This window comes from Legionella quinlivanii (assembly GCF_003265995.1).
In the GTDB taxonomy this organism is placed as follows: domain Bacteria; phylum Pseudomonadota; class Gammaproteobacteria; order Legionellales; family Legionellaceae; genus Legionella_C; species Legionella_C quinlivanii_A.
In genome coordinates this window covers 173,015-230,685 of record NZ_MVJN01000006.1, presented here as the reverse complement: position 1 = coordinate 230,685, position 57,671 = coordinate 173,015, and the positions used below count along the sequence as shown (strand labels likewise).

Below are 57,671 nucleotides of genomic sequence, written 5' to 3'. Positions count from 1 at the left end.
TGCTCCAGGAAAAGAACAAAATCAAAATCATTTAATCTGGGCGAAAGAGTTGCTAACCCGCGAAAGGATGCGCGGGCTAATGGGTTGGTGGAGCTAATCTTCTGGTTGAGTTTTCCTGCCATGAAATGAACTGAATCATCACTCATTACGGGAATCAGCTTAATGAGGCAATCAATCGTCTCCATCAACTCAGTTTTATCATAATCCAGTGTAGCCAGAAGACGAAGAATGAGCTTGTCGCGATGGGTTTTCTCCAGGCCTGAGATATGACGGGATAGGAAGTTTTTAGCTGATTCCCGACATTGCTGCGACTTGTCAGTCAGCACATGGCTTATCGAAGGAATGAGGCGCGAAAGAAATTGAGATATATTCGCCTGATTCAATTCCTCCATTGTTTTAATACGAACATTCATGTCTGAGTTTTTTAAATTGGCTAATATGAAAAGAAATAACTCGTCCTGTTCTGTATCATTAAGATCGGCTGACCAGCTGAGCATGCATTGTATTAATTGAGGCGGGCAGGTGTTTCTGGACTGCCTCATTTGCTTCAGAAGCCATGAAACGATGGTTTGCCGAACGGAAGCTGACAGCAGGCCTGAGACACTGCTGAGGCTTTGATAAATAGCCGCAGGTAACATTCTCGAGCCCAATAGCGTGTTGCATAACCTCATTTGTTGTTTGGAGGTCATTTTTAAGGCAAATGATCGCAAACATCCGATGGCATATTCCCGTTTTTTTTCAGATTGCAAAGACAGCGCTTTTATGAGCACGGGAATAAATGCATGAAGAGATTTTTCGTCTAGCCTGGGCACTAAAGCACTCAGGTGAAACAACGCGGTTTCGTAATCATAGTCAGTGATGTTTTGCAGCTTCTCACGGATTAACGAGCTGAGTTTTGTCACCTGCTCAGATTTTAAGTAAGAAAATAGAATGTGAAGGTGGTGAAGCTTTTGGGGTTGAAATACTCCCGCAAATAAGCATCTTTCTAGCTGGGCAAACAAATTATTATCAATTTCAAGTGCCACATCATGATAAGCGGCAAGCACAATCATTCCTAGAAAGCGGTAACGGAAACTGACATATGCAGAGCGAATATGCTGTTTCAGATAAGATATAAGATTATTTTTCATCCACGTTCTTAAAGACTCGGGAGGTTGGAAGGCCCATTGTTCGAGAAGCTTTTCCTGTATGCGAAGAGAGTGGCGATCATGTCGTGAAAATAACACCAGGTCTGCGGCCAGTCGGCTATTGCGGCTAACGGAACAATATCTAGCCAATTCCTTAAATGGCATATTCCACATATAGATTCTGGCCAGAGCATAGGGTGGCAGTGCAAAAAGATTCATGTTGATTAAGTGCTGGAATTCTAATTGACAGGATAATATCATATCTGGGTAATAAATAATCCTTTTGTTGAATTATCTCCTGATGTAAGCTTGTCTGGCAACGCGCAAATCCACTCAAAGTTTCTAGCCTTAGACTTGCCTATTGTGTAATATCCTCAAAAAGAAAATTCCTGGAGTGACAATTGTTTGATTTACGAAAGAAAATTGCTCAAATGCTCATTATGGGCTTTTCAGGCACCGAGATAAACGAAAATCACCCTGTTCATTCATGGCTGCTCAAAGACGGTTTAGGCGGCGTATTATTGTTTGATTACGATCTCATCCAGAAAAAAGCAGGAAAAAATCTGCTTCATTTTGAGCAAATCAAAAAATTGACTCAACAGCTCAAAACCTGTTCCAGCCAGTCATTCGCTGGACAACAGGGGATGGATTTAATTGTTGCTGTCGATTATGAGGGTGGGGCTGTTGATCGCTTCAAGTCAATTCCCGGTTCAACTCACACTGTCAGCCCGGAACAACTGGTTCAATTGGATAATGAAGAGCGCAAAAGCATCATCGCTAAAATGGCGAAAATGCTTAATCATCTCGGATTTAATTTAAATTTTGCGCCGGTCGTTGATCTGAATATCAATCCTCTGGAGGGAATAATAGGTCCTTTGGGACGCTGTTTTTCTGCCAATGCAGACAAAGTGGATCGCTTTGCCCAGGAATTTATAGAGATCTTTTCAGAATACGGAATTCACTGCTGCTATAAGCACTTCCCTGGACACGGCAGTGCCGCTGCCGATACTCACAAGGGATTTGTTGATGTGTCCAATAGTTTTTTACCCGAAGAACTAAAACCTTACCAGCTATTAAAGCAATCCCGCGTGATGCCGGCTATGATTATGACCGCGCATGTTATCAATCGGCAACTGGATCCCTCGGGTTTACCTGCGACGCTTTCAAAGCCAATTCTCAGTAACTTATTACGTGAACAGTTAGGTTATGAAGGGATCATCATTAGTGATGATTTGCAGATGCATGCGATTAGTCAGCATTTTAGTATGGATGAAGCATTGGCTTTAACTATAAATGCAGGTGCCGATATGATTATTGTAGCCAACCAGCTGGACACTGTTTCAGCGCCTGAAGTGATTGATCGCATTGAACGTTTGGTATCCGAAGGTACAATAGCTGCCGCCCGTATCGAGCAGGCTTTTCAACGAATTGCTGATTTGAAACAGAAGCAGATTTGCCCTGCCTAGGGCATGTTTTGCTATTCAGAGACAAGAGGCTTTGTTTTTCGAGCAGATCGTGTTAAAATGTGTTCTCAATGTGCAAAAAATACTCAATGGTGGATATGAACGATTTTCAGATAATCAGGAATTTTAAGGTTTCTTACAGCAAAACCAGATATTGTTGTCGCTGTTGTTGCTGACACAGTCTGTAATTCCTTTTTATTGTTAATTGTCATTAAAATCAGAGGTTCACATGCCTTCCACCCAAAAGACTTCAAGCAAATTCTGGCTCAGCACTCCCTTTCTTTATACCATAATGATTCTTCTCGGAATTTTAAGCGGGTTTTCAGATATTCCGGGATTAAAACCCTTGGGCTTATTTATTGCAGATGTGTTCATTCGTATCTTCAAATGCATTAGCCTTCCCATAATCGCATTATCAATTATCGTTACTCTGACTAATTATCGCGCTGACGGGGCAATGAAGAGAGTATGGCAGCGTGCCATGACCTATACTTTGATTACTACGGTTATCGCAGCAGCGATCAGTTGTTTATTATATCTTCTGATTCAGCCGGGAATGGCAACTCTGACTGCTGCTAAAATTTCAGGGCCAGTAGCTTCTCAGTCTTCTTATTTTGAACATATCAGCAGCCTGATTCCCTCGACTATTTTCGAGCCGTTTCTCCAACATCAGGTAATGGGTGTTTTATTACTGGGGATAGTGACCGGCATTGCCATTCGCTATATTCCTGAGCAGGAGCCTCGTCAGACGATTACAGCATTTTTCCGTGCCGCACATGGACTTTTCATGGTAATTACGGGCTGGGTAATTAAAATCATTCCTTTGGGCTTATATGGTTTTATTACCAGTACTGTAGTTCAGTTGCGCGAAGGGGAATCGATTCGCGGACTTGGAGGCTATCTGCTAATCATCGTGCTGGCTAATTTAATCCAGGGCCTGGTGGTTTTGCCTCTGTGGTTAAAGAGCCAGGGAATAAAACCATTTGCGGCTCTTCGCGGCATGCTGCCGGCACTGTCTGTGGCTTTTTTCTCAAAGTCATCGGTTGGAACTTTGCCAGTCACGATGGAAACCGCTGAAAAAAATCTGAATGTCAGACCAGAAGTCAGCCGATTTGTATTGCCGCTTTGCACCAGTCTGAACATGAATGGCTGCGCTGCGTTTATTTTTACTACGGTCATTTATTTAATGCAAAACCATGGGATGGAAATAAGCTTACCAATGATGGCGCTTTGGGTGTTTATTTCAACCATTGCAGCCATCGGTAATGCCGGTGTACCAATGGGTTGTTTTTTTCTTAGTGCCAGTCTTTTGGCAAGCATGAATGTGCCTATTACGCTGATGTGGCTTATTTTACCTTTCTACAGCCTGATTGATATGCTGGAAACCTCTCTCAATGTCTGGTCCGATTCCTGTGTTGCTAAAGTGGTAAATGAAAAATTAGAGGATAATGCCAGGGATTTTGTACCGGAGGGTGTTCCAACTGGTCATTCGATCTGAGGTGCAGATGTTTAAGAGAAAATCCCCTCTCCCAAGTTTGGGAGAGGGCTAGGGTCACTGCCATTAAGTTAAGCTCAGTTGTATATAAACTGTCCTCCCCGCGAAGGCGGGGATCCATCTCTAAGCTCGCTATAATGCCAATTGAGGAATGGATTCCCGCCTTCGCGGGAAAGACAAAATTTCCTTAACTTAATGGCAGTGAGGGCTAGGGTGAGGGTTGATTTTAACCTTAGGTGGAGGACAGTTTAATATACATTGAACTTATCCAAGACTTACTTTAACAGCTGCTCACAAATCCCGTAATAAATATCGCTGAGTTTTTCCAAATCCTGCAAACTGACACATTCATTAACCTGATGAATGGTAGCATTAACAGGTCCCAATTCGATAACCTCCACCCCATAAGGTGCGATAAAACGCCCATCCGAGGTGCCGCCGGTAGTCGATAGCTCAGGGGAATACCCCGTTACTTTTTGAATCACCTGTATCGTTGTCTCCAGCAGTTTGCCCTGATCGGTTAGAAAAGGCTCTCCATTAATACGCCATTTAATTTCGGGATTTAAGTGGTGGGAGTGGAATATATCTCTTACTTGCTGCTCCAGTCCCAGTGCTGTTTGTTCGGTAGAATAACGGAAATTAAATTGCATAAACAAATTGCCAGGAATGATATTTGAAGCAATACCTCCGGACTGGATGTTGGTGATCTGAAATGAAGTGGGGGGAAAGTACTCATTGCCTTTATCCCATTCTTTAAAGACCAGTTCTGTCAATGCAGGACTTAGTTTGTGAATGGGATTCTCTGCAAGATGAGGATAGGCCACATGCCCCTGTTTGCCATTGAATGTCAGATTACCAGAAAGAGAACCACGACGACCAATTTTAATTACATCTGCAATTCGTTCAGTGCTGGATGGTTCTCCGACTATGCAATAGTCTATCTTAATCCCGCTCTTAACGATTTCTTCCATAACATGGGGCGTTCCAAGCTGAAACAAGTCGCCTTCTTCTCCACTGGTAATTAAAAATCCAAGACTGCCAGGAAAAGAAGGGTGTTTGTCAATGAAGCGCTTGGCAGCAAGCAGCATAGCGGCCAAACTGCCTTTCATATCAGCAGTGCCGCGTCCGTAAAGCTCATCGCCAATAAGCGTTAGCTTGAAAGGAGGCGTCTTCCACTGTTCACTATCGCCAATTGGAACCACATCGGTATGTCCAGCAAAAACAAGAAGCGGCGAGGAAACCCCGTAGCGGGCAAAAAAATTATCGACCGGGCTATTATTGAAGGGATGGCAGGTGAATCCCAAATGGCTTAGAAAATTAAGCATTGACTCCTGGCAGCCGGCATCGAACGGTGTGATTGATTCACGTTCAATCAAATCTGCAAGAATTTCATAGAGCGAATTCATCAGAGATCTCGAAGCAATTCATTAACGCTGACTTTTGAGCGGGTTTTTTCGTCGACTTGTTTGACGATAACCGCACAATAAAGACTATGACTGCCATCTTCACTGGGTAGATTACCCGAGACTACAACAGAACCGGCCGGAATGCGCCCGTAGGTAATAGTGCCAGTCATCCTGTTGTAAATTCTGGTGCTCTGACCAAGATAGACGCCCATCGATATGACAGAGCCGCGCTCGACAATAACGCCTTCCACAACTTCAGAGCGGGCTCCGATGAAGCAATCGTCTTCAATGATTGTCGGGTTGGCTTGCAAGGGCTCAAGAACCCCCCCTATACCTGCACCTCCGGATAAGTGGACATTCTTACCAATTTGCGCACAGGAGCCTACTGTGGCCCAGGTATCGATCATCGTACCCTCATCGATATAAGCTCCGATATTGACATAGGAGGGCATCAGGATGGTATTTTTACCGATAAATGCACCTTGACGAACCATTGCATGAGGAACTACTCGCACGCCGGTATTTTTAAAATCCTCGTCACTGTAATGAGTAAATTTTAATGGCATTTTGTCATAGAATTGACAAAATCCTGCATCAATAGCTTGATTATCATATAATTTAAAGGACAGCAAAACTGCTTTTTTTATCCATTGATGAACAACCCATTCTGAGCCAGATTTTTCTGCAACACGCAATTGACCGGTATCAAGCCCGTTAAATACTTCATGAACTGCTTCGATAATATTACTGGGAGCTGTCTGGGAAGATAAACTGTGGCGTTGCTCAAAAGCGTCTTCAATCGTTTGCTGCAGGGAGTTCATGGTATAGATCTCTTAACTGATTTTTATTGTAGAGTATCCACGAGCGCATTTTTTTTCAAGGGACTTTTTCTCCACATATCACCGAGCCTGGCAAAGCTGCTTCGCAGATAATGAAATTTTCTTCACAGGCTTACAGTCTGGACTGGCTTGAGAGTATACTGTCATTTTTTATTTCTGGATTGAATGTGCGTATTTTAATAACAGGAGTTGCCGGGTTTATTGGTTTTCATTTAGCCAAGTATCGTCTGGAAAAGGGAGATACAATTATTGGTCTTGATAATCTGAATGATTATTACGATGTCCGGCTTAAATTGGCCCGACTGGAGCTTTTACAAAAATATCCCCGCTTCAGTTTCCATAAAGAGGACATCAGTGATGCGGATGCTGTGGAAAGGGTATTTAAAACGAGCCAGCCGCAAAGAGTAGTCAATCTGGCCGCACAGGCAGGAGTACGTTATTCACTGACCAATCCTCTTCTCTATGCGCAATCGAATATGATTGGATTTACCAATATTGTCGAAGCATGCCGGCAGGGGGCTGTAGAGCATCTGGTGTATGCCTCAACGAGCTCTGTGTATGGGGCAAATTTGTCACAACCCTTTAATGAAGAGGATTCTGCCAATCATCCCTTAACTATCTATGCGGCCAGTAAAAAAGCCAATGAGCTAATCGCCCATTCTTACTCGCATTTATTTAATTTGCCGACCACCGGTTTACGGTTTTTCACCGTATACGGACCATGGGGAAGGCCTGACATGGCCTTTTTCTCTTTTACTCGCGATATTCTCGCCGGCAAACCGATAAATATCTACAATAATGGCCAATTACAGCGTGATTTTACCTATATTGACGACATTATAGAGGGTGTATCCAGAGCTGTTGATCATATTGCCAGGCCTAATCCCGAGTGGTCTGGCCTTTCTCCTGATCCGTCAAGCAGTATGGCGCCGTATAGAATTTATAATATTGGATGTGGTAATCCGGTCAATCTGCTGGATTATGTGGAAGCACTGGAAGCTGCTTTACAGAAAAAAGCGATTAAAAATTTTCTGCCCATGCAGCCAGGTGATGTGGTTTCCACTAATGCAGACACCACCCGCCTGGAATCCGAGCTGGCTTATAAACCCTCCATCAATTATCAGGAGGGGATCCGCCGATTCGTTGACTGGTATTTACATTTCTATCAGGGTTAATCCTGACGGCCTGAACATGGGCAGCAGCGTCGTCCTGAGTTGCCCATTGCGTTTTTATATTCTCTATAAGCTGATCTTTAATATGCCATTGCTGGTTAATCCAGGTTTTAAATTCATCCTGCAAAGATGACTTAGTCAAGTCATTACTTATAAACTGTTCTGGAATCTCAATTTCCCGCAGATGAACACGGATCTTACTAATTCTGCCACATAAAAAATCCCAGAGAGAGTGCTTCTCTTCAGCGTATACGATAGTTAAATCCAGCAATTTATGAATCTGTGAACCCATGGAACCGATTACAAAACTGACTCCTCCTGCACGAGGCCGAAGCAAATGACGGTATTCCGAACCTTGCAGCGCTTTTTTAGACAGATTAAAGCGTGTGCCTTCCACAAAGTTGGCAATAGTCACCGGTTGACCTTTGAAGGAATAGATCGCCTTTCTGGTAGCCTCCAGATCTTTTCCTTGTTTATGAGGATTCTTAGCGAGATATGCCTTGCTGTATCGTTTCATAAACGGACAGCCCATCGCCCACCAGGCGAAGCCCAAAAGGGGAACCCACTTCAGTTGATCTTTAATAAAAAACTTGATTACAGGAATTCTGCGGTTAAACAGCCTGTGCATAAGTACGATATCAAGCCAGCTCTGATGATTGGCAATAAGCAAATAGGATTGCTGTCTATCCAGCTCCTTTAAACCAGTCGCCTCCCATTCATGGGGAATCAGATGACTAATATAGGCATTATTGAGATCACACCAGTACATAACAAAGCCATCAATACGCTGACCGCAGTAAAGTCTCCAGCGCTGACTAGGAATGAGTTTCAACAGGCCGAAAATAAATATCGGCATAAAACAGATACAGGTTGATAATATGAGAGTAAAAATTGCGAGCGACGCTCGCAATGGATTAGACCTCGAGTTTATTTTCATAATCAATTTCCATTAATCCAGTGCATAGGCAAGATCAGCAACCAGATCATCGATGTGCTCAACCCCAACCGAGAGACGAACAAAGCCATCGACAATTCCGAGTTGCTGACGTGTTTCACAGGGTATAGACGCATGCGTCATGATTGCGGGATGTTCAATCAGACTCTCAACACCTCCAAGACTTTCGGCCAGTGTAAAAAGCTCACAGCGTGAAAGAAATCGAGTGGCGTAATCGAGATTCCCTTTGAGTACAATCGAGATCATGCCCCCAAAATCCTGCATTTGTTCCTTGGCCAGGCTATGCTGGGGATGACTTTCCAGTCCAGGATAAATTACTTTCTCGATCTTGGGATGCTTTTCAAGCCATTGCGCCAGATGCCGTGCATTCTCACAGTGACGCTCCATACGCAAAGGCAGGGTTTTAAGGCTTCGTAAAACCATAAAACTATCAAAGGGGCTGGCAATTCCTCCACAGGAGTTTTGCAAAAATGCCATTTTTTCAAGCAGCTCGGGATTGTCGCCAACTACCACAACACCACTGACTATGTCTGAATGACCATTTAAGTACTTGGTGGCTGAATGGATTACGATATCAAAACCGCATTCCAAAGGCCGTTGAATCCAGGGCGTCGCAAAGGTGTTATCGGCCACCGCTATCAGGCGATGTTTTTTAGCCAATGCCGCAATTTCACGAAGATTTGCCAGCATAAGCATGGGGTTTGAAGGTGTCTCGAGCCAAATCATACGTGTTTCAGGCTTTATTGCAGCTTCGACTGCCGCGAGATTGGTCATGTCTACAAAAGAGAAGCTTAGATTCGAGGTTCTGGTTTTAACTTTGTCAAAAAGTCTGAAGGTGCCGCCATAAAGATCATTCATGGCAATCACATGATCGCCGCAATTCAGCATATCGACAATGGTATTAATCGCAGCCATTCCTGAAGCGAAGGCAAAGCCTCTTTCACCGGATTCCAGGCTGGCGATACAGGCTTCATAGGCTGTTCGGGTTGGGTTATGAGTCCTTGAATATTCATAGCCCTGATGAACACCGGGAGCTGACTGTTTGTAGGTTGATGTGGTATAAATAGGTGTCATCACAGCACCGGTTGCCGGATCAGGATGTTGGCCTGCATGAATTGCACGCGTATTAAAATGTTTGCATTCCATAATGAAATTCCTTCTGATCTGTTTGGTTATGCAAAATCTGCTAACCGTGTATATAATTTACTTAGAATATGACAGGCTGCCTTTCTGCAATAGTCTCCGAAGAAAGACGCTAATTGGAAAAGAGTCATTTTAGTGAGGGATCCATGCGCAGGCAAGAAATAGATTATCAAAAAGTTGCCTTAGCTGCAGAAAAAGTTAAGAAAAAGGGGAGAGAGCCGTCTCTGACCAATGTTTGCGAGGAGTTGGGCATTCCCAGCCTAACGCCGAATCTTTCTTCACTTTTAGAAAAATGGTACCACAATCAACCCGAGTTTCAACGCTCCATTCAAGCGCCTTTATCTGATAATATCAAAATTACTACCCCATCTGATATTGTCGAAAAAAATATTGAACTGGAAAAATCCCTTTCATTGCTGCGTGCGACCCTGGAGTGTACAGCAGATGGCATTATGATGGTTAATGGAAAGGGGCAGGTGGTCGACTGGAATCAGAAGTTTGTTGAGATGTGGCGAATTCCCTCGCATATGCTTGAGTCAGGTACTGAAAGCATCGGCTTTGAATATATTTTACAACAATTGAGTAACCCTGCATCGGTTATCGCTGATGTACAGTATTTATATGAAAACCCTGACTGGGAAGGGGAGCTGCCTGTTTTACATTTCAAAGACGGGCGAATTTTTGAACGTTACACGCAGCCGCAACGTATAGGTTCCGAAATAGTGGGGCGTGTTTACAGTTTCCGCGATGTGACTCAGAAAAGAATGGCGGATGAAGAATTAAGAATCCGTGAGCGCGCTATAGAGGCCAGCACACACGGTGTTGCGATTATTGACATCACCAAACCCAATCAGCCGATCATTTATGTCAACAAAGCGTTTGAACGTATTATGGGCTATTCAGAGAAGCAGACTCTCGGGCAAAATCTCGCGCATCTTCAAGGCACTAAAACCGATCACGTCAATCAGAAACGAATTGAACTGGCTATTCGTGAATTACGCGAGGAAACTGTCGAGCTTGAAAGCTATCGCCGTGGAGGCGAATTATTCTGGTGTGAGCTTAGTGTGGCTCCGGTCAGCGATTCCTTTGGAAAAGTTCGTCATTATGTCTGTATTCTTAATGATATTACCCAGCGCCGTGAAATGGAAAGGCAGTTGGTACGGCAGGCTACCCATGACTCTCTGACCGAGCTGCCTAATCGGGTATTGCTGATGGACAGGGTTGAGCAGGCTATATTGCAGGCTCGTAAAAAAAGCAGCATCCTGGCTTTTCTCTTTTTAGACCTGGATCGGTTTAAGATGACCAATGACACATTGGGGCATAGTGTTGGTGACAAGTTGCTGCAGGCCGTTTCCAACCGTCTGTTGATTGCAACGAATGATTTCGACACCGTAGCCCGCCTGGGAGGTGATGAGTTTGTTATTCTGCTGCAAGATATAGCCAGTGAAACTCAAGCCCAGCAGATGGCGCAGGAACTGCTGCACATGATTGAAAAGCCTTTTCAGGTCGATCAGCACAGTCTTAAAATCACTGGCAGTATTGGTATCAGCTTTTATCCTAAAGATGGACTTGATTATGAGTCGTTAATGAAAAATGCTGACTTATCCATGTACCATGCTAAAGACAGCGGCAGAAACAGTTTCCGCATTTTTGAGCCGGAGATGAATCGGCGGGTTATTAACCGCATGCAGCTCGATAATGCATTGCGCGATGCTCTGAAACGAGGTGAATTCAATTTAATGTATCAGCCGCTGATTGATCTAAGGACTCAGAAAACGGTCGGTGTTGAGGCCCTGATTCGCTGGAACAGTCATTTATTGGGCGCGGTTTCTCCTATCGATTTTATAGGCATGGCTGAGGAGAATGGTCTTATCATTGATATTGGTAAATGGGTATTGGAAGAAGCCTGTACCCAGATAAAAAAATGGCATGCGCAAGGCTATGACATCAGCGTCGCCGTTAATATCTCAGGCAGACAATTTCGCCAGACCCGCCTCCCCGAAACAATTGCCGAAATTCTAGCTAAAACTCAGTTGTCCGCGAAATATCTTGAGCTTGAACTGACAGAAAGCCTGTTGGTTGATGATGTGGAACATGCGGTCGAAACCATGTACCAGTTAAAAGACATGGGTGCGAAATTAGTTATTGACGATTTTGGTACCGGGTATTCCAGCTTGTCTTATCTCAAGCAATTCCCTGTTGATAAACTCAAAATAGATCGTTCGTTCATTAGTGAGCTGGTCAATGATCAAAATGATGCGGCAATCGCCAGAGCAATTATTAATCTTGGACATAGCTTAAATCTTGAAGTGTTGGCCGAAGGTGTTGAAACGGATTTGCAGAAAAACTTTATCATTAAGCATGGCTGCGATTATGCCCAGGGCTATTTATTCAAACCTCCACAAAAACCTGAAGATCTGCGCGAATTTTTCGATTCGTTCAAGGGTTGAGATTAATTTACCTGATCCAGCTGCGTTCCCCGCACCGCTACGTTCCCCGCTTTTATGCAGAGAATCCGGTTGGTCTATCATACCTCTGGTTCCCCAACCAAGGGGGAGACATAATCTGGTATATCTTTTGCAGATACAAATTTATTAGCCCTGGATATCCACCGGGCTTCAAAATTGTATTGTCCTATCAAATGATGGATTGGGATTGGTTTACAGTTTCCTGGATGTAGAGGTATGGATCAATGTCACTGGCGCTGTTCAGGAGATTAGTTATGAAAAAAATAAGTATAATCGGGTCAGGCCTGGTAGGCACTCTCTTATCCATTTATATGGCAAGGCGAGGATATGAGGTTCATGTATATGAGGCTCGGTCTGACCCCAGAATTGCCATGGCAGATAAGGGGCGCTCAATCAATCTGGCGATGTCTTGCCGTGGACTTACCGGGCTAACGGAAGTGGGTTTATATAATACAGTCAAAAAGTTGCTGGTTCCAATGCGTGCTCGAGCTATTCATGAGCAAAATGGTGATATTAAATATCAATCTTTTGGCCGTCATCGGGATGAATATATTAATGCCGTGCAACGTAATGATCTCAATAATCTGTTGCTGGACGAAGCGTCCAGGCATCCGCAGATTCATCAGTATTTCGATATTAAAATTATCGATTTGGATCTGGATAAAAAAATCCTGTATTTTCAGCATCAGGGAGGGGAGACTGAGCCTCATCAATATGAGTTATTAATTGGTGCAGATGGCGCCGCATCATTTGTACGACAAACGATGGCTGAACAAAAAAAGATAAGCGCAACGCGCAGCTTCCTGCCCTATGGGTATAAAGAGTTATCACTTAGTAATCAAAGCAGTCAGCAGTTTGCGCCTGAGCATCTGCATCTCTGGCCTAGAGACTCTTACTTGCTTCTGGGCAATCCCAATACGGATGATTCCATTACAGGTTCACTATTCTTACCACAGCAAGGAAAAAACAGCTTCAGCGAACTGGATAATGAGTTGAAAGTTAATCAATTTTTTAAAGCTGCCTTTCCTGATGCTTATACCGCAATGCCGGATTTGATTGGAGAGTTTTTTAGTCATCCGACTGGTAATATGAGCACTATACAATGTGAGCCCTGGCATTATCAGGATCACTGTCTGTTAATTGGTGATGCGGCCCACGGGATTGTTCCTTTCTTTGGTCAGGGCATGAACTGCGGCTTTGAGGATTGCAGGATGCTTGATCATCTGCTGAATCAATATCAGGATGACTGGTCGAAAGTGATGCCTGCTTTTTTTAAAACACGTAAGCCGAATACCGATGCTGTATCTATGATGTCAATGGATAACTACCATGAAATACAAACTGATATTCGTGATGAGCATTTTAACTTGAAAAAAAGGCTTGAGCAGGAACTTATGCATCATTATCCCGATGTTTATATTTCCAAGCATGTTCTGGTGATGTTCACCAATACGCCCTACGCACAAGCGCATGCAATAGGCGTATTGCAAAAAGAGTTGTTAGACGAAATATGCGCAAGTACAAAGGAGATTAACAGTATTAAGTGGAATGAAATTAATCAACTGATGGAACAGTATGACAAAAAATTGGCGAACTTGCGGCTAATATAAAAAAATATAGAAAAAAGAGCGGCCAAAAGGTCAAGAAATCGTCACAAGGGATGCAGTCGAGGACATTTTTTTGTCGCTTCTTGAGGCTCGGCTACGTCTGAAATTTACTGTACAGATGAATTTTAAGCAGATAATTTTTTCTATTAAATTTGGGATAAAAAAATAACTACATGATTTATATGAAGAATATTAAAAAAGACGGCTGTGACGATAATTTGTACGCTTCGTTGAAAATTGGCACGATGGCTGCAATGTAACAAATGTCCAACAAAATTTTAATGCCTCGGAGGCAGCCATGAAAACAATTCAAGCTTATATTGATTCTAAACAACAAGAATTTATGAATCATCCATTTTTTGAAGTCCTGGAAAAATTAGAAAGTTTAGAGGAAATCAGCTATTTCGTGCCTGAACTGACTTTCTGGGCTATGACATTCCAGGACATACTGAGACTTAACGAAGAACGAGTTCAAGATCCCTATTTACGAAAGATTGCTCGTCACCACAGACTTGAAGATGCTGGGCATGAAAAATGGTTCCTGCATGACAAAAAATACATGGGTACTTTAAGCCATGATAAATACTGCAGCAAAGATGATGTTGCCTGGCTTTACAGCAAAGAAACTCAATTAACACGTGATGCAGCTTATTCCATTATGTCAGAGATATATAAAGCTGATGATGAGATTCTGAATATCGCTTTATTGCTGACTCTGGAATCATCAGGGCATGTATTCTTTGAGAAAGTAGTAAGACAAGTCAAGAAAGCAGGAGAGGACCATAATCTGAAATACTTTTCCAGCTCTCATCTGGAAGTTGAAATGGCTCATGCCTTGTTTGAAGAAGAAATGGAAAAGAAACTGTTTGCGATTCAAATTCCTATAAACGTACGACGTGAAGCCTTGAAAATGATTGATCGATGCTACGACGCATTCAATAAGATGTTCGATGGACTGATTATCGCTTGCAACAAACGTTTGGAACTTGCAAGACAAAGAAACCAGGAGAATGCCGCGAATGCAGTAGAATACGTCAGCGACCAGGCTGTATAAAAGAGTTTGGACAAGGGGGTGCTCAGCGATGGGCGCCTCCTTGTCCTTTTTATATATCAAAAACATAACCCACTGCTTGTGGATTAATTATTGCATATAATTGAAGTTAACCGGGTAGACAAAGGAAGCAGAATCATGCAGCCAAGGGAATGGAGCAGCACACAAATAAGGCAGTGCGCAAAAACAGGTGGACAAAGCTTGCTTAGCGACGAGCGTTCTCGCGTCTTTTTTGGAGAGGATTTTGGCCGCTTGAAACAGCAACTACCTGCCGCAGCGGTAGTTCCAGCTAACGTAGACAGATTGCAGGATATCGTTCGCTATGCCAATCAGAATAAACTACCTTTGACTATACGCGGAAATGGTTTAAGTCAGGGTGGGCAGGCCCTTAGCATATCAGGCGGCGTGGTTGTTCACTTGCAGGAACTCAATAATGTATTGGACAAGCGGGAGCATTCTATCTGGGTTGAAGCGAATGCGACCTGGTCTGATCTCATAAAAAGATCACTTAAAACTTCTGAAATTCCTTATGTAGTTCCTTATAACGCCCATCTGTCGGTTGGCGGTGTGCTATCGGCAGGAGGTGTTGGCGCGTCTTCTTTTCGCTTTGGCAGCGCGACCGCTCATGTGAATGCCCTGGAAGTGGTGACTGCTAACGGAGAAAAGCAGATTGTCAATGAGAACTCCCCCTTATTCCATGCATGTCTTGGTGGACAGGGACGTTTTGGAATTATAACTAAAGCAGAAATCCGGTTACGGATTTGTAAAAAACAGGTGCGGACTTTCTTTTTGTCGTATCTCGACAAAGAAAACTGGCTTCGAGATATGAAAAATCTACAGGAAGAGGTTGATTACCTCGAGTTTTTCTGTACGCCAGCTATTCAGGGCGCTCGACTGACATCAAAGGGGCGCTTGCCATTTGCGGAATGGTTATATGGACTTCACATAGCAATCGAATATGAAAATGAAGTTCCTGCTCTGGAGAATCTTGTCTCAAAAATATCACCCTGGAAAGTAAGCCATGTGCAGGAGGAAGATATATCATCCTTTTTACATCGACATGATTCACGTTTTCAATCGATGAAGTTATCAGGACAATGGGGGTTGCAACATCCCTGGTTTGAATGTTTTTTATCGGGAGAGTCACTTTTTTCTGAGTTACAGGACTTGCTGGCCATGCTTCCCGTCTATTATGCAACGGTTTTACAAATAGTACCTATCCGCAAAATAGAACCTACCGGCTTTTTTATGTTGCCTGATACCAGTGACGACATCTACGCTGTGATGATCCTGAATCCTGGTTTGCCTGGATTTTTGATACCCGGCTGCCTTGAAACCATCCAGCTACTGGATCGCCGATTTCTCCCGGGCGGGGGAAAACGCTATCTTTCAGGCTATTTGGGTGAAAACATACCTTCTCACTATTGGCAACAGCATTTTGGAGAAAAATATGAGAGTTGGATCAAATTGAAAGAGGAAGTGGATCCCAACCAAATCTTTTGCTCACATCTGCATAACGGCAAGCAGTAAATTGCCTTTCTCCATGTATAGTAGGCCATGCCCGTCTGCCACTCTACGTCTCCCGGCTTGTTCGGGAGATCCAGAGGTTTGAGATTAACTGGCTTCTCCGCATAAAGCCTGAGGCATTCCCTCATTTTTCATTCAAGAAATACGTAGCTTATCAGGTCAAAACTGACTTTAAATACTGTCGTTTCCGCGAAGGCGGAAATCCATCTTGCAAACAAAGTTAGGAATTACCTTGAGAAATAGATCCCCGCCTTCGCGGGAACGACACGATAATAGACCTGTTTGAGCATTTGTTAAGTCATCCGCTGACTATGTAAAAGCCCTCAGGCATAAAGCGGGGAACGTAGGGGCTGATGTTTGACTTATTTTCATCTGCCGGCGTTCGGCTTTTAAGAAAGATTTTAATTTGAATAGCGGATGGGTTGAATTCGCGCAAATATCTTATGTTGATATTTGGCGGAGAGACAGGGATTCGAACCCTGGGAAGGTTTCCCTTCAACGGTTTTCAAGACCGCCGCTTTCGACCGCTCAGCCACCTCTCCGGGGAAGAATACTATTACAATGACTTATCGAATGCAAACATTTTTTTCGAGAAAATCAAAATTTTTATCTTAAAAAAACATAAAGTTCGCAAAATAATTCAGGATGGGTATAATGACCTGCATTTAAAAATGGCTGCGGTGAATGTTTCCGCATAGTATTGTTAACAGGTGTATTCATGAAAAGATTTCAATGTTTTATCCTCATCTCTTTGGTAATTACCCTGACAGCCTGCACAAGCTGGTGGAGTAAGGACGACGATGACAGTAATAATCCTTTCAAGGGGATGTCTGCTGAACAATTATATAGTGGAGCCAAATCTGCGATGGCCAAAGAGGAATACGCCACTGCGGCCAAGCGCCTTGAAGCCCTGGAGTCTATGTATCCCTTCAGTGATTATGCTGAGGAAGCACAGATGAATCTCATCTATGCCTATTATAAGAAAGAGGATTATCCTTCCGCTGCGGCTACGGCAGAGCGTTTCATCCATCTTTATCCGCGCGCTCGCTATGTAGATTATGCTTATTACATGAAAGGCCTGGCCAATTTCCAGCAAAATCGTGGAACATTTGCCAGCCAGCTGCCTCTGGATGAATCCTGGCGGGATCCGGGAACTCAGCTTCAATCCTATTCCGACTTTGCGACTTTAGTGGAGCGCTTCCCCAATAGCCGTTATAAGGCGAATGCTTTGCAGCGTATGATTTATCTTAGAAATATGTTTGCACAACATGAACTGAATGTTGCACAATTCTATTATGAAAGAAAAATGTATGTAGCTGCTGCAGAACGTGCCAGTTATCTGGTAAAAAACTACCCACAGGCGCCCAGCGCAAAAGAGGCTTTAGTCGTTTTGTACCGTGCTAATTCTCAAATGGGTTTAAAGAAGGCAGCAGAGGATGCTTTGGCAGTCTACCAGGCTACCTATCATAGCCAACCCAATCTCGATGCCTGATTCTTTCGGCAGCCTGGACGATTGAGGGCTGCCTGTAAGCAGGACAAAACGAGCGAATCCGGGGATTGAACAATTGAAAATCTGCATCCACCGTCTTATCTTGCAAGCCAGCTTTTGCGGCCTCCTGGCTCTACAGCCAGTTTTTGCTTTTACTTCTGAGGAGGCAAGGCTTGTTAAAAGAGATTTTCAGCTGTATCAGGCCTGGAGTCTGGCTCGAAACTATCATTTTGGTACTACTGTTAAATCGGATCCGGTTAAAGCCTTGGCCTGGGAAAAAATATATCTTAATTTGTTACCGGCGGCGTATCCAAAAAAAAACGATATGCTTGCAGCGTTTCAATCGCATCTGAGTTCCGAACAAATCCAGCAGGCAGACAGTCTCTCAAAGCAATATGCAGAACAATATAACCTTGGTAATACAGCCCTGACCGAGGTTGAACTAAGCCAGGCGTATATTTTACGTGATGAGTCCAGCAAATGGAGTGTATCGGATGAGTCTGTTGCCCCCAGGGAAATCAGCAGTAATTTTCATAAATGGATGGAATGGCTGGATGCGAAGGGTTTAAGAGAGACTGTACTTGATTTGGATCAGCGGGCTTATAAGCTTTTTAAGGCCAAAGCGTATCCTATAGTTTACGGCCAGGTTATTGTTCGTGGAGTGGAGTCACCAGAGATGGTTAGCAGTGAGGTGCCAATCCTGCCTGGGGGCTATTTTGTAGCACAAGTCAAAGGCTCTATGCTTTCTTTTTCTCTACCCGGTTACAAAACCATTTCCATTCCAATTGCTGCAGAGCGAGAGGTGCAATCCATTTATCCTGTTGTCCTTGAGAGTTTACCTAAAAGTCCGCGAACGGGTGTAATTGGTAGAGTATTACCCTGGAATGAGGTTGATAAAAGCAATATTGTCTTACGCGCCTTTGCTGATAATGCGCATCTGGATAATAGCCAGGCATGGAAGTATCCGGCACTGCCTTTGACAGTAACTAATCATGGGGAATTTTACACCACCGGATTAAGTCAGGGACATTATCAGTTAATTATTAATACAGCAGGTATCAGCTCGGTCGTTAATTTTTTTGTTAAAGAGAATGAAGTACGAGGATTGTCTTTAATTGACCTGAGAAAGCAGGCTGCACAAAATCACTAAATCACACTTTTAGCCTGCTTCCAACACGAAAAAGATCGAAGGAATATATTTAATCCCTACAATTTATGATACATAGCGCGAAATCATTTTCCTTTTTTTTCGTTGCAAATAAAATTGAGAGATGGGAAAAAATGGCCGCAGTTTTATGATAAAGTCCCAAGCCATTATCAGGGCGCCAAGCGCAAATATGACATCTCCTGGAGTTCTTAACCATTGCCACAGTAGAGTTGTATTATAAAACTCCAAACTTCTTGAGTGAGCAAACCCATGTTGATATACATCCATTAATTGCGCCCAACCAATTGGGAAAAAGTTCAGTAAAATCCACAAGATAAGTCCAATGTTATAAAGCCAAAAAGCCCAGGTTCCTAGTTTGTCGCTCCAGGGCTGTGTATTTCCTGCTGCATGTCTTAAGCAAAAGTAAATAAGGCCTAAAGCCAGAAGTCCAAATGCGCCGAATAAAGCGGTATGGGCATGATTGAGACTTAGGAAGGTCCCATGTTCATAATAATTGATTAGGGGTGCATTTAAGGTTCCTCCACCGAAGACACCGGCACCAATGAAATTCCAGGAGGCAGCTCCCAAGATATACAGATAAGTCAGGTTGTAGGAAAAAACCTTTTGCTTTCTGATTAATTGTAGTTCTTCAATAGAATTTATAATTAGCAGCGTTAGCGGCAACACTTCAATAAAGGAAAACATGGTTCCTAAAGGGATCCATATTTCTGGAGTGCCAGTCCAGTACCAATGGTGACCTGTGCCTAATACGCCTCCCAGAAAGATAAGAATAGCCTCGAAGTAAACAGTTCGCTCTACCAATCGTCTTGAAGCCAGACCAACACCCATCAGAAGGTAGGCAGTAGCACAAACCGTAAAAAACTCAAATGATTGTTCGACCCATAAATGCACGACCCACCAGCGCCAGAAATCAGTGATAGTAAATGATTTTTCGATACCAGTTAATGGTATCATTCCAAAGCAATATAAGATGGCGATATTGATAGTACTGGCCCAAAAAAGATTTTCAAGGCGTATGCGTCCTGTCCAGAACTCAATACTTGCAGATTTCAGTTGCGCCCAGCCAGGCCACATACCTCGAAAGACAATGAAACACCACAAAAATAACCCGATGCAAAAGCCAATCTGCCAAAATCGTCCTAATTGCAAGTAGGATAATCCTTGATTGCCAAACCAAAACCAGCCTTTGTCAATATATCCCATAATACTTAAGTAATTCCCAATAATAGCTCCAGCGACAATAAATAAGGTTACCCAGAAGAGAATATCCACAAGCCATTTTTGTCCCTTCGCTTCTTGACCACTGATGATAGGTGCAAGAAAAATCGCTGCACTAATCCAGGCAACTCCAATCCATACGATAGGGGTTTGGGTATGAACATCTCTTAAAAAATTAAAAGGCAGGAATGTTAAAATATTTATTCCATAAAAGTTTTCGCGTTCCGCATAAGAATGAGCCATCAGGGCGCCTACGCCAATTTGAACCAATAAAACCAGTATCACAAAGACAAAATACTTACCTACTGCCTGCTGACTAGGTGTTAGCGGGTTAAATTCCAACAAAAAAGGGGTTTTGACACCTACGTCGGGTTCGCTTAAATAACGATGGTATATGTAAAGGACTACTCCAAAACCAAGAAAAACAAAGCAAAATGAAATCCATGTCCAATAGAAAGTAGAAGGGGTAGGAATATTGCCAACTTCGGGTTGGTAAGGCCAATTATTCGTATAGGAAAAGTTTTTCCCTGGTCTGTTTGCCACTGTCGTGAGAGAGGAATAAATCAGAAAATTTGCGGTCTGCAAGGCCGTCTGACTGTTTAGACTGTAGGCTTTTGTCCATCCCGCCGTGAAATCATGGTTGAGTAATGCCTGGACAATTTCAAATTGAAGCTGTTGTACTGCCTTACTCAAAGCGGGAGAAAGTGTTAAGCTGGACTGTGACAAATCTATTGTTTTTAGCTGATTTTGCATCTTCATTCGAATTTCATATCGATTGCCTTCAGAGAGGCTTGCTAAAGGTTTGGATGATGTTTCTGCAGCGACTTCATTTTCAACTAGTTGACCAAGACGAACAAGGTATTTGGCAGTGTAATCTTCTCCAAAATAAGAACCCATTCCATATAAACTTCCGTAATCCATTAAATCAGCTTTTTGAAATCCAGCTTTACCAGCCACAATGTCAAAGGCTGTCATCAGAACCTGACCATTGGATGATAGAATTTTCTGGGGGAGAGGAGGGGCTGCCTCGTAAGTTTTCAATGTACCCCAAAAGAGGAGGATAAAGGAAATTATGGCTGTCAGAAGTAAGACCCACTTTAAAACATTAGAAACGGGATCCTTTTCGGTCGTACCACTTAGAGAAGCTTCTGCAATACTTGTCATATCATTCCTTGATAATGTAATTCTTTGTTTCTATGCTGGTTCTTAATAAATTTTTATTATATTTGTTATATTAGACGAATCAAGTGAAAAACTTTTATTGGGAAAGGATTGAACCAGATTCCATACAATGAAAAGAATGAAGGGATATATTTGAGCAAAGAGTAATCGATGCGAGCAAAAACATACAGAGGTGTTAATATGGATAAATTAATTTGCTATAAAAAAACAGAAATAGACAATCATGGGAAGTTAAAATTCTTTCTGGAAAAACATAGCACAAAAGAAGGAACCTGGGGAAAACTATCCCTGACTAATGGAGTAATTGACTTCATATTTTTAAATGGCGAAGGTAAGGAACTCTCACGTTATCGTCTCGACAAAGACCATCCTCAATTATCTATTCCACCTGCCGCATGGCATAAAATTATACCTGTTAGTGAACAGTTTAATGTGATTCTGGAATTTTACTGCATGCCTCAACGTTATTTCTCCAAAAAATATGGCCTGGGGATGGTGCATAGTGATCTTCTCTATGTGTATCAGACATATCTGCATCCTATTCAAAAGGCATCTGTTCTTGATATAGGATGTGGGTCTGGGAGAAATTTACTTTATTTAGCGAAAATGGGACACCCTGTCTGTGGTATTGATTATGATCAGGCTGCTTTAAATAACCTCCATGAAATAGCCCAGCAAGAGGTAATTTCAGAGATCGATATTCAATTACATGATCTAAATCAAGCCTTAAGCCTGAAGGCAGAAAATTATGATTTTGTTGTCTCAACAGTTAGTTTACAGTTTTTAAAACCGGATAGGGTGCCAGATTTACTCCTTGAGCTTCAACAGGTGACTGCAGAAAAAGGATATCATTTTTTGGTATTTCCAATCCAGGCAGACTCATATCCCATGCCAGATTCTTTCACCTATTTACCTCAAAAAAATGAGCTATATCATTTTTATCAGGATTGTGGCTGGTCTCTTCTTGAATATAAAGAGTCGGTAGGTCATTTACATAAGGCGGATGAATCTGGAAGAAAAATTCCCGGTGTCTTTGGTTTTTTACTGGCGCAAAAGCTCTGAGAGAGACTCACAAATATTGGGCAGAAAAAATTCATCAGGCTCAGTATAGGCTCGAACCGTTCACATTGTGTTGCCCTCACGACTTGAGCCACTTATCCGTGGCTCAGCCTGTTAGGGCGGTTTGTCGTTTCCGCGCAGGTGGAAATCTATCAATAATTTGGTAAAGCGCTGCAGTAGCTTACCAAGGGACTTCTGCTTCCATCTCTTGAGTCTGGGCTGCCTGTGCTGTATCGCTCTCTTTTTCTGAACTCTCAGATTCAGTAGTTGAGCTTGAGCCTAAGCCTTTTGTCAGATCATCAACCAGACCTCTCAACTCACCACATAACAGGGTTAGTGCAGCATCGCGTTGTTGAAAATCCTCTTCCAGATCTTTTATTTCATTGAACTCATCGATTAAATATTCCAGACTTTTCAGGCGTTTGAAGCTCAGATCATGAGTTAGGGTCAGCTGAATCCGTTCATTCCATACTAAAGAAATTTCGGCTGTTGTTAATCCCTGGGCCAGCAGGGTAACGATTTCTTCAGCGGGTAATTCGTAACCTTTACAATTAACGCGTTTTTTCTCATCATCCGGCGCAAAGAGCAGGCAATCAGAGGCTAGTTGAAAAGGCGCGGGCAGAGTTGAGGGTTCATTAATCCACTCTGAAAAGCGGGATGCCAGGTTTTCCGGAAAAAACAGCGGTTCAAATTGAATTCCTGGAATGGATTTGCGTAAAAGTCCGAGAAGCTGAGCAGCCTGATTATCACTGGATGTGTTGATAATAAGCCGCTTGCTGACCGTATCAAAAAATGCTGGCAGGCGTTTTTGCACACAGAATGACTTTGGAAGTAATTCAAATTCCAGATCTTCGGCAATTTGCGCTTTCTCGCTGCGTTTAACTACCCGACCCTGCTGAGTTTCCAATGCCTGGATACGTTCAGCCAGCATACGATTGATCACGCCACGGGGTAAGATACGTTCTTCTTTGCCAAGGCATATATAAATGCAGCCGGCGACTTCATGAACTAATTCATCTGCATTGGTTGGTAACCAGCCATAAACAAAACGTGCATGGGGAGGGCAGGGTTTTAATATGTCTTCTGCTAACAGACTGGCAAAATCGATTTCTTCTTTTAGTTCGTATTGATATACGAGTGCATTATTAAACCACATAAAAGCATCCTTCAAAAAAAAATTGATGCTATCATGTTGAAGGGGTTTAAGCGACTATTTCAATCATCCTCCCGCGCCTGGGTTAAAATTCGACTCTTTTTTCAGATTCAGATTTTCCCAGTATTGCTCCTGATTTTTCTTGGTTTCAATTAGTCGGCTGATCAAATTGAGCTCTGGAACGCAGCGCTTTTTTTCATTGTCAATAGTCTTAATAGTCCTTTTTAACTCCTCAAGACGTTTTTGGGCTTCAGGTGTTGACGTTTGTCCATTGTTCTGCTTGAGCGACTGTACCTCGTCTTCTGCGGCGATGAGCCTGTTTTCCAGATTTAAAAAATGACTGCCAAGAGTAATATTGAGTTTTATCAGATTATTTAATTCCCAGCCCGACAGTACGACCCCAATTTCATGGAGAGTTCCCCAGGTAAAAAGCGGCATATCCTTTCCCAATGAGACATATAACAAAGTGTATAACAGTTTGGCAGTTGGGTTGGAAAATGTCGTTTAAAGAAATGAAAAAAAACAGTAAAAATTGTAAACCTCCCGCTTTCACGGGAGGAAATGGAAGGATTACCAATAGGCATTAAGTGCGACTACAACCGAGTGAAAATCAGAAGTATCACGGCCGGTGACTGTGTACCAGTAGCCGCCGATAACCCCAACATTGGCATTAAAATTATATTCGATCGCCGGCGCCAGAGTTACTGAGTCCACTGTACTATGTCCCACACTGACCAGCTGGCCTTTACTATCTGTACCGGGGAATCCCTTAAATACAGCTGGAGTTCGATTGGCAATAAATCCTTCCATAACAGCCACCCAGTTTTGCGTGACATTAAATTCTGCCGCGAGATCAGCACTAATCTGGTTTCCAGGATCGACTTCTCCAAAAGTATTTGGGGTACCACCATAGCTATTTATGCCACGTACCTGCACATCACCGCTATAAACATAACTTAAACTCAAACGGGTCCGTAGCCAGTGGTTTTCAAATACTTGCAACAAATGTTGAAAGTTCAAAGCCATCGCGGTTTGATAACTTCCGCTTCCGGTGGCATCCGTACCATTATTGACCGGATCCAGATCCTCAAAGTTACCAGTGGGAATAATTTCACCAATTGTGACGCGCAAATCAGGGATCCATTTGGAGTCTTTCTGCTCCAGCAACTGATAACCCAGAGTGACGCCGGTATCTGAAACTCTGCGGTAGGCCTGGCCCTGGTTCCGATTATAGGCGTAGGGTACGCTGAACTGAATATCCAGTGAATCGGTTAGTCCGTGGCTAAAAACCGGATTAAAAACGGTACTCCGGTTGGCGGGTGTATGAACAAACTTCCAGTGTTGATCAAACGTTCCGTCATTTTCAGTAAAAAAACCATATAGTTCAAGATTGCTGTGCCCTTTGGGGATTGTATGTCCGGCGGGAGCAAGTAAGGGGCCTGTCCACCAGGGGCCAGCGTTTGCAGTACTGCTTAATAATAAAAACGCACAAGCACCTAAAGAACTCTTAAAAACTGGTCGCATAATCTTACCTCAAATATTCTTGCAGCATTCAGATAGTCTGGTGTAGATTAGCTCACTTTGAAATTTAGTGGAATAGGCATGAGACCCTCTGTACATTTAATAGAATCTAAACAAACCAGTGTGCTTCGAGGGCATCCCTGGATTTTCCCAAAAGCAATTGCTAAAACCAAAGGAAAGCTGATTACTGGCGAGCTGGTGGATGTGATTTCACATCAGGGGGAGAAGATCTGCACAGGTGTTTATAATGAGCATTCTCTATATCGAGTCAGAGTTCTTGATTATAACAAGGACTCTGATGAGAACAGGCTTTCATTCGCAGACATTATCAAGCGCCGTCTCCAACAGGCATGGGCAGTCAGAAAAGCCCTTAACCTGCCTAACAACGAAACCAATGCATTTCGTTTCTGTAATAGCGAAGGAGATGGGTTGTCGGGTTTGACTATTGATTATTTCAATACAATGTGTGTGGTATCCAGTTCTGCGTATTGGGTAGAAAAAAATCGGGAATTAATCACTGAGTGTATAAAGGAATTTACCCAGTGCCAGTCTCTTATCTGGCTCTCTCAGGCCAAGCCTTTGACACAGGATGGCTGGCCTCAGGTTGAAAACAAAAGTATCGAGTTACAGGCTGAAGTGCGGGAAGCAGGTGTTTTATTTGAGGTCGATTTTTCACAGCCTCAAAAAACCGGGCTGTTTCTCGACCAGCGAGAGAATCATCAACGGGTGGCGGCTCTCGCAAAAGGAAAGAGAGTGCTTGATCTTTATACTTATACAGGCGGTTTCGCCCTGCATGCAGCCAAAGCTGGCGCAAGTAAGGTCACCGCGATTGACAGTTCAGAGCAGGCCATTCATCAGGCATCCCGCAATGCGGCACTCAATCAACTCGATTCAATAGAGTTCATTGAAGATGATGCGAGGAACTATCTTGGCAAAGCGGGAGATTATGATATCGTAGTGCTGGACCCACCCAAGTTAATTCCTTCAAAGCAGAATTTACAGCGCGCCAAAAACTATTATCGTTTCCTGCATAGAGAAGTATTTAAAGCGATGAGATCAGGGAGTTTATTAATGACCTGTAATTGTTCGTCAGCAATTTCTGCACAGGAGTTTGCAGGGTTGGTTGCGGCTCAGGCTTCGGCAGTGGGTAAAGAGGCGAGGGTGCTTGGTGTTTTTGGTCCGGCTTCATGTCACCCTGAGCTGCCAGCTTTTCCTGAAGGAAATTATTTAACGGCAGTATTGCTGGCGGTATTGTAGATACAAGCTGGGCAAATGCCCCGCTTGTATCTTATGTAAATCAATTACTCAGGAACGCAGGAGGGGTTGCAGTTGTTAGGATTGATGCTGGCTGCATCGCAGGCATTTTTTGCCAGCGATTCGGCCTGAGCCTGGGTAGGCGCAAAATAAGACCAGTGCTGTCCGCGCAGATTGCTGACTACGCAATGCCATCTACCCGCAGGTACGCCATTATCATAACAGCTGGGCTGACAGTTCGCTGGATTAATACTGTTTGCGTCGCAAACAGATTGAGCCATGCCTTGAGCGGCTGCTTGCGTAGGACCTGAGAAAGTCCAGTGCTCGCCACGCTTGTTAGCCACATTACAAACCCAGTTGGCATTGGCACTTAAGCTGGTTAAGGCAAGCGCTATAGTCCCGGCGATTAATCTTGTTTTCATTATTTTTCCTTCTGTTAACTCGCAGTTAGAATGGATAGTCTAACTTAAATTTACGGCCCGGGAAAACAAGAATGTTCATTAAACTGTGTCATTACTCACAGCACGCCGTCATCTCGAACGCAGTGAGAGATCTCCGAATGCTGGCACAAACCGAGATTTGGGAGATCTCTCACTGCGTTCGAGATGACGTGACATGACACAGTTTGATGAACACTCCCGGGAAAACACAGCCTGAAATCAAGGCTGTATTTCTTTTAAAACCCTCGACTTTGCTTTTTTATCTGAAATCTGGATCATACTGAAACCTATGATTCCAACGCAGAGGGTGAGGGGAATTACGCTGACGCCGTATAAAAAAGCCTGAGGTGTTTTCGTACCGCCAAAGGCATTGATAACCAATCCGATGGTAGTATGAAACGCATAACCAAAGCTCATGATAATCATATTGGCAACAGCAGTGGTTAAGCCGGCTACGTGATCTGGGACATAAGTCGATGCTTTATAAATAGCAAGGATCTGATAAGCGCAGCAGATCCCAACAAAAACAAAGACGATGGCCATACTGTCAATGCTTAGCATTTTGCTTACCAGTGCAATAAAACTCAGGGCCATGACAATACCGGCACTGATAATAACAGCCAGGTAACTGCCCTTACGTTCAGCGATAAAGCTTAAAGTCGGGCCTCCAAAACACATGCCAACGAAGATCATCGAGGGAAGATAGCTGGCAGCGACGCTGTTAAAGCCATAGACCTCTCTCAGAAATCCCGAACCCCATACATCAGTAAATCCTTCAAGCGGCCCAACCATTAAGCCGGCTGATAGGCACAGTAGCAAAACCTTTCGATTGGTGAAAACGCTTTTGATGTCATCACTTATGCTGCCATGATGCGTAGATTCCATTTCGGGAACTATTAAATAGGTTAAAAAAGCCAGCAATAACCCAAAATAAATAAAGATTTGGACTACTACCTGATAACCCAGTTTCGCTGATAAATAAGTCAGGGGGCCACCGCCATAAATTGCTCCCAGTAGCCCAATGGTTACTGAAAAACTTAGCATTCTGGTGAAGCGTTGCTCGCTGAATGCCATGCGGATAATTTTAAATGTTCCCAGAATAGCTGCGGAAGAGCCCATTCCTATCAACGCACGGCCAAGGATGGGGTAAACCCAGTATTTTGTCAGAAGAATAGGCAGGAGACCTAAGACCGTCATTAATATACAGCCGGTCATTACCTTTCGCGGGCCGAAACGATCCAGCATAATGCCAATGGGCAAGTGCATTAGTGAATAACCGATATAATACACTCCTGAGTATTGGCCAAAAACAGCTGCATCGATATGAAACTGCTGAATAATATCGTTTAGCATAACATTTGGCATGACTCTTAGTATGTATTGATAGGCGTAAAATATGGAGCTGATAATCCATATTGTCCAGGCTATGACACGTGAAGCAGGCATATAAAACTCTCACTTATTGATTCTGTTCGGTTGGGGGGATTTTTTTGTATAAAAGCTAATCTATCCGCCTCAGCGGAGGAACGCTCTACCGGAAATGAGAAATCGAAAACTGAAATAAGCTTGAACTGACATACCAGAATCTCTATTAGCTAGGTTAGGCTCTGTGAACCTTTTATCAAAAAATACTATAATGTCTTTGCCCGCAGAAATCAATTGGAATATTCAGATGCCACTAAAGTAAAGCCTGCAGGCCTCTTAGAATATCGGTCATCCAGAAACTGACGATAATCCCGGCAATCAAACCAAATAAATGACCTTCCCATGAAACCCCTTTTTTACCCGGGAATACACCCAGGAATATTCCAGCAAAATAATAGAGGCTGATTATGCCCAGAATAATGGCAGTCAAACCACCCTGTTCTGCAATATTGCTTACCAGAAGACTCCAGTAGCCAGTAATCACGGCACTGGCTCCGATATGCAATCCGGGTTTGGCAAAGGCCCAGATTAAGAGGCCGCTGATAATGGTAATCGCTACAGTAACCATTAGAAAATACTCAAGACCGTTTATCAGCAGAAAATTACTTAATACGATTAAAGGAATAGAATTAAAAAAGAGATGATTAAAATTGGCGTGCAAAAAGGGAGCGCATAAAATACCCGGAAGTCCAATGACTTTCCTTGGAAAAATACCCAGATAAAATAATCGCTTCCCGAGAAGGATATTGATAAAAAACACTGACCATAGGACAAGCAGTATAATAAGCAGGATGTTCAGATTGGCTTTCGTCTGGTTCACTATAAGTAAAAGACTCTGGTTTAAATTATCAAGCATTTTCGGCTCTCTGAAGATTGTGTTTTTCAGTAATGCGGCAATCCAGTTGCCCCTGGTTCAGTTGGATTCTGATCATATCGCCTACCTCCACCTCCTGACTACTATAAATAACTTTGTCATTTTGAGTGGAAATTGAATAACCACGACTTAAGGTTGCTAAAGGACTAATCATATCCAGTTTGGTGATTTGAGCAATGAATGCCTGACGTGCGTTTTCGAGCCTGAACCTAATCTTTTCTTCCAGCAGCAGTTGAAGAGTTATTAACTTTCCACTCGACTGGCTAATTTGCGTGATCGGGTTCGCCAATTTGAGTTTGTTTTCCAGCATAGCCATCGCATGTCCTTTTTTGCCTAGATAATATGCAAAGGACTGACCAAGTTGTTTTTCAGCAAAATCAAGCGACTGCCAGTGGCTTGAAATAAGTTGTTTTGGAGAGGCCAGAGCTCTCATCTGATGTGCCAGGCGCAGTTTTTTCTGCTCGAGGGCCTTACTCATGGATTGACCAAGATGGCGGCGAAGCATTTGCAAAGAGATCAATAGTTCATTTCTATCCGGAGTGGCTGCTTCAGCCGCAGCTGTCGGGGTAGCTGCCCTGAAATCAGCAGCAAAATCAGCAATGGTAAAGTCCGTTTCATGTCCGACTCCTGAAATAACCGGAATAAGACTTGAACGAATAGTATGTGCCAATTCCTCATCATTAAAAGGCCAGAGGTCCTCAATACTGCCGCCACCACGGGCTAAGATAAGCACATCCGCTTTTTGATGTGAATTAGCCTGCTGAATCGCCTGAATAATTTGCTTCGCTGCTGTTTTTCCCTGGACTTCAGTGGGATAAATCAGAACAGTAGCACAAGGATAGCGCCTTGCTAATGTGCTTACAATATCGCGCAGAGCTGCCCCTGTTGGAGAGGTTACCACTGCAATGACTTCAGGGTAGCGGGGTAAAGTTCGTTTTCTTGCGGGGTCAAAAAGACCAATGGCAGCCAATTTAGCTTTCAATCGTTCAAATTGTTGATACAGCTCCCCAATACCCGCATCGACTAAGTCCTGAACGATAAGCTGATAATCGCCTCTGGCCTCATAAAGACTTAAACGCCCATACGCGACCACTTGCTGCCCATCTTTAAATTGTTTGCTGTATTGATTATGGGCATTCCTGAAATAAACACAACGTACCTGAGCGCCTTCATCTTTCAGAGTAAAATAAAAATGACCGGAGGAGGGTTTGGACAAATTGGACAACTCACCCAAGACTCGCACATCCGCCAACTCATGCTCCATCCAGTTTCTGACTTGTCTGTTTAGTTGGGATACGGTAATTGCAGTAGCATCATTCCTCATATTGATCGTTTTGGATTCATTATTTAACAGATACATACTATTTCCGAAAATTTGTTATGGAAAGATTGATGTTGCCAGCACTTTGATTTACCTTATTTTATTTAAGGCTCCAGTGGAAGGCAGGGATATGAAATTATATCTTGTATTAGCAACATTATGTATCACAACACCAGTGATGGCAGACACTCTTAATGAGGCAGTACAGCATGGAATGATTTCAAACCCGGATGTTTTATATAATACAGCAAAAAGTCTCTCTGCGCGCCAGGGAATTGATAAAGCCAAGGGTGCTTATTATCCCACTGTTGATTTAAACGCCGGCTTTGGACGTGAGTGGAGTGAAAACCCGACTACCGCGGCAATTGACGGCCCCGGAGCGCGTACCTTGAATCGCACAGAATCCTATATCGAAATGAAGCAGAATCTTTTCGCTGGGGGTGGGATTGTCAACGAGGTCAAGCGTAACGAGAATCTTTATCAGGCCCAAAAGCTCAAGACGCAGGGTGTCGCTGAAGATTTGGCCCTGGATGTTGTTAATCGCTATCTTCAGGTTCTTCTTCATGAAAAGCTGTTAGGATATGCTCGAATTAATCTGCGTGCGCATCGTTCAGTCTTTGGTATGATCAAGGAACGCAGCGACGCTGGTCTTTCAAGAGAAGCGGAGCTGGATCAGGCTTCTGCGAGACTTGCTCTGGCAGAGGCCAATGTGATCAGTGCGGAAGCCAACCTGCGTGAAGTGAAAATTAATTATGCTAAAGTCGTGGGCAAATGGCCGGAGAGGCTGCTTTATCCAAGAGTTCCCAAAAACAGTGACTTGCCGCCTAATCTTGGAAAGGCGATTGAGCAAGGCCTGGAAAATCATCCCACTATTCGTTCAAGCTATGCCGATGTGAAAGAAGCGAAATCTCAATACGAAGTAGCGCGTGCAGCCTATTACCCACGAGTTGATTTTGTATTAAGCGCATCTAAAAACCGCAATCTTGATGGTCTGATTGGCCCTAATAATGATCGAGTGGCTGCGATTAGAATGAATTACAACTTATTTCGCGGCGGGTCGGATGAGGCCAATGTGCGTTTAACCGCTTATGAAATTCAGGAAGCTTATGAGATTAAAAACAAAGCCCTGATTGATCTGAGAGAATCCGTTCGCTTGTCCTGGAACGCCTGGACCGCATCTGGCCTTCGACTCAATCCGCTCAGAAAGCATGTCGTTGCATCTCGGCGCACCCGAAGTGCCTATCAAGAGCAGTTCAAGGTGGGTAAGCGGACCCTGCTGGACTTGCTGGATTCTCAAAATGAATTTTATGAGGCCCAGATTGAATACGCCAGGGGACAAAATGAAGAAGTGTATTCTCGATACCGTATATTAAATGGGATGGGTCTTCTCCTTTGCTATCTGAAAATGCGATTACCGCAAAATGTGATAAATAATGATGTGTTTAGTTCAGCGCAAACTCACATTCTGCTGGATCAATCAATGGATGGTGTTCCTTATCCAGATACCAGCGAGAAAGCTTTGGCATTGGCTCAACCGGTTAAAAATATGGAAACCACTCCATTAACGCCAGCTATTGTCAACAAAAACACGGCAAGACCTACTCCAGCCACAGCGCCTATATGGTATGTGAATGCTGGCAAATTTACGGCTCAGGCCAATGCGATAGCGCTGCATAATCGGCTTAAAAGCCAGGGCTTTAATGTCTTTATCAAACCAACACCTACAGGTCATTGTGTTCTGGTTGGGCCTTTTGAGTTTAAGGAAAATGCGGGCAACGCAATGGAGAGGCTAAAGGAAATCGCGCATGTTCAATGCAGATTGGTTACGTTTAAACAAGTTCCAAAAGTCGGTTAATTGTTTAGCCGGCTTTTTTTTGTTATGTATTCCAGTCTGTGGGCTAAGCTCAGTTATAGATAATAAACTGTTGGTTTCTGTACTGAGCATTGAAGAGCAGCAGAAAAAAACAAGCGGCAGTGTAAAAAAGCGCTTTATTGCCTGGGAAAAGTTGATCATACAAAATCAAAACGCCACTATTACAAAAAAACTGAATGTAACCAACGATTTTTTTAATCAATTTAATTATATTAATGATGATGCCTTCGCGGGTGCCGCAGATTATTGGAAAACCCCACATGAATTTGTTATCGATGGTGGCGGTGATTGCGAGGATTTTTCAATAGCCAAGTATTTTACACTGCTGGCCATGGGGGTTCCTGTTGAATCCCTGCGTATTACCTACGTTAAATCAATTCCTCTTAATCAGGCCCATATGGTTTTGACGTTCTATCCCAATCCTGAAGATGAGCCGCTGGTTCTTGATAATCTGAACGCAAAAATTCTACCTGCTTCCTCCAGAAAAGATTTGATTCCGGTGTACAGTTTTAATGGTAAAGGATTATGGCTGGCCAAACAGCGCGGGCATGATGCTCCTGTTGGTGATTCAAGCCGTCTTGGTAAATGGCATTCTGTCTTGCAGCGAATGATAAAGGGTAATAAACAATGAGCCTGACAAAAAAAGTGGTTTCTGTGGTTTTAGGACTGTTCATCGTCGTTTTTGTTGTTACATATCTCATCACAATTAATAACAGTCGTCAGTTTTTTATTGAGCAAATGAATAGCAATGCTCAAGATACAGCGACTTCTCTCGGTCTATCTTTGAGTAATGCGTTACAGGAGAAAGACAAGGCCTTAATGCTGCCTATGGTTGAAGCAGTTTTTGATCGCGGTTATTTCTCCATGATTGAAGTACGTGATATGCGAGGGAAATTATTAGTGTCCCGATATGCCCCAAGACGTCAAAGTATCGCTCCGGAATGGTTTATTGAATGGACGCAATGGCCTTCATCAGTGCAATCCGCTTTAGTCATGAATGGCTGGAATCAGGTTGGCGAAGTGCTGGTGACCAGTGATAGCAGCTATGCTTCAGATGCGCTATGGAGTTATGCCCGAAGTCTGGTTTACTTATATCTGGTGTTTGCAGGGATTGCCTTGATAGTAACTGTACTTTTCCTGAGATGGCTATTGCGCCCTTTGAAACGCGTCACAAAACAGGCAGAGGCAATTTGTCAGAGAGAGTTTCCAGTAGAAACCACCATCCCGAAAACCACTGAGTTAAGGCATTTAACCTTGGCTATGAATCAGATGGTTAATCACATTAAAATGCTTTTTCAGGAGCAGATGCAGCAGATGGAGATTTTGCGCCATCAGGCCTTTCAGGATGGTTTGACTAATCTTGGAAACCATCGATATTTTCATCAGCAACTGTCTGTTTTATTAGAAAATGAAGAAGAATTCACCCCCGGTTTTGTGGTGCTGATTAATATCGAAGGCCTTGAACAGACCAACCAAAAACAAGGGTTTCAGGAGGGCGATAAGGTTCTTTTGACTGTAGCCAAACTATGTTCCAATTTCTGGAGCAGATTGTCCAATGTGAGTCTGGCACGAATTAATGGAAGTAATTTTGCATTGACCGTGAAAGAAGTATCACTGGGGCGATTTCTGAATCAATGCGAGGAGTTTAATAACGGGCTTCAGCAGGCTTTGAAGTTCTATCCTGAGTGTCAGGTATTTGTAGCGGCAACTTCCTATTATCTGCACCAGACCGTCAAAGCGTTGCTGGAAGAGGTCGATCAAATCTTACTGCAGGCCAGAACCAAAGAAAATCATTTTGCTTATAGTGCTTCGATTCGGGAGAATGAGGTTATTTCACTGGATAAGGATGCGATTAGAGCTGCGCTTGAGAATGGAAGTTTTAATGCATACCTGCAGGAAGTCACTGATGGGGAGACTGTGTTTCACCATGAGTTATTTTTACGAATTAAAGTAAATAATATCGAAATTAGAGGAGGGCGTTTTTTACCCGTTGTCGATAACTCCGAACTGGCCGCAGAAATAGATACAGCGGTTTTAAAAAAGATTATAGACATTCATCTCCTCAGAAATAAACCGGTTGCTTTAAATCTGACGGCGTATACGGTAATTGAGCCACAAGCCAGGAATAAATACCTCAAAATGCTGGAATCCATACCAGCTGCTGAGAAGACTAATCTACAGCTTGAGTTTAATGAAACCGTGGTGTTGAATCACTTTGTCGAGGCAATTTATTTTACTAAAGCGGTTCAGAAACTCGGAATTCACTTGGGGGTGGATCAGGTAGGAATTCATTTCTCACCCATGCACTATCTGAATCAGCTGCCTTTGGACTATCTGAAAGTACACGGCAGCTTCTTTCATGATATTGATGAAAATCAAACCCGGCAATTCTTTTTTTACTATTTCAATGAAATGGCCAAGACACTAAACATACAGGTAGTTGCTACTCAAATTGAAACAGAGAAGCAATGGAAAACTTTGAAATCATTAAAACTGCGCTGGGGACAGGGAAAGTTTTTAGGGAATTTGGAAAAATTAAAATAGCACAATTTAAAAATTCTCTCTCTGGGAGAGAGTTAGAGAGAGGGGGTTAAAAACCAACCCTCACCCTAGCCCTCTCCCAAACTTGGGAGAGGGGATTCTCTTTAAAAATCAGCCCTCATCAGGATTCGATTCCGAGAAGTACTAGCCAACTAAAGCAAAATGCCAGGACATGGCCCGTGATAGACCCTCGAGCATCAATTCTCCCCGAATGCTATTGCCCTTCGAGTTAACTCGCGGACTCAGCACCACAATACCCGCTTTTCCGGGTAAAGAGGCAATAGTATATCCTGAAACCCCGCTTTTGGCCGGAATACCGGTTCGCACCATGTGCGTTCCGGTCTCATCATATAAACCACAGGTGGCCATGATAGCCAAGGTGATTTTGCAGGTTTCTGCCGAAATAATCTGTTCATTAGTTATCGGATCTCGCCCGCCATTGGCCAGCATGGTAGGTAAATAAAGCATTTGCTCCAATTGGGCCTCGTAGGAGCAAAGTGCAAAATATAAATCGAGGGTTTCATTGACATCTGAACCCAGGTTATTTCGGCTTTTCAGTAGAAAAGCTAAAGAACGATTGCGATTCCCTGTTCGTTTTTCTGAAGCAAATACCAGGGGATTTATGGTTAGTCTCTGATTAAACAGAACCTGAACCCAGTGTTCGAGCCAGGCAAATTGTTGTTCACCAATCCCGGGAATATGTGAGCAAAGCGTAATGGCGCCAGCATTTAGCATGGGATTTGATGGTTTGGGTCCAAACTGCTCCAGTCGGGTAATTGAGGCGAAATCGTCACCAGACGGTTCCACTTTTACCCAGTCAAATAATTGCTCGGGTCCGAATTCTTCCAGAAGACCAATCAATGGGATTAACTTGGAAGTACTCTGCAGAGTGACAGGTGCCAGCTCCATATTACTATAAGAGCAGGGCTCACCATCAAGTGGATAAACGGCAATGGCGGTGAGATCTTTATTGACGTTCGCCAGCTCGGGGATGTAATTGGCGGTATTTCCTTCCTGGTTTAATTCTGCTTCATGCACTAATCCTTTAAGCAAATCTATTGTAACGCTAGTAGTTTTTATCATAGCTGCTTTTTTCAGAAAACGATCATTATGCTAAATTTAGCACAGCAAAACAAACAGTTTGATGTTTCTGATGACAAATTGTTAAGAGATGAATGCAAAATAACCTCAATAAAAACGGAATCGCAGCTATTTTCGGTGCTTGGATGCTTCTCGGCAGGAGAGTTTGGCAAGACGCAATTTATTATCATCAATAAACTGATAAACCGCTTCAGGATTGTATTTTGCGTAATCGCGAAGAGACCAGCCAATTGCCTTTTGAATGAAAAAGTTATCATCATTTCCATTTTGTAAAGCAAATGAAAAAAGCAGATGAGTATCCGTTTTTTCTTTCCAGCCTAATTGATGGAGCAGAGCAATTCGCCGGATCCAAAGATTGTCGGAGCAAATTGCTGATTTAAGCCAGTCAATGTAAGCGGATTGTTCTGTTTGCCTTAAAATCTTATTACAGACAGAGGCCAAGCCATCCACACTGTCCCACCAGGATTTCTGGATAGCTAAGTCGAGTAAATCCGGAAGATAATCAAGGCCAAGTCTTTTTATATTTTTTTGCATCAAATCTATGGCTATATACTGAAATTCCCGTTGAGGCAAACTCCATAATTCATCAGCAGTTTTGAAGAGCTCATCTAATGGCTGATTGATGCTGGTTTTAAAAAATGTCTGAGCCAATTGGCGGCGCAAAGGCGCTGCCAGTCCAATAAATGAAAATTGGTTCAGCATGTAGGCTGCCATTTTTTGGGCTGCTTCAGGATTGGCGTTTTGATGAATGTCTTTTTTGAGTATTTCAAAAGCAGCGCGCATCGGCTTATTCTCCAGGAACTTCTTCGACAAAATAGTTTTCTGAATCAATGCCGAAATAGGTCACCGTTCGCATGTTTGCATCAACCCGATAAGCGCATACTCCGGCTTTCCCCATATCGTTAAGCCATTGCGGATACGTGGTTTTCCCCTGCTGATGCTCATGCAGCGCTATTTTTGCAGCTTGCTCTGAATAGTGTGAAGCGGCTTTGGTATTGAATTCAGGATGATTTTCTTCAATCCGGGTATCATCAGTTAATTGAAAGACGGCTTTGTAATCGTCTTCCCAGGTGACGCGATAATAAAGCACTCCTGCATCACGAAGCCTGCTCAGTGTTTGAGGAAAAGGCCATTGCTCGTCTTTTGCTTGTTGAATTACCTTTAAAACTGGATGCATCGCATTCTTCTTTCACAAATTATTTGCTGGCGGATTATAAATAAATGAAATGATTACTACAAACAATCTTCAACATAATGCACTTCACGAGTTTGTCCGGCATACATGCGTACCACTTTCTGCCCATCAGTTTCAAAACGAATTGCGTAAGGTTGTGAGTGTTTAATAAACGTCAGATAATGTCCTTTATCATCATAGCGATGTGGCTCCGTAAGTATTTTGTTTTTATATAATGACATCACATCACTTTCTGTATCGCCAATACCGGCCCCCTTATTGGTTTTAATACTGCCGCCATTGATGTTAATGCGAACAATTTTCTGTTTTGAAATCATAAAAGAAATATCATCGAGTCCTTTTAAACTGGTATTAAAGCAGGTCTCGTCTTCTCCCATATCTTCCTCAGGCTTTGAATTAAGAAATGTTTTCTGGGTTGCTTTTTCAGCTTCCTGTAAAGTCATTCCTATTTTAACGGGGCCAAGGCTTTGGGGTGTAAGCACCCATTGATTTAGCTTCTCCTCATTATCAGCTATTACGGCCTGGGTGACTAAGAGTGAACCAATAAGAATGATTTGCCGCAGCCATCCCTGAATGTTGTTTATATCCATAATTACTCCATCTCAATCAGTTTAAATTGCACGGTCTTTTGAGAATTTTTATATTCTTTATATTTAATTTTAGTTAATTTTTATGAAAATTGGCTATATTAAGGTCAGGTCTATCCGTGAACAGTCTGTATCCAATAAAGGAGAAATGCAATGACAATCAGTAAAGAGCACTATTTTTCAGGCTTTACTGGGGAAGGCTTTCACGAAGTACACTATACCGAGTGGGGCAACGCCAGCTCTCCTTTTCCACCCATTATCTGTATACATGGCCTTGCCAGAAATCGTCGTGATTTTACAGCCCTGGCCAACTTTCTAAGTGAGCATGAACGTCATGTATTTTCAATTGATATTGCAGGAAGGGGTGATAGTACCTGGTTTAAAAATTCCAAATATTATAATTTCAACCAGTATATGAGTGATGTCAATACACTGATTGCCCGTATTGATTGTGAGAAAGTAGACCTCATTGGAACCTCAATGGGAGGACTTATCGGTATGATGATGGCTGCTTTGCCTCGTAGCCCAATTAATCGCCTGGTTATGAATGATGTAGGCCCACAAGTTCCTGTAAAAGCTTTGTGGCGGCTTTCCAAGTACATTGGTAAATGCCCGGTATTCAAAGATCATGGAGAGGCAAAAGCGTATTTTAAAACCATTTACGCTGATTTTGGTATCGATCGTGAAGAGGATTGGGATAGCCTGACTGCCAGCAGCATTAAGCAACGTGCGGATAATCAGTACATTATGAAAATGGACCCTGAAATAAAAAACGCCAAGCATTTTACTGATTTTATCAAAGAGTTTTTTCACCACCCCCACAGAGCTCTGGAAGGGATTCTGTTTGATGTGGATATGTGGTGCGTGTGGGAGAAAGTACGCTGCCCGGTGATGGTCATCAGAGGGCACCATTCCGATTTACTGCTGCCAGAGCATATTAGAAAAATGAAACGCTATCATCAGGATATTCAATTGGTGACTGTTGAAAATGCAGGGCATGCGCCGGCATTGATGAATTTAAGAGAGCAGCAAATTATTCTGGATTGGCTGGAGGAGTTCTGAGCTAATGGCACTGACTTAAGGCTTTCACTTCTACTCCTACGTCCCTCGGCTTGTCCGAGGGATCCAGGAATCTCGTGTCAGGATTGGATCTCTGGATCCCTCGGACAAGCCGAGGGACTTAGGTAAATATCTTAAGTCAGTGCCATTAGGTTATGAGCTGGGGGTCCTCAATTATTTCCAAAATAAGTTTTGTAAAGATTCAAATAGGCATTATCTTTTTCCATACCTTGCAATAACACATTAATTCTCTGGATGAGAGCGGCATTTGCAGGGAGCGCCATGATGGCATAGCCTTCACCGATGGGAATGATATTGCCAAATGTCTGAAACTGATTTCCCCCATTTTGTTCCCAGTAAACTGCCGTAGAATGATGTAAAAAGGCTGCTTTAATTGTTTTATTGCCCAGCGCTGTAATGATATCCTCAATGTCATCAAAGGTTTGTATTTGAAAAAAGTCTCCAAAATTACTTTCAAGATAATTATAAAAAACACCCCCTTTGGGATCTCCCTTAATTACTCCCACGGCGGCGCCCTTTAAATCTTCCATGCTATTAATACCAGAACCCTGGAGGACTAGAAACTGTCCCTTACTGAGCATATAGGGAAGGCTGAAAATATAATCATTTTTTCTTAATGGCGAAATGGCTATCCCGCCGATGGCAAGATCTATCTGGCCCTTATCCAGTGAGGTATATAATTTATTAAAATCCATTGGAATCATTTGGCACTGCTCTTTCAATCCCTGACACAGTGATTGCATCAATTCGATATCAAACCCTTCATTCAGTGATAATACAAAAGGGGGATAAAAAAATACGGTACCCACCTTAATTACTGCATGAGCAGGAAGGCTACAGCAGAAAAACAGAATAATTAGTAATTTACGCAGACCAGACGATTTCATGATTCGCTCCATTAGGCAGTCTATCCCTTTTCGCTATAAGCTTAGACGATCGCAGAGAGAATCGCTTGAGAGTGATAATTAGTTACCCGCGATGCGCGGATAACTGGTATGAGGTTGATTTTACTTACCTAAAGCAGGCACTGAGTGTCCACTTATCTGAGCGGTACTATTTGTAGCCAGTGCAACCGTTTGAGTGCTATTAAACATAAAATATCGATTTGTTCCTGGATCTATTAATTTAGAACCTTCTAATTCATTAATAGCAGCCGCTCCATACACTAATTTATCTGCAACATTATCTGCCAGGGCCAGCAAGCGGCTTTTTAAAGGTTCATACCAAGGGTCGCTGCTGACAGGCTGCGGATTTTGATCAATCAGGAGCTGTGGAAATTCGGCTGCTAATTCTCGCATAGCATCGGTCTCAAGAAAGTGTTCAGGCAGATAGGAATAATGTTTATTGGCTTGATAAGGGATTCCAATACGCTTGGCAATAACCCCGACTTCATGAACATGGTGGTATCCACCACCAACCAGTAATCCCATTACTGCTGTTACATATTCCTTGAGTTCATCTGCACTTAAATTACCGATCATGACTGACATTAACAGCGAGGAGCCGGTATGGCCTGAGGGGCCTGCTAAAAAAGGCTGTTCTAACGTGTTTATTTCTTCAAGCCATTTTGAATTAGTGGGTAAAAAGACACCTAAAATATTCTGGTGAGGTTTGGTTTTTTGCTGAATTCTGCATTTTTCAGGATTTGCAACACCAATACTGTCTGTCATTTGGCCTGTGTTTCCCGTTTTTTGACGAGCGGGAATTTTAAAATAGTCATTATTAAAAATTCGGTTTGCAACTTTATTCTTTAAACGGGTCACTTCGTGAGGATAGGAGTCGAGTATAATTGCAACCCGTTGAGACATACTCAATTTGCTCCGGTCTATATTTCGGATTACATCATTATGCTTGACTACTTTTTCAGGCAGTTGGTCATAGAATTTCTGGGAAAATAATTGGTGTAGATGCATCACTGCTGGAAGATCCCTGACAGGGCGTTCGGATAGCCTCTGTGAAAATGCAATCAGCATGTCTTCCTGACTTGGGCAAAAATCGAGAGACTGATCGAGCGTCCCATAATAAGTATCGCTAAACAGCTCACCCATCACATCATCTGTGAAAAGCTTGTTTTCAAGGATATAAGCACGATTTTCAGGACTATCGAGTAATTGTAAAATATTATCCGACATCTTGTTAACGGCTGGAAAATATTGCGGATTCGCCTGAATGGCAGCAGCTAATTTGCTTTCAAAACATACTTTATCTTCTCTGGATAATGTCATCGATCACTCGTTATGAATTAAATTGGCTGTATATTGTACAATAAGTTTGATTATATTGCATCAACTTTTTCTCCAACTTCATGAAAATCACGTTCAGCAAAAATGGCAGATGGATGAATATAATGTTTAAACTCAAGCAGGTTATTGCTGGGATCCTTCAGAAAAAATGAAAGATGTTCAATTTTGGTTCCTGCAAATCGTGTTTTAACTGGAATAGCAAAGGGAAGGTTTTTTTGCAAAAGCTTGTCTTTAAATTGATTGAATTCTTCCAGTTCCAGAAAAATCAAACCGAAGTGTCTTGGATAAATGCCTTCCTGTTCAGGCGGAATATCTTCCATTTTATGGGCCACAATCTGATGCGATGCAAAATTGAAAATCAACGCATGCTCTGATTCCCGGCCCGGTTCAAACTCTAACATCTGATGATAGAACCATTTAGCCATTTCAAAATTGTGGACCGGAAATGCCAGATGAAACAGGATATTCATAGTTTGCTCGATAAGTTAATTAAAACTAATACTAGTCAAAAAAAACGGTCCTGATAAGTAGGAAGTATAACGCTTTAGGATTGCCTCACAATGAAAGTTTCATTGTGATTAAATAATGCTCTAACTACTCTGAGGAGATAATAATTTATTAATGTTCATGCCCTATAATTATCTTAAATGGTTGTATTGTGAACGAAGATGCCTAAATCCAAAAAACCTAATGTTTCGACCGCGTTATTACTAAGTAAGCATGCTGGAGCTCTCAAAAAAGATAAAGGCGATGTTACTGATTTAGCTAAGAAACTTTATAAGGCCTCATCAACGACGGCGTTCATCGCTGCGTGCAAACAGTATAAAGATAAGCCACATGTCATAGTCGCAGCACTGGACAGAATAAAGGGAGACCAACTCCTCAAAACTTTCTCTGATGGGGATGGAAGGGTTCGCGAATCTGAATTGGAAAAATTGAAAGAGCTTGGGCCCACTAGTGTAGGGCGTTACATTAATCTTGTTCGTCTTGCTGATAAAAAATATTGGCTTGATTTTACCGATACTGATTACCTCGATATTGCTGAGTCACTAGGTGATCTGAGCGATCCACAAATTCACCTGACGGATGATGAGCTTTATTACTTTGTTTCCCACCTCAGTCTGAAAAACTACGCGATGCTATGTAATTTAAATGATAACTTTCAGGCAAAATCGATGGCTATTTTAGCGAATCGTGATAAGGATAGTGCCCAGGAAATTTATAATAAAATAGAATTTAAAGAGGGATATGCACTGCTGAAAAAGCCCCCTGATAAACGGAATATGCTGACTAAATTTGCCGATTTTCTCATCATTAACCCTGCATGGTTCAATCAGGGAGAAGCACTTATTTTCAGAGATCCGGGCGAAACGTTGAATGAGGGGGGAGAGTGTTTTGGAATCACTGGATTGTGGTTAACAACGGACAAATTTCACAATGCTTTGCGTAAAGAAGTCCGAGGCCAGAAATCAGAATATGCCGATAAACCTATAATAGGACAAATTACCTCTTTACAAAGAAATGCGGCACTGCAAAATCAGGCAATGAGCCGAGAAAGACAAGCGTTTAAAGGGAATGAAAAATCAGTTTCTGAAAAAATTATTCAGGAAATTGCGGCCAATCCCGCTAAAGATCGCTTGCAATTTACTACAATACACCCGAAGGAACACACTGGGCATACCATGGGTCTACGGATAACTCATGAAGATAAGCAGATCAAATTGCAGTACTATGATTCAAATTATGGAAAGCGGGAATATACCTTTCCCAATAACGAGAAAGGGCTAAAACAGGGCGCTGTTTTTATCAAGCTTTGCCTGAAGCAGTCGCATGCAGATCTTCTTGCTTATGAATTAACTTCCCGTAAAGAGCTTGAACAACGATATAAACCCAGTCTTGTTCATCAGGCCGATCAGAAAGCAGCAATCCAGGAATTAAGACAGCAAGCGGCTAATCGTTCACCTGAGTCATCACCTGAACAGGAAAAGAAAAAAGATAAAGTTGAAGAGAAAACTCCCGCTGTTAAAGATAAGAGAGATAGAGAAACCAAAGAGCCCAAAGCTTCTGAAAAAGAGCCTCTTATGAAAGAGGAGAAAGAAGTTAAATATGATGCGACTCGTTGGAAAAATGCTATCAGACAGCCCACTCTTTATTCATATACTGACACCAGACTGAACGATATAAAAAATAGTCAAGCCTTTAAAGATCTGGTTAAGCATGCAGAAACACTGTTTAAGGATGATCGTATACACGCATTCAGAGTTGATAAAAGTGATGCTGTCTATGAATTGGTGGTTAATCTGGCTAAATCCAGGGATCTGGCATCGTTTCAGACTCTTCTGCGCGATCTAAAGTCGCATCAGGATGTAACCACGAATACTATGAATAAAAATGGAGGTATGATTAGTCGTTATGAACTGTTGAATAAAGGGCAGGGTATTTTTACTCGGATGTTTGCCTGGGCTGGCGTTAAAACAACCACTGCCAGGTTAATTGATGAGATTAGTAAAATGGCTGAGGACAAAAGCGAACAAAAAGCGGATGCAAAGGAAAATGCCAGTCATCGAATGGGGTGAGTTTTTAGAACGGATGTACCATGAACTGGATCATTCCACATAGGCGGATCTGTTTCAACAGGACAGCGTCCCAGATCGATGATGGATTTCGCGCCTGCGCGCAAAAGGCATTGTTGCGTAAATAGAACCATGCAACTAAACTGTCGTCTTTGCGAACGAAGTGAAGCAATCCAGATCAAACCTTGAGCAGGGTTACGAGCTGGATTGCTTCGCTGGCGTTCGCAAAGACAGTCTTTTATACACCTATTTTTTCCACGCAACAATGCCGCGCGGAAATGACAGAGGTCTGGTAATCTATCACACAAGGTGCCTTTACTAGATATAAGGGAATTCTTTTTTGAGCAGGCGTTTCACTTCATCCAAATCAGCTGGACCTCGAATAACCAGCAAAATGGTGTCATCCCCGGCAATCGTGCCCAAAATACCAGACGAAGGCTTTTCAAGCGAATGAAACGCCACATATTTTCTATCCAGATAATAGGCAAGGCTGCTGGCATTTCCTGGCTGCGTCTGAAGAACTACAAGCCCGTACTCCGAGTATTGAATGTTTGTGACTATGGGCAAGCCAGATGCTTGTTGCGGTTCAATGAGCTGATAAACACCACCCACTTTCGCAATTTTAAGCTTCTTCAGGCGTCTCGAAAGGGTGGCTTGTGGAATATCATATCCTTTCTCTTTCAAACTGCTCTGCAGGTCAGCCTGCTCTGCAATTGGCTGAATTTGAACAATACTTAAAATCAAATGATCCAGCTGGTTATCATAAGTCATAGTTCATCTCTTGAATTTAAAACCACATTTTCTGAAATCATATCCATTTTTGCTTGACAAATAAACAGTGAAGAAGATAAATTACGAAAATGGATAATATTTGAATATGTAGTCATTATGAAATATACACTCCCTGTAAAACTAATTGCTGTCGCGCTTCTGTTATCAGGTTGTCAGCCACAAGATAATTCCAGCATTCATTTTGCAACCTCTGCTGACTATCCACCTTTTGAGTTTGCAGAGCAATCTAAACTTAAGGGTTTTGATATAGATCTGGCCCATTTAATTGCCGCTGAATTAGGAAAAAAAGCGGTTATTCACAATATGCAGTTTAGCTCAGTCTTGCCTGCCTTAACCTCTGGAAAGGATGAGGCTGCCATATCCACGTTGACAATCACTAGAGTTCGCCAGAAAAATTTTGATTTCAGTACACCCTATTATTTTCAGGAAATGGCCGCTGTTTATAAAGTGGATACGCCGGTAATTAAAGCGGAGCAACTGCAAAATAAAAAAATCGCGGTGCAGCTGGGAAGTGTGATGGATCTCTGGGTTCACGCGCAATTTCCATCGCAGGAGATCACTGCCTTTGATAATAATAATCAGGCGATTGAAGCATTAAAGGGCGGTTACATGGATGTGGTCGTCATGGATGCGGCACAAGCCCTGGTGTTCAGTAATAAAAATCCCGGTCTTGCTTATCACACCCTGGGACAGTCCAGGCAGGGGTACGGAGTGGCTCTGCCTAAGGGCTCTCCATTAACAGCTGATATCAATAAAGCATTAAGTAAATTAGAGGCAAAAGGCGAGATTGCAAGGCTGCAGACCAAGTGGCTGGAGAAGCGATAATGCAAGATATTAATCAGGCGCTTTTTTTCATCGCGCATGGCTTCACGCTGACACTGGAATTATTGGCTGGCGGTGTGATTACAGGTTTTGCTTTGGGGATTTTCTGGGCCATCTGTCGTTATCAATCAATTGTCTCTTTCCCTGTAAAAGGGATGATTTCGATATTGAGGGGAACTCCATTAATTTTGCAGTTAAGCCTGATTTATTTTGCAACGCCGGCTCTGACTGGATTGCATCCTGATATTTTAATCGCAGGGATTATTGCTTTTGGATTAAATAGTTCTGCCTATTTCGCCGAATTGTTACGTGCTGGCATAGACAGCTTGCCTAAAGGGCAGTTTGAGGCTGCCAGTACCCTGGAGATTAAAGGCTTATATTTATGGAAAGATATTGTTTTACCGCAGGTCTTACGCAATTCGCTGCCCGCAATGATCAACGAAGTAATTGCTTTATTAAAAGAAACTGCATTGATATCCACGATTGGCGGAATGGATCTTATGAGGAGTTCCCAAACAGTGGCTGCCGAACAGTTCACTTATTTCCTTCCTCTTTGCATTGCCGGTGCCTATTATTATTGCCTGGTGTTGCTGATTGAGCTGGTTGGGCGCTTTCTGGAAAAAAGAGGTCAATATGCTGTATATCCATAACCTAACCAAAAAATTCGGATCGATGCCGGTGCTGAATCAGCTTAGTTTTAAGATTGTGCCCAATACGATAGTCGGTTTGGCTGGACCCTCCGGCAGTGGTAAATCTACCTTGCTTCGCTGTATTCAGGGTCTGGAACCTGTCAATTCCGGCGTTATTACTCTGAGTGGAAAAACAGGGTTTATGTTTCAGGATTTTCAGTTATTCCCGCATATGACTGTGTTAAATAATCTAGTGTATGCCCCCTGTTTAAAGCAGCCAAAAATAAATCATTATGTGAAAGCTGAACAATTATTAAGTGTGCTAGGACTCTTGGATAAAATGGATATGTATCCACGTCAGCTTTCAGGCGGGCAACAGCAACGAGTGGCTTTGGCTCGAAGTCTGATGATGAAGCCTGATCTTTTATTATGCGATGAACCGACTTCTGGTCTGGACACCGCAAAAACCGGTGAGGTATCGCAGTTGCTACGCAGCGTTAAACAATTGCAGGGAAGCATGCTAATCGCCTCACATGATTTAGAGTTTTTAACCGGCATAGCGGATCGGATCATTCTTCTGAAAGAAGGGGAGTTGAAAGCCGACATTGAGCCTGCCACAATCGATAATCCAATATTGTTTTTAAAGCAATTTTACCAGGGAGAATAAATGAGAAAGCTTATTAAAAAAATCATCCTGGCCTATTCAGGCGGGCTCGACACCTCGGTTATGATTCCCTGGTTAAAAGAAAATTACCGCGATTCAGAGGTCATCGCAGTGATTTGTGACCTGGGGCAACAGGAAAATTTAAGCGCAATAAAAGAAAAAGCCTTGTCTAGTGGTGCGAGCAAAGCCTATCTGATGGATGTGAAAGAGGAGTTTGTCACTCAGTACCTTTGGAAACTGGTTCAATGTGGAGCGCTTTATGAAGACCAATACATTCTTGGTACCATTTCACGCCCTCTGATCGCTCAAAAGCTGGTGGAGGTTGCTCTGCAGGAGCAGGCTGATGCAGTGGCTCATGGAGCGACTGGAAAAGGAAATGATCAGGTGCGCTTCGAGTTTACTTTTAAGGCATTAGCCCCCCATCTTGAGATTATCGCCCCCTGGAGGCATTGGGAAATAAAATCCCGACAGCAGGCTATTGAGTACGCACAGGAACATGGGATTGAAGTACCGGTCACCCCAAAAGCGCCTTATTCCCGTGATCATAATGCCTGGTATATCTCTCACGAGGGCGGAGTGCTTGAAGATCCTGCTGCGAGTATGCCAGACGATGTCTTACTGATGACCTCTCCGATAGAGCATACCCCTGACCAGGCCGAATGGATTAGCCTCAATTTTGAAAAAGGAATTCCGGTTAAGTTAAACGGTGAACGGTTAAAGCCTGTGGAGCTACTTCAGCAGTTAAACGAAAAAGCGGGCGAACATGGGATTGGAGTTGCTGATCTGGTCGAAAACAGGCTGGTTGGAATGAAAATCCGCGGGATTTATGAATCGCCAGCTGCCGCTGTGTTATACAAAGCGCATAAAATGCTTGAAAGTTTGTGTATGGAGCGAAGCTGCCTGCACCTTAAACAATCCCTGCAACAACACTATGCCAATCTGGTCTATGAAGGACGATGGTTCTCACAAGCCCGCGAAGCGCTAGACGCATTGATTGAGGTCACACAAAAGCATATCACCGGCACAGTGAATCTGAAGCTCTACAAGGGCAATATTATCCCCTCTGGCATGGAGTCTCCCTATAGTTTACATAATCCGGCTTTGGCGACATTTGAGGCAGACAGTGTCTATAACCAAAAAGATGCCGAAGGTTTTATTAATCTCTTTTCTTTATCTGCCAAAGTATACGGCCTGGTGCATAAGGAGGCTGAAAATGACCAGTAAGGTTTGGGGCGGGCGCTTCAAAAAAAGTCTGGATCCGCGGGCTGCCCAATTCAACGCGTCCCTGAATTTTGACCATATTCTGTATGAACAGGATATCGCCGGCAGTCAGGTGCATGCGCGCATGTTAGCCCGGCAAGGGCTGCTGACTGAAGAAGAGGCACAGACGATTTGCAATGCACTGCAGACTATCCGACAGGAAATCAGGCAGGGAATTCATTCCCTGACTGAAAACCATGAAGATATTCATATGTTAATAGAGCATTTGCTGATTGAGAAAATTGGGGAAACAGGTAAAAAGCTTCATACCGGCAGAAGCCGTAATGATCAGGTAGCCCTGGATTTAAGATTGTACGCACGGGATGCCGGACAGCATATCAAATTACTGCTTGAGAAGCTGATAGCTTGTTTGCAGGGCTTGGCAGATAAGCACGATGGCGACTGGATGCCAGGTTATACCCATTTGCAGCAAGCGCAGCCGGTAAAGCTCGGCCAGTATTTTGCAGCCTATAAGGGAATGTTTGAACGCGATCTGACCCGGTTATCCGATTGGCGCTCAAGAATGAACTATTCCCCGCTGGGAGCGGGGGCGCTTGCCGGAAGCAGTTTACCGCTTGATCGAGCCTGGACGGCGAACCAGCTGGGTTTTGATGGGGTGATTGCCAATACTCTGGATGCGGTAAGCGATCGTGATTTTGTGATTGAGTTATGTAGTCTGGTCAGTATTTTAATGATGCATTTATCTCGAATGAGTGAAGATTTAATTCTTTGGGCAACCCAGGAATTTAATTTTGTAATCCTTGACGATGCCTTTGCTACAGGTTCATCACTGATGCCTAACAAGAAAAATCCGGATATCCCTGAGTTAATTCGCGGTAAATCCGGACGTGTTTTTGGCCATCTTATGGGAATGCTGACACTAATGAAGGCTTTGCCCCTTAGTTATAACAAGGATATGCAGGAGGATAAGGAGGCACTATTTGATACCTGTAACACAGGTATAGCATGCCTGAATGTCATCACCCCTTTTTTGGAAAGTCTGCAATTCAATATTCAATTAATGCAGGAAAAAGCACATTCAGGTTATCTGAACGCCACAGCGGTTTTAGAAACACTAGTGATGCAGGGCACTCCTTTCCGTGAAGCGCATCACCAGGTCGGAAGCTGGGTGGCAGAAGCGATAAGTAAAAATTGTTCGCTTGCAGACGTCATGAAGGATAAGGCTTCTGAATAAATTGTAATTAAATACCAGCTCCGGGAAGGTTTTTTGTAAGAATATGGGCTATATTTGTACAACGTTGTTTATGCGCAGGTCATAACAAATGAGTTCAAGTGTAGGAATAACCAGTCTGGGAATAAGCTTTCCCCCCTTTTATATGCATCTGAATGAATTAGCCAGGTTACGCGGTGTTGAAGCAGAAAAATATACTAAAGGTTTGGGATTAAATGAAATGGCGCTTTGCGGAAATCAATGCACAGTCATTGATTTGGCTATACAGGCAGCGCAAGATGCAATTAGACGTTGGGGAGGAAGTGTTGAAGACATCGGTTTAATTGCTGTAGGTACAGAAACGCCTGTTGATTATAGCCGTCCATTAAGTGCATGGGTTGCCTCTGAACTCAAAATTCAGGGTTATGTGCGCTCCTATGAAGTTAAACATGCCTGCTATGGCGGTACACTGGCTCTCTTGCAGGCAGCCGAATGGTATCAGGCTAATCCGGATAAGCAAAAAGTCGCTCTGGTTATTGCAGTGGATGAGGCCCTATATGCCCAGAATGATCCAGGGGAGCCTACTCAGGGTGCCGGAGCTGTGGCTTTTATTGTCGGGCCTGCCAAACTTGCAACCATCAATGCCGGTCACACCATTGCCTATAGTGAGCCGGTTTTTGATTTCTGGAAACCGCTGGACAAACATTATCCAGAAGTAAATGGGCAGTTTAGTCTGGAATGTTATAAACAGGCGGCTGTTTCCTGCTATAAAAAAATGGTTAAAGACGAGAATCCCGTCGATTTTTTAAATCGATACAGTGCATTATGTTTCCATGTTCCTTTTCCAAAAATGGTTTATAAGGCATTTAATGCGGTAGGAGAGAGTTTAGGTCTGGATTCTGCGCAAACCAACGATCTCTATGAACAGCGTGTAAATCCGTTTATGGCCTGGAATCAGCGCTGCGGCAATGCCTATACTGCCAGCCTGTGGATTATGTTTGCCTATGCCTTGGCTCATACCCCCCCTAACAGCCGCTTACTCCTTTTTTCCTATGGTTCCGGGATGGGATCCGAGCTGATTGAATGTGTTAATAACGCGGATGACAGTTATCAGGAGTGGGCTGCCAAAGTCGAAGAACAGCTCAATCAACGACAGGCGCTTGCAGCCAAAGACTATGCCGCAATCAGAGAAGCCAAACCCTCAGAATAATATGGCTGACTATTAGCCAAAACATCCTTTGTCCGTACCGAGAATACTCTGGTACGGAGCGTAGGAGGATGTGTAAATACCTATGAGTATGAAAAAAATTCCCAATTTAAAAACAAAAAGTAGTAAAGTTATTATTTGTGTTTATAATTTATATAAAATGATTTCATGGGATTCATTATGGCTGGTATGAAAACGATAGGGCAAGAGCTACAGACATTACAAAAAATGATCAGCCGAGAACGCCTGGGCTGGAAAAATGAGCTCGAGCGAATTGAGCTGCTGCAATCTTACGAAGAATTGAATGCATTAATAGAAATGGCGGTCGAATCGGATAAAGAGTTAACGACAGAAGAATGCCAACCCTTTATCAATTTCCTGGAAAATCGCTGGAAACGTGTTCAGCAAACTGATCTGGCTTATTGCTTAAACCCTCACTCGCCGATGAAACAGATATGCTGGCTGCTTGCAGAAAGGCTATCCCCCATTGTTAAGCAACCCGCGGTTAAACTATTGATGTCTAATCTTGACCTTTCAGAGCAAATGTCTGGCCAGGATTTATATGACTTGAAGCCCTGGCAATTTGTACTTGGCGATGATGTAAACAATCCGCGTATCATTATGGTGGCCGATTGTCTCTCTTTTGCAAAAGAGGACGGTGTGCTTAAGCATACTACTTTGGAAGAGGGACAATCAAAACCGCTGACTGAAAGTGAGCGCGAAAGAGTTATTAAGCATTCTCCCGCCGCTACAGCGTTTCATGAGGCGGCTCAGGAGCTACGAGATTATATTAAATCGGATCAGTCAATGTATGGCTACATTAACCGCTTCATCGAAAAGTTGCGTTACGGTGGAGCTCATGGGGGCCGTGGCGGACAGGAATACATTGCAGGGGCTGATGCGAATGAAGGGATTATTGAGTTCGCAGAGTTTCTGGATAAATTGACAAAGGGCGAGCAAACCCGATTGTTTGCTATGACGGTACCTCAGTATCGGGATACTGTCGGAACTATCTGGAATCGTATGAAAAATCCCGGGGTGAGAGCTGATGGAGAGGTTCAGAGTACTGAGTTTTGTGTCGAGGTCAATGCTACTGAGTTAAGCACCATTAACAGGGAGAAGGAAGCGGAGTTAAGGGCATGGACTCCAGAGTTTGTAAGGAGAATTCAACAGGGCGCGACAGATGATCGAAAAATCAGACTGGAAGCCAAACTTAAAGAAAAAGAAGATGGTTTTACAAAGCTCCTGGAGGAAAAAATATTCTATCAACCGGATAGTACTACAGGAATTGCAGGGAATGCCCGACTATTTGCACAACTGGATGGTAATCCAAAATCCCGAGCCGAAATCATAAGTGGCCTGATAGAAAAATATCCAAGTCTTGGCATTACTTTGCGAATCGCAGATAGAGCCGCCAATGAAAATCGTTTGCTGCCTGCCAATACATTTCCTGAGTTCCATCAAACTGTGGACAGTGTTTGCCCGCCATTGGACAGTATTCAGGATGCCAAAGCATTAAGAATTGCACTTTGGCAATTGGCGGATGCGGATAAAATCGTCTATTTGCAGCAATTAGGCGATACCAAACTTTCACAACTGGTTCCCAACACCGCCGCTTTAATTAATTTACTGAGTGGGGAGGATGAAGAGACTTATCATTTAAGCACTAAGGCCAAAGTCGCGATCGTTAACAGTTTTCTCGCTAAGCCGTATTTTAAAGAAACGATTAAGTCCTATGCCCCATTAATCCCATTAATACGTAATATTAATATTGATCGAAGAGAACGGGATACAATTAAAATTGGCCCAGTACTTGAGAATTGTGAGGATGGAGACTTTAGTGCTCTGGAAGCATTGTGGCCTTTAATTGATGAAACTAGGCTAGGCGCTTTTCTTGGTAATCTGGGTAATGCCTGTCTTAAAAAAATGCTTGAAAGATCACCCGAGCACGTTATAGATACTTTTGAAGACAAATTAGCACAGCTTCCTCAGCAAATGGCTGATCAAATGCGTTCCCTTATAGAGAATCAGAAAGTCATTGCCAGACTCGAATTATTAAGTAGCGAGAGCTCCTCTTGGGGGGCAAGGCGTGGTGCGATAAAAGCGCTGATTGATTTAGCCAAAGGAAACACATCCCATCTTCCAAATAATATTGAAGCCCATTTTGATAACGACTTAAAAACAATATACGCTCAAATTCTGAAAAATAATCAAAATATAGTAACCGTTGGCCGTATCGATCGTTCCCAGATTACAGAAAACGATGAGCGTATACCTGTTATAATAATCGGTTCACGAAATAGTGGGAAAACAAGTTTGCTGCAACGTTATTTTAACAATAGTTATTCAGACGCACACGTACAAGATCAGACTTTCATATATACCCAGGCTTATCAAAATGATGCAGGGGTAAGAGCTTTGAGCACATTCAGGGACATGGGGGATATGCGAAGCCGCCTTTACGCGAATACTGGATGGGGTAGGCATGCCAAAGTCTTTATCATAACGGTAAATCTGACCGACCCTAACAGTTTGCAAGAAGCAAAGGATGAATATGCATCCCTAAGGAGGTGGTTTGATCCTGCCATTCCTGTTATTTTTGCCGGTACCATGGGTGACATGCCAAACGCAAACTCGACTCCTATTACAGAATTTGCTGTCGAGAAAGGCTGTACTTTTATCGAAACCAGTGCCCGGGATAATCATGGCGTTGAAGAGTTATTTGCTAAAGCGGCTGAATTGGGGATTCAACGATCTCAGGCTTTAAATCCCCAAAGGCAAGCACCGCAACCTGTAGCAGCTGCCGCTCCCGCGCGAACAGGTGTAATGGCGCGTTTGGGGGGATTTTTCACCAGAGGGGGTAGAAATCCCTCCAGCGCACAACCGGAAGAGCCTTCAAACCTGCCGGGACCCAGAGGCGGTGGGAGGGGAGATCATGGGTAGTTAGCCTGCATAATAAGAGGGCAATGGAGTGCAAAACAAAGCGGATTTTCGCCAGTGGCAGGTACTTGGAGTTTATAATTGTCTTCGGATTGTGTGCATCCTGCTGTTCATATTATTGGCTGTTTATCTAAAGTCCAGGCTTGAATACAGCTTGTTGTTGTATTTGAGCACACTGGCGCTATATCTTATCTTTGCCATTTGTTTTTTTCATCTACACCATCAGAAAAGAGTTGCGTTCAAAACCCAGGTTCTGATCGGCGGCATCATTGATATTGTGATGCTATCCCTGCTCATCAACGCATTTAGCAAGATTGGCAGTAGCCTGGGAATCCTGCTCAATGTCAATGTCGCTATGTTAAGCATGATGGTTCCAGGACGTCTGGCGATATTTTTCGCGGCAATTGCAAGCACAACATTACTTGGTATTCACATTCTTGAGTATATTTTTATCGATAGCAGTACCACCGATATATTCAATAGCGGTGTACATGGAGCTGGGTTATTTGCCACCGCTCTAACGGCCTGGTATCTCGCCCATCGCGTGCAGCTAACTGAAACCATTGCCCAGAGTCGCGGCAGAAAACTTGAAAGTATTCAGCAAATTAATGAATATATTGTCGAACGCCTGCATTCAGGAATTATTTACATTAATGAAAACTCCGAGATAGAATTAATCAATACGGCAGCAAGAATGTTCTTTAATAAAAATAAACAGGACCATTTGTTGCTTTTGCCAGAAATTTCTACCGAGTTGTCTGACAAGACGATGTTTTTTTCAGAGCAGATGGGGGCTGGAAAAAAATCCTGGGAAACTATGCTGGAAGAGCCGCCATTAAAAGCCAATTTTCTAGCGGTAAATTGTAATCCTAAAACGGCCATTTTAATTTTTTTGGAAGATCTCTCCCTGATTACTCAACAGGCACAGCAATTAAAGCTCGCTTCCCTTGGAAGGCTTTCTGCCAGTATTGCCCACGAGTTGCGAAACCCGCTTGGGGCAATTTCTCATGCGGTTCAGTTAATGGGTGAGGGGGAAAGTCTTAATGAAGATGACAGTCGGTTAAAACAATTAATTATTAACAATTGCAATCGTATGAATCAGGCAATAAAAAATGTGCTGCAAATGTCGAGAGGGGAACCGTCAAAACCGCAGTCATTTGATTTAAAGAAATTTTTAGAAGAGTTTCGCAACGATTTTATGGCGTCTCATCCTTGTGCAATCACATTAGTTTTAACGCCGGGTGCTTTAATTTTTTTTGATAAAAGCCAATTGGAACAAATACTTATTATTCTTTGTGATAACTCCATTAAACACGGGAAAGAAAAATCAGGCCAGGTGAATATAGTAATACAGGTCATTATCAATGCAGGCCACACAGAGATGATTATTTCCGATACCGGAGTAGGCATTCCATTGTCATTAAAGCATGAGGTGTTTGAGCCCTTCTTTAGTACCACGAGAACCGGCCTGGGGATGGGGCTTTATCTGGCCAGGGATCTTTGCGAAATGAACAATGCCCGATTAACACTTTCACAGGCTGAGAAAGGGGCAATATTTATAATAACAATGAATCAAACAGCAGGTTTTCATGATGAATAAAACAACCATTCTGATAATTGATGATGAACCCGATATTCGCGAACTGTTGAGCCTCACTCTGAGTCGAATGCAATTATCCTGCGATACAGCCGGAAGTTATGAGGAAGCAATCACACGTATTAAACAGCATGATTACTCTCTGATTCTTTCCGATATGCGTCTTCCAGACGGAGAGGGTATTGATATTGTTCATTTTGTTCAGCAACACAAACCGCATACTCCTATTGCCGTCATTACGGCTTATGGAAATGTGGAGGGTGCTGTCAACACATTGAAAGCCGGTGCATTTGACTATATTTCCAAGCCAATCAATCTGCAGATGTTGAAGGATCTGGTGAAAACTGCCCTTAGTATTCAGAAAGAGAACGCCATTTTCCCTCGGGATCAGATTATCGGTGAAAGTGACGCCATTGAAGAATTACGGCAAAATATCAACAAATTGGCTCGCAGTCAGGCTCCCGTATTTATTTTGGGCGAGTCGGGAGTCGGGAAGGAATTAGTCGCTCAGTTAATTCATCATCAGGGACCGAGAGCTGAAAAACCGTTTATAGCAGTGAATTGTGGTGCTATCCCTGCTGAATTGATGGAGTCAGAATTTTTTGGGCACAGAAAAGGAAGCTTTACGGGTGCGATTGCTGATAAAACCGGCTTGTTTGTTGCTGCGAATGGCGGAACTCTCTTTTTGGATGAAATCGCCGAGCTACCTTTGCCAATGCAGGTGAAGTTATTACGCGCTATCCAGGAAAAAGCCATTAAACCTATTGGTGATTACAATGAAGTGCCAGTTGATGTCCGTATTTTAAGCGCAAGCCATAAAAGTCTTCATGAAGAAATTCAGGCAGGGCGCTTTCGCCAGGATCTTTATTACCGGGTGAATGTTATCGAATTAAGAGTGCCGCCGTTAAGAGAGCGACTTGATGATATTCCTTTGTTAGCCAGTCATATTTTAAAGAAAATTGCCCTTGGCCATAAGCAACGACCTATTGAGATAAGTAAACCGGCAATTGCGGCATTACAAACCTATCAATTCCCGGGAAATGTCAGAGAGCTTGAGAACATTCTTGAGAGAGCAATGGCTCTGTGCGAAGGCGATACCATTCATGTAAGCGATTTAAATCTGCCGCAGGCTGAACTTCCTCCTGTTAAAAAGGAAACGCCGGCCAGCTATCAGGATTTGGACAATACATTACACGAACAACAAAAAGAAATGATATTGAAGGCATTGGAAAAAACCAAATGGAACCGCACCGCTGCTGCGAAACTGCTGGGGATTAGTTTCAGAACATTACGGTACCGCCTGAAAAAGCTGGGGCTGGATTAATGGTGACCAGATATCAGACAAACTATGCTGTAGTCTTTGCGAACGAAGTGAGTAGCCTGGTTGGCGCCTTGCGCGACAACCAGGTTTTCATGCTGCCCAAGTTACAAAACCTGGTTGTCGCAAGGCGCCAACCAGGCTACTCGCTGATGCAATTGTACTTCGCCATTAATCGGAGAGCATAAATTTGATCTCATCAATCATTGCATTGGTTCTTGCCAGTAAATACTTGTCATTGGCTGCCATTGTTTTAACTAATTGCAATTTCCGTAAGGCATCGCGCTGACGTCCCTGTAATAGCTGACACTGAGACTCAGTAAAATAGGCGTAAGCTTTTTTTCCGGAGGCAGACTGAGCCTGTGCCAGCTCCTCACAAAGCGGTAAATCTCTTTTAAAAACTCTTGAACCTTTAAGTAAAATTCCAGTGGCGCGGTTGGCATCGCCAGCGGCAATCAACCCCTGGGCATGCGCCATCAGGGCAGCATAATTATCAGGGTAATTTCCCTGCAGTTCTTCTAGGCGCTTTAAAGCGGCCGCGTATTGCTTGTTGCCTGTTTCAGCACGAGCCATCGCAATCTGATAAAAAAGATTATCTTCGTCATTAGCCAGCAAACTTTGCAGACGAGACTCTGCCTGCTGGTATTGATTCAGGTTAAGCAGGGCGAGTACATAGCCGTACTGACAGGCTGTTACCGAATTATGTCGGTTACATTCTTTTTGATAGTAATCCATTAATTGGCGGTTATCTTTTGCAACTGAGGTGCGGATAAGTTCCTTAAATAAACGATAATCGAGATTATCCGGGTATTGTTTTCTGGCGGATTGGGGAATCCGGTTTTCCGCTTCAGCAATCCTGTCTTCATCCAGTGGGTGGGTGCGTAGAATTGCAGGTACATTGGCAGTATAATAATAGCGCGAACTTTCCTGCATTTTTTTGAAAAAATCAGCCATGCTTTGAGGGTTGAATCCGGCACGTATCAGCATATCAATGCCAATACGGTCTGCTTCTTTTTCGTTTGCACGCGTGAAATTTATATTATCCTGCGCAAAGCCTGTCAGTGAAGCCATCATGGCGCCGCTGCCCAGTGTCGGATTCACTACGCCCAGAGCTGCTGCAGCCAGTAAACTCGCCAGCATGGGAATACGCATTTGTTTTTCATGTTCAATAAGGCGATATAAATGGTGCAGACGGACGTGAGCTATTTCGTGTGCCATCACCGCGGCAAGCTCGCTTTCGCTCCTGGTGGAAAGAATCAGCTGTGTGTTGACCCCAATATAGCCTCCAGGCCCTGCAAAGGCGTTAATCTCGTTCGATTTAACAATAAAGAAGTAGGGGGTTGGAATTTTCGCAAATTTTGCGAGTCGTTTGCCGATATGATTAATATACTGACTGGCTAATGGATTTCGTTCAATACTCTCAGACTGATTTATCTGCTGTACGAATTCTTTCTCAAGTTCTTCCAGTTCCTGGGTTGAATAAGGAGTAAGTGGAGATGAGCAATGAATAGAAGGCGACAATAGCGCGACTGTTAATAGCACCAGACACCGGGAAACTAGGCTTAAGCTTTTGCCTGATTTTCCATTCATAAAGGATTTCTCGCTGTTAGAGGTCATCGTTTCAGTTTATACCTGATTACAGTTTATAGGTACCCTGCGTTGAATTTACAGTATACTGTTATTCACAGACTACTAAAAAATAGAAGATCTTGATATCATGT

49 protein-coding genes and 1 tRNA gene (1 of these 50 cut by a window edge) are annotated in these 57,671 nt (G+C 43.0%); 26 read left to right on the top strand and 24 right to left on the bottom strand.

From position 1 onward, the window contains the following. On the bottom strand, nucleotides 1-1,346 hold the 5' portion of the coding sequence (locus B1207_RS09420; protein WP_146740058.1) for a hypothetical protein. 1,159 nt of this gene lie to the left of the window's left edge; only the first 1,346 of its 2,505 coding nucleotides appear in the window; it begins with the start codon at nucleotides 1,344-1,346; the stop codon falls past the left edge of the window. Nucleotides 1,347-1,528: 182 nt separating this feature from the next. Between B1207_RS09420 and B1207_RS09415 the strand changes: the two genes are divergently transcribed. Both B1207_RS09415 and B1207_RS09410 read left to right on the top strand, forming a co-directional pair. Beyond that, nucleotides 1,529-2,593 (top strand): glycoside hydrolase family 3 N-terminal domain-containing protein, encoded by a 1,065-nt coding sequence (locus tag B1207_RS09415; protein WP_112219720.1) that lies wholly within the window; start codon nucleotides 1,529-1,531, stop codon nucleotides 2,591-2,593. Between the two features lie 226 nt (nucleotides 2,594-2,819). Then, nucleotides 2,820-4,088 carry a dicarboxylate/amino acid:cation symporter gene (locus B1207_RS09410; RefSeq protein WP_112219719.1) on the top strand — a complete coding sequence of 423 codons (1,269 nt, stop codon included), beginning with the start codon at nucleotides 2,820-2,822 and terminating at the stop codon, nucleotides 4,086-4,088. A 272-nt stretch (nucleotides 4,089-4,360) separates the two neighbouring features. Here the strand turns inward: B1207_RS09410 and dapE are convergent, their stop codons facing one another. Together dapE and dapD are read right to left on the bottom strand one after the other, a co-directional pair. Then, on the bottom strand, nucleotides 4,361-5,491 hold the full coding sequence (dapE, locus tag B1207_RS09405; protein WP_112219718.1) for a succinyl-diaminopimelate desuccinylase: 1,131 nt from the start codon (nucleotides 5,489-5,491) through the stop codon (nucleotides 4,361-4,363). Beyond that, nucleotides 5,491-6,312 (bottom strand): 2,3,4,5-tetrahydropyridine-2,6-dicarboxylate N-succinyltransferase, encoded by an 822-nt coding sequence (gene dapD, locus B1207_RS09400; RefSeq protein WP_112219717.1) that lies wholly within the window; start codon nucleotides 6,310-6,312, stop codon nucleotides 5,491-5,493. The genes dapE and dapD overlap by 1 nt, the downstream gene beginning before the upstream one ends. A gap of 170 nt (nucleotides 6,313-6,482) precedes the next feature. Here dapD and B1207_RS09395 point away from each other — a divergent pair, with 170 nt between their 5' ends. Beyond that, complete coding sequence (locus B1207_RS09395) at nucleotides 6,483-7,505, top strand: NAD-dependent epimerase (RefSeq protein WP_253255830.1); 1,023 nt, start codon at nucleotides 6,483-6,485, stop codon at nucleotides 7,503-7,505. On the opposite strand, the gene B1207_RS09390 is transcribed toward B1207_RS09395, so the two are convergent. Together B1207_RS09390 and B1207_RS09385 are read right to left on the bottom strand one after the other, a co-directional pair. Further along, nucleotides 7,444-8,439, bottom strand: coding sequence for an acyltransferase (locus B1207_RS09390; protein WP_112219716.1), 996 nt, complete (start codon nucleotides 8,437-8,439; stop codon nucleotides 7,444-7,446). The genes B1207_RS09395 and B1207_RS09390 overlap by 62 nt on opposite strands. 12 nt (nucleotides 8,440-8,451) lie before the next feature. Beyond that, nucleotides 8,452-9,603: a trans-sulfuration enzyme family protein gene (locus B1207_RS09385; RefSeq protein ID WP_112219715.1), complete on the bottom strand. Its 1,152-nt coding sequence runs from the start codon at nucleotides 9,601-9,603 to the stop codon at nucleotides 8,452-8,454. A gap of 143 nt (nucleotides 9,604-9,746) precedes the next feature. Here B1207_RS09385 and B1207_RS09380 point away from each other — a divergent pair, with 143 nt between their 5' ends. From B1207_RS09380 to B1207_RS09365, 4 genes are all read left to right on the top strand, one after another. After that, entirely contained in the window at nucleotides 9,747-12,050 is a 2,304-nt protein-coding gene (locus B1207_RS09380; RefSeq protein WP_112219714.1) for an EAL domain-containing protein, read from the top strand. A gap of 272 nt (nucleotides 12,051-12,322) precedes the next feature. Beyond that, complete coding sequence (locus tag B1207_RS09375; protein WP_112219713.1) at nucleotides 12,323-13,678, top strand: FAD-dependent oxidoreductase; 1,356 nt, start codon at nucleotides 12,323-12,325, stop codon at nucleotides 13,676-13,678. A gap of 295 nt (nucleotides 13,679-13,973) precedes the next feature. After that, on the top strand, nucleotides 13,974-14,729 hold the full coding sequence (locus B1207_RS09370; protein WP_058506615.1) for a hypothetical protein: 756 nt from the start codon (nucleotides 13,974-13,976) through the stop codon (nucleotides 14,727-14,729). A gap of 135 nt (nucleotides 14,730-14,864) precedes the next feature. Next, nucleotides 14,865-16,256, top strand: a complete 1,392-nt coding sequence (locus tag B1207_RS09365; RefSeq protein WP_112219712.1) for an FAD-binding protein — start codon at nucleotides 14,865-14,867, stop codon at nucleotides 16,254-16,256. 451 nt (nucleotides 16,257-16,707) lie between these two features. Here the strand turns inward: B1207_RS09365 and B1207_RS09360 are convergent. Beyond that, nucleotides 16,708-16,795: transfer RNA gene (locus B1207_RS09360), tRNA-Ser, on the bottom strand. A 176-nt stretch (nucleotides 16,796-16,971) separates the two neighbouring features. Here B1207_RS09360 and B1207_RS09355 point away from each other — a divergent pair. Both B1207_RS09355 and B1207_RS09350 read left to right on the top strand, forming a co-directional pair. Then, nucleotides 16,972-17,745, top strand: a complete 774-nt coding sequence (locus tag B1207_RS09355) for an outer membrane protein assembly factor BamD (RefSeq protein ID WP_112219711.1) — start codon at nucleotides 16,972-16,974, stop codon at nucleotides 17,743-17,745. Between the two features lie 73 nt (nucleotides 17,746-17,818). Beyond that, nucleotides 17,819-18,892 carry a hypothetical protein gene (locus tag B1207_RS09350; RefSeq protein ID WP_112219710.1) on the top strand — a complete coding sequence of 358 codons (1,074 nt, stop codon included), beginning with the start codon at nucleotides 17,819-17,821 and terminating at the stop codon, nucleotides 18,890-18,892. A gap of 63 nt (nucleotides 18,893-18,955) precedes the next feature. Here B1207_RS09350 and B1207_RS09345 read toward each other — a convergent pair whose 3' ends face one another. After that, nucleotides 18,956-21,292, bottom strand: coding sequence for a nitric-oxide reductase large subunit (locus tag B1207_RS09345; RefSeq protein ID WP_112219709.1), 2,337 nt, complete (start codon nucleotides 21,290-21,292; stop codon nucleotides 18,956-18,958). Between the two features lie 198 nt (nucleotides 21,293-21,490). Here B1207_RS09345 and tehB point away from each other — a divergent pair, with 198 nt between their 5' ends. Then, nucleotides 21,491-22,372: an SAM-dependent methyltransferase TehB gene (gene tehB / locus B1207_RS09340; protein ID WP_112219804.1), complete on the top strand. Its 882-nt coding sequence runs from the start codon at nucleotides 21,491-21,493 to the stop codon at nucleotides 22,370-22,372. Nucleotides 22,373-22,550: 178 nt separating this feature from the next. Here the strand turns inward: tehB and B1207_RS09335 are convergent, their stop codons facing one another. The 3 genes from B1207_RS09335 to B1207_RS09325 all read right to left on the bottom strand — a co-directional run bounded on the left by B1207_RS09335 (nucleotide 22,551) and on the right by B1207_RS09325 (nucleotide 25,046). Further along, nucleotides 22,551-23,525: a recombination-associated protein RdgC gene (locus B1207_RS09335; protein ID WP_112219708.1), complete on the bottom strand. Its 975-nt coding sequence runs from the start codon at nucleotides 23,523-23,525 to the stop codon at nucleotides 22,551-22,553. 63 nt (nucleotides 23,526-23,588) lie between these two features. Continuing rightward, complete coding sequence (locus B1207_RS09330; RefSeq protein ID WP_112219707.1) at nucleotides 23,589-23,960, bottom strand: flagellar protein FliT; 372 nt, start codon at nucleotides 23,958-23,960, stop codon at nucleotides 23,589-23,591. Nucleotides 23,961-24,092: 132 nt separating this feature from the next. Continuing rightward, on the bottom strand, nucleotides 24,093-25,046 hold the full coding sequence (locus tag B1207_RS09325; protein ID WP_112219706.1) for a hypothetical protein: 954 nt from the start codon (nucleotides 25,044-25,046) through the stop codon (nucleotides 24,093-24,095). Nucleotides 25,047-25,124: 78 nt separating this feature from the next. Between B1207_RS09325 and B1207_RS09320 the strand changes: the two genes are divergently transcribed. Continuing rightward, nucleotides 25,125-26,300: a class I SAM-dependent rRNA methyltransferase gene (locus B1207_RS09320; protein WP_112219705.1), complete on the top strand. Its 1,176-nt coding sequence runs from the start codon at nucleotides 25,125-25,127 to the stop codon at nucleotides 26,298-26,300. Between the two features lie 44 nt (nucleotides 26,301-26,344). Here the strand turns inward: B1207_RS09320 and B1207_RS09315 are convergent, their stop codons facing one another. From B1207_RS09315 to xseA, 4 genes are all read right to left on the bottom strand, one after another. Beyond that, entirely contained in the window at nucleotides 26,345-26,719 is a 375-nt protein-coding gene (locus B1207_RS09315) for a hypothetical protein (RefSeq protein ID WP_112219704.1), read from the bottom strand. 237 nt (nucleotides 26,720-26,956) lie between these two features. Continuing rightward, nucleotides 26,957-28,183, bottom strand: coding sequence for an MFS transporter (locus tag B1207_RS09310; protein ID WP_112219703.1), 1,227 nt, complete (start codon nucleotides 28,181-28,183; stop codon nucleotides 26,957-26,959). A 232-nt stretch (nucleotides 28,184-28,415) separates the two neighbouring features. Next, nucleotides 28,416-29,018 (bottom strand): rhomboid family intramembrane serine protease, encoded by a 603-nt coding sequence (locus tag B1207_RS09305; protein WP_112219702.1) that lies wholly within the window; start codon nucleotides 29,016-29,018, stop codon nucleotides 28,416-28,418. Then, entirely contained in the window at nucleotides 29,011-30,360 is a 1,350-nt protein-coding gene (gene xseA / locus B1207_RS09300; RefSeq protein ID WP_112219803.1) for an exodeoxyribonuclease VII large subunit, read from the bottom strand. Before xseA ends, B1207_RS09305 begins: the two co-directional genes overlap by 8 nt. Nucleotides 30,361-30,487: 127 nt before the next feature. On the opposite strand from xseA, the gene B1207_RS09295 reads away from it, so the two are divergent. Genes B1207_RS09295 through B1207_RS09285 form a run of 3 tightly spaced genes read left to right on the top strand, consistent with a single transcriptional unit; the run spans nucleotide 30,488 to nucleotide 34,774 of the window. Continuing rightward, nucleotides 30,488-32,212 (top strand): TolC family outer membrane protein, encoded by a 1,725-nt coding sequence (locus tag B1207_RS09295; RefSeq protein ID WP_112219802.1) that lies wholly within the window; start codon nucleotides 30,488-30,490, stop codon nucleotides 32,210-32,212. Further along, a complete protein-coding gene (locus B1207_RS09290; RefSeq protein ID WP_112219701.1) occupies nucleotides 32,163-32,861 on the top strand; it encodes a transglutaminase-like cysteine peptidase in 699 nt (232 codons plus the stop codon). Before B1207_RS09295 ends, B1207_RS09290 begins: the two co-directional genes overlap by 50 nt. Further along, entirely contained in the window at nucleotides 32,858-34,774 is a 1,917-nt protein-coding gene (locus B1207_RS09285) for an EAL domain-containing protein (protein ID WP_112219700.1), read from the top strand. Before B1207_RS09290 ends, B1207_RS09285 begins: the two co-directional genes overlap by 4 nt. Nucleotides 34,775-34,915: 141 nt before the next feature. Here B1207_RS09285 and glsA read toward each other — a convergent pair whose 3' ends face one another. The 4 genes from glsA to B1207_RS09265 all read right to left on the bottom strand — a co-directional run bounded on the left by glsA (nucleotide 34,916) and on the right by B1207_RS09265 (nucleotide 37,657). Then, entirely contained in the window at nucleotides 34,916-35,854 is a 939-nt protein-coding gene (gene glsA, locus B1207_RS09280; RefSeq protein ID WP_437178500.1) for a glutaminase A, read from the bottom strand. Nucleotides 35,855-35,980: 126 nt separating this feature from the next. Beyond that, nucleotides 35,981-36,685 (bottom strand): DNA alkylation repair protein, encoded by a 705-nt coding sequence (locus tag B1207_RS09275; RefSeq protein ID WP_146740057.1) that lies wholly within the window; start codon nucleotides 36,683-36,685, stop codon nucleotides 35,981-35,983. Beyond that, on the bottom strand, nucleotides 36,660-37,049 hold the full coding sequence (locus tag B1207_RS09270) for a DUF1398 family protein (protein WP_112219698.1): 390 nt from the start codon (nucleotides 37,047-37,049) through the stop codon (nucleotides 36,660-36,662). Before B1207_RS09270 ends, B1207_RS09275 begins: the two co-directional genes overlap by 26 nt. Before the next feature lie 56 nt (nucleotides 37,050-37,105). After that, nucleotides 37,106-37,657, bottom strand: coding sequence for a hypothetical protein (locus tag B1207_RS09265; protein WP_112219697.1), 552 nt, complete (start codon nucleotides 37,655-37,657; stop codon nucleotides 37,106-37,108). A gap of 150 nt (nucleotides 37,658-37,807) precedes the next feature. Here B1207_RS09265 and B1207_RS09260 point away from each other — a divergent pair, with 150 nt between their 5' ends. Next, nucleotides 37,808-38,716: an alpha/beta fold hydrolase gene (locus B1207_RS09260; RefSeq protein ID WP_112219696.1), complete on the top strand. Its 909-nt coding sequence runs from the start codon at nucleotides 37,808-37,810 to the stop codon at nucleotides 38,714-38,716. 167 nt (nucleotides 38,717-38,883) lie between these two features. Here B1207_RS09260 and B1207_RS09255 read toward each other — a convergent pair whose 3' ends face one another. The 3 genes from B1207_RS09255 to B1207_RS09245 all read right to left on the bottom strand — a co-directional run bounded on the left by B1207_RS09255 (nucleotide 38,884) and on the right by B1207_RS09245 (nucleotide 41,447). Then, nucleotides 38,884-39,621: a transporter substrate-binding domain-containing protein gene (locus tag B1207_RS09255; protein ID WP_172458244.1), complete on the bottom strand. Its 738-nt coding sequence runs from the start codon at nucleotides 39,619-39,621 to the stop codon at nucleotides 38,884-38,886. Between the two features lie 120 nt (nucleotides 39,622-39,741). Then, nucleotides 39,742-40,959, bottom strand: a complete 1,218-nt coding sequence (locus B1207_RS09250; RefSeq protein WP_112219694.1) for a hypothetical protein — start codon at nucleotides 40,957-40,959, stop codon at nucleotides 39,742-39,744. Nucleotides 40,960-41,009: 50 nt separating this feature from the next. Further along, nucleotides 41,010-41,447, bottom strand: coding sequence for a VOC family protein (locus B1207_RS09245; RefSeq protein ID WP_112219693.1), 438 nt, complete (start codon nucleotides 41,445-41,447; stop codon nucleotides 41,010-41,012). A gap of 198 nt (nucleotides 41,448-41,645) precedes the next feature. On the opposite strand from B1207_RS09245, the gene B1207_RS09240 reads away from it, so the two are divergent. Beyond that, nucleotides 41,646-43,553: a hypothetical protein gene (locus B1207_RS09240; protein WP_112219692.1), complete on the top strand. Its 1,908-nt coding sequence runs from the start codon at nucleotides 41,646-41,648 to the stop codon at nucleotides 43,551-43,553. On the opposite strand, the gene B1207_RS15965 is transcribed toward B1207_RS09240, so the two are convergent. Continuing rightward, nucleotides 43,538-43,684 (bottom strand): hypothetical protein, encoded by a 147-nt coding sequence (locus B1207_RS15965; RefSeq protein WP_172458242.1) that lies wholly within the window; start codon nucleotides 43,682-43,684, stop codon nucleotides 43,538-43,540. The two genes, B1207_RS09240 and B1207_RS15965, sit on opposite strands and share 16 nt — an antisense overlap. Before the next feature lie 184 nt (nucleotides 43,685-43,868). Continuing rightward, complete coding sequence (locus tag B1207_RS09235; protein WP_112219691.1) at nucleotides 43,869-44,321, bottom strand: arginine repressor; 453 nt, start codon at nucleotides 44,319-44,321, stop codon at nucleotides 43,869-43,871. A 117-nt stretch (nucleotides 44,322-44,438) separates the two neighbouring features. Between B1207_RS09235 and B1207_RS09230 the strand changes: the two genes are divergently transcribed. The 10 genes from B1207_RS09230 to B1207_RS09185 all read left to right on the top strand — a co-directional run bounded on the left by B1207_RS09230 (nucleotide 44,439) and on the right by B1207_RS09185 (nucleotide 56,138). Continuing rightward, nucleotides 44,439-45,167 (top strand): substrate-binding periplasmic protein, encoded by a 729-nt coding sequence (locus B1207_RS09230; RefSeq protein WP_112219690.1) that lies wholly within the window; start codon nucleotides 44,439-44,441, stop codon nucleotides 45,165-45,167. Continuing rightward, nucleotides 45,167-45,814 (top strand): amino acid ABC transporter permease, encoded by a 648-nt coding sequence (locus B1207_RS09225; RefSeq protein ID WP_112219689.1) that lies wholly within the window; start codon nucleotides 45,167-45,169, stop codon nucleotides 45,812-45,814. The genes B1207_RS09230 and B1207_RS09225 overlap by 1 nt, the downstream gene beginning before the upstream one ends. Continuing rightward, complete coding sequence (locus B1207_RS09220; protein ID WP_112219688.1) at nucleotides 45,798-46,460, top strand: amino acid ABC transporter ATP-binding protein; 663 nt, start codon at nucleotides 45,798-45,800, stop codon at nucleotides 46,458-46,460. Before B1207_RS09225 ends, B1207_RS09220 begins: the two co-directional genes overlap by 17 nt. Continuing rightward, nucleotides 46,461-47,681 (top strand): argininosuccinate synthase, encoded by a 1,221-nt coding sequence (locus tag B1207_RS09215; RefSeq protein WP_112219687.1) that lies wholly within the window; start codon nucleotides 46,461-46,463, stop codon nucleotides 47,679-47,681. Then, nucleotides 47,671-48,912: an argininosuccinate lyase gene (gene argH / locus B1207_RS09210; RefSeq protein WP_112219686.1), complete on the top strand. Its 1,242-nt coding sequence runs from the start codon at nucleotides 47,671-47,673 to the stop codon at nucleotides 48,910-48,912. The genes B1207_RS09215 and argH overlap by 11 nt, the downstream gene beginning before the upstream one ends. Before the next feature lie 88 nt (nucleotides 48,913-49,000). Next, nucleotides 49,001-50,098: a hydroxymethylglutaryl-CoA synthase family protein gene (locus tag B1207_RS09205; RefSeq protein ID WP_112219685.1), complete on the top strand. Its 1,098-nt coding sequence runs from the start codon at nucleotides 49,001-49,003 to the stop codon at nucleotides 50,096-50,098. A gap of 177 nt (nucleotides 50,099-50,275) precedes the next feature. Then, the gene (locus tag B1207_RS09200) at nucleotides 50,276-53,038 is read left to right on the top strand and encodes a hypothetical protein (protein WP_172458240.1); all 2,763 of its coding nucleotides are present in this window, start codon (nucleotides 50,276-50,278) and stop codon (nucleotides 53,036-53,038) included. 28 nt (nucleotides 53,039-53,066) lie between these two features. Beyond that, nucleotides 53,067-54,635 (top strand): sensor histidine kinase, encoded by a 1,569-nt coding sequence (locus B1207_RS09195; RefSeq protein ID WP_112219683.1) that lies wholly within the window; start codon nucleotides 53,067-53,069, stop codon nucleotides 54,633-54,635. Then, nucleotides 54,628-55,956 carry a sigma-54-dependent transcriptional regulator gene (locus B1207_RS09190; RefSeq protein ID WP_112219800.1) on the top strand — a complete coding sequence of 443 codons (1,329 nt, stop codon included), beginning with the start codon at nucleotides 54,628-54,630 and terminating at the stop codon, nucleotides 55,954-55,956. The genes B1207_RS09195 and B1207_RS09190 overlap by 8 nt, the downstream gene beginning before the upstream one ends. Further along, nucleotides 55,956-56,138, top strand: coding sequence for a hypothetical protein (locus B1207_RS09185; RefSeq protein WP_112219682.1), 183 nt, complete (start codon nucleotides 55,956-55,958; stop codon nucleotides 56,136-56,138). The genes B1207_RS09190 and B1207_RS09185 overlap by 1 nt, the downstream gene beginning before the upstream one ends. Here the strand turns inward: B1207_RS09185 and B1207_RS09180 are convergent. Continuing rightward, nucleotides 56,122-57,567 carry a beta-barrel assembly-enhancing protease gene (locus B1207_RS09180; protein ID WP_253255826.1) on the bottom strand — a complete coding sequence of 482 codons (1,446 nt, stop codon included), beginning with the start codon at nucleotides 57,565-57,567 and terminating at the stop codon, nucleotides 56,122-56,124. The two genes, B1207_RS09185 and B1207_RS09180, sit on opposite strands and share 17 nt — an antisense overlap. Nucleotides 57,568-57,671 lie beyond the last annotated feature (104 nt).

Excerpts from the sequence above, each read along its gene's own strand:
- B1207_RS09375 (WP_112219713.1), top strand. The coding sequence starts at position 12,323 with ATGAAAAAAATAAGTATAATCGGGTCAGGCCTGGTAGGCACTCTCTTA.
- B1207_RS09305 (WP_112219702.1), bottom strand. The coding sequence starts at position 29,018 with ATGCTTGATAATTTAAACCAGAGTCTTTTACTTATAGTGAACCAGACG.
- B1207_RS09240 (WP_112219692.1), top strand. The coding sequence starts at position 41,646 with ATGCCTAAATCCAAAAAACCTAATGTTTCGACCGCGTTATTACTAAGT.
- dapD (WP_112219717.1), bottom strand. The coding sequence starts at position 6,312 with ATGAACTCCCTGCAGCAAACGATTGAAGACGCTTTTGAGCAACGCCAC.
- B1207_RS09190 (WP_112219800.1), top strand. The coding sequence starts at position 54,628 with ATGAATAAAACAACCATTCTGATAATTGATGATGAACCCGATATTCGC.
- B1207_RS09185 (WP_112219682.1), top strand. The coding sequence starts at position 55,956 with ATGGTGACCAGATATCAGACAAACTATGCTGTAGTCTTTGCGAACGAA.
- B1207_RS09235 (WP_112219691.1), bottom strand. The coding sequence starts at position 44,321 with ATGACTTATGATAACCAGCTGGATCATTTGATTTTAAGTATTGTTCAA.
- B1207_RS09260 (WP_112219696.1), top strand. The coding sequence starts at position 37,808 with ATGACAATCAGTAAAGAGCACTATTTTTCAGGCTTTACTGGGGAAGGC.
- B1207_RS09320 (WP_112219705.1), top strand. The coding sequence starts at position 25,125 with ATGAGACCCTCTGTACATTTAATAGAATCTAAACAAACCAGTGTGCTT.
- B1207_RS09245 (WP_112219693.1), bottom strand. The coding sequence starts at position 41,447 with ATGAATATCCTGTTTCATCTGGCATTTCCGGTCCACAATTTTGAAATG.
- B1207_RS09410 (WP_112219719.1), top strand. The coding sequence starts at position 2,820 with ATGCCTTCCACCCAAAAGACTTCAAGCAAATTCTGGCTCAGCACTCCC.
- B1207_RS09265 (WP_112219697.1), bottom strand. The coding sequence starts at position 37,657 with ATGGATATAAACAACATTCAGGGATGGCTGCGGCAAATCATTCTTATT.
- tehB (WP_112219804.1), top strand. The coding sequence starts at position 21,491 with ATGGATAAATTAATTTGCTATAAAAAAACAGAAATAGACAATCATGGG.
- B1207_RS09385 (WP_112219715.1), bottom strand. The coding sequence starts at position 9,603 with ATGGAATGCAAACATTTTAATACGCGTGCAATTCATGCAGGCCAACAT.
- B1207_RS09295 (WP_112219802.1), top strand. The coding sequence starts at position 30,488 with ATGAAATTATATCTTGTATTAGCAACATTATGTATCACAACACCAGTG.
- B1207_RS09230 (WP_112219690.1), top strand. The coding sequence starts at position 44,439 with ATGAAATATACACTCCCTGTAAAACTAATTGCTGTCGCGCTTCTGTTA.
- B1207_RS09290 (WP_112219701.1), top strand. The coding sequence starts at position 32,163 with ATGTTCAATGCAGATTGGTTACGTTTAAACAAGTTCCAAAAGTCGGTT.
- B1207_RS09330 (WP_112219707.1), bottom strand. The coding sequence starts at position 23,960 with ATGCCGCTTTTTACCTGGGGAACTCTCCATGAAATTGGGGTCGTACTG.
- B1207_RS09370 (WP_058506615.1), top strand. The coding sequence starts at position 13,974 with ATGAAAACAATTCAAGCTTATATTGATTCTAAACAACAAGAATTTATG.
- B1207_RS09220 (WP_112219688.1), top strand. The coding sequence starts at position 45,798 with ATGCTGTATATCCATAACCTAACCAAAAAATTCGGATCGATGCCGGTG.
- B1207_RS09205 (WP_112219685.1), top strand. The coding sequence starts at position 49,001 with ATGAGTTCAAGTGTAGGAATAACCAGTCTGGGAATAAGCTTTCCCCCC.
- B1207_RS09325 (WP_112219706.1), bottom strand. The coding sequence starts at position 25,046 with ATGCGACCAGTTTTTAAGAGTTCTTTAGGTGCTTGTGCGTTTTTATTA.
- B1207_RS09200 (WP_172458240.1), top strand. The coding sequence starts at position 50,276 with ATGGCTGGTATGAAAACGATAGGGCAAGAGCTACAGACATTACAAAAA.
- B1207_RS09215 (WP_112219687.1), top strand. The coding sequence starts at position 46,461 with ATGAGAAAGCTTATTAAAAAAATCATCCTGGCCTATTCAGGCGGGCTC.
- B1207_RS09180 (WP_253255826.1), bottom strand. The coding sequence starts at position 57,567 with ATGACCTCTAACAGCGAGAAATCCTTTATGAATGGAAAATCAGGCAAA.
- B1207_RS09270 (WP_112219698.1), bottom strand. The coding sequence starts at position 37,049 with ATGCATCCAGTTTTAAAGGTAATTCAACAAGCAAAAGACGAGCAATGG.
- B1207_RS09355 (WP_112219711.1), top strand. The coding sequence starts at position 16,972 with ATGAAAAGATTTCAATGTTTTATCCTCATCTCTTTGGTAATTACCCTG.
- B1207_RS09345 (WP_112219709.1), bottom strand. The coding sequence starts at position 21,292 with ATGACAAGTATTGCAGAAGCTTCTCTAAGTGGTACGACCGAAAAGGAT.
- B1207_RS09390 (WP_112219716.1), bottom strand. The coding sequence starts at position 8,439 with ATGAAAATAAACTCGAGGTCTAATCCATTGCGAGCGTCGCTCGCAATT.
- xseA (WP_112219803.1), bottom strand. The coding sequence starts at position 30,360 with ATGAGGAATGATGCTACTGCAATTACCGTATCCCAACTAAACAGACAA.
- B1207_RS09225 (WP_112219689.1), top strand. The coding sequence starts at position 45,167 with ATGCAAGATATTAATCAGGCGCTTTTTTTCATCGCGCATGGCTTCACG.
- B1207_RS09315 (WP_112219704.1), bottom strand. The coding sequence starts at position 26,719 with ATGAAAACAAGATTAATCGCCGGGACTATAGCGCTTGCCTTAACCAGC.
- argH (WP_112219686.1), top strand. The coding sequence starts at position 47,671 with ATGACCAGTAAGGTTTGGGGCGGGCGCTTCAAAAAAAGTCTGGATCCG.
- B1207_RS09250 (WP_112219694.1), bottom strand. The coding sequence starts at position 40,959 with ATGACATTATCCAGAGAAGATAAAGTATGTTTTGAAAGCAAATTAGCT.
- B1207_RS09365 (WP_112219712.1), top strand. The coding sequence starts at position 14,865 with ATGCAGCCAAGGGAATGGAGCAGCACACAAATAAGGCAGTGCGCAAAA.
- B1207_RS09335 (WP_112219708.1), bottom strand. The coding sequence starts at position 23,525 with ATGTGGTTTAATAATGCACTCGTATATCAATACGAACTAAAAGAAGAA.
- dapE (WP_112219718.1), bottom strand. The coding sequence starts at position 5,491 with ATGAATTCGCTCTATGAAATTCTTGCAGATTTGATTGAACGTGAATCA.
- B1207_RS09285 (WP_112219700.1), top strand. The coding sequence starts at position 32,858 with ATGAGCCTGACAAAAAAAGTGGTTTCTGTGGTTTTAGGACTGTTCATC.
- B1207_RS09310 (WP_112219703.1), bottom strand. The coding sequence starts at position 28,183 with ATGCCTGCTTCACGTGTCATAGCCTGGACAATATGGATTATCAGCTCC.
- B1207_RS15965 (WP_172458242.1), bottom strand. The coding sequence starts at position 43,684 with ATGGTTCTATTTACGCAACAATGCCTTTTGCGCGCAGGCGCGAAATCC.
- glsA (WP_437178500.1), bottom strand. The coding sequence starts at position 35,854 with ATGATAAAAACTACTAGCGTTACAATAGATTTGCTTAAAGGATTAGTG.
- B1207_RS09380 (WP_112219714.1), top strand. The coding sequence starts at position 9,747 with ATGCGCAGGCAAGAAATAGATTATCAAAAAGTTGCCTTAGCTGCAGAA.
- B1207_RS09255 (WP_172458244.1), bottom strand. The coding sequence starts at position 39,621 with ATGAAATCGTCTGGTCTGCGTAAATTACTAATTATTCTGTTTTTCTGC.